Origin of the sequence: Butyrivibrio sp. NC3005 (assembly GCF_000424545.1) — a bacterium.
Classification (GTDB): domain Bacteria; phylum Bacillota; class Clostridia; order Lachnospirales; family Lachnospiraceae; genus Butyrivibrio.
Genome location: NZ_AUKC01000034.1, coordinates 1 through 41,052, shown reverse-complemented (window position 1 = coordinate 41,052; position 41,052 = coordinate 1). Strand labels below are relative to the sequence as shown.

The window sequence follows — 41,052 nt, the reverse complement described above, 5'->3', positions numbered from 1 at the left end:
TATAAACGTTGGTCTGGGGTTTAAAGGCATAAATAATGCCTTTAAATCTGCCTACGGCAGACGACATAATTTAAAAGTGTTTAAATTATGCCGCATTTACTTAGGTTCTGTATTTTAGAACCTTATGTACCATTACGTTTATAATCAAGCGAAAGCGTGTCTGCGACGAAATATACAAACAGCAAAACGGATTACATAAAACAATAAAGTATAAGTTTTTTTATGAGGAAGTATTATGAGCAACAGACTTACAATAGGTGACGTGGCAGATGCACTTGGAGTTTCAAAAACCACGGTTTCACGAGCAATTTCTGGAAAAGGACGAATAAGTCCTTCAACAAGGAAAAAAGTACAACAGTATATTGAACAATACCACTATCAGCCTAATGGTATTGCTAAATCTCTTGCGCAGAAAAAAACATATAATATAGCAGTTACATGGTCAGGAGATTATGAACTAATAGAATTACCTTTTTTTCAAAACTGCCTTACAGGTATAACACAGGTAATGTCAAATGAAGGCTATGACGTTTTGATAACTCTTATTGTAGGTAACAATATTGATAATTTAAAAAGAGTAATAGATAACAAGAAGGTGGATGGAGTTGTACTCACACGTTCACTTATAGATGATGGTCCTGCAAATTATCTTAAAAGGACAGGAATTCCTTTTGTAGTAATAGGATCATCAGATGATAATGAATTAACTCAAATTGATAATGATCATTTCGAAGCCTGTAGAGAACTTACGAGTAAGCTTATTAATCAGGGAATGCATAGAATAGCTCTTCTTGGCGGTTCTAGCAATCATATGATTACAAAGACAAGATATGGCGGCTTTGTCAAAGCCTTTCATGAAAACAGGGTTACACTTGATACTTCTATAATCTTTTTAGATGTTAACACAGATAAAAGAATATCAGAAATACTATCCTATATAGTGACAAGCTCGGTAGATGGTCTTATTTGTATGGATGATACCTACGCGGGAAGAGTTATTGAGATATGCAAAAATGATCATATTAGAATTCCAGAGGATTTAAGGCTGGCATCGTTTTACAATTCTTCAATTCTTGCAGGAGCAAAGCCTGAAGTAACATCCCTTGATTTTAATGACAGAAATCTTGGAAGTGTAGCTGCAAAAGTATTGCTTCAGAAGATTAATGGAATAGCAGTATCTAATAAAATGCTTAAAACATATGATATTAAGCTTAAAGAAAGTACCAGATTTTAATTGAAAATAGGAGTAAGAGATGAAATTAACCAAAGAAAGTCAGGTAACATTTGATAACAAAAGCATTATTGTAGATGGCAGACGTTGTTTTCCTGTAATGGGAGAAATGCATTTTTCCAGGTATCCACATAAATACTGGAAAGAAGAACTTTTCAAAATAAAAAGTGGTGGAGTTGATATAGTTTCTTTGTATACCATTTGGATTCATCACGAAGAAACAGAAGGTGAATTTGATTTTACAGGTGATAAGAATTTAAGAGCTTTCCTTGAAGATGTGCAAAGAACAGGATTATATTGCTTTCTAAGAATAGGACCATGGGCACATGGTGAAGCAAGAAATGGCGGTTTTCCTGATTGGCTTTTGGATAAAGAAAAGACAAATGGTTTTAGAACCAGAACAAATGATGAGGAGTATTTGCACTATGTGAAAACATTCTATGAAAAAATCTTTGAGCAGGTTAAAGGCCTTTTCATTAAAGACGGTGGTCCTATTATCGGAATTCAGATAGAAAATGAATATGGACATGTTGGTGGACAAACAGGAGAAGAAGGCGAAGAGCATATGAAGACTCTTTACAATATGGCAAGAGAAATCGGCTTTGATGCACCATTATGGACAGCTACAGGATGGGGAGGAGCAGTAACAGGTGGTCTTTTGCCAGTTATGGGAGGATATTGTGAAGCACCTTGGGATCAGAGACTTACAGAGATTGAGCCAAGCGGCAATTACGTATTTACTCCTGAGAGGAACGATCACAATATCGCATCTGATCATGGTCTTGGTTATGGCATTACTTTTGATATGAACAAGTTCCCGTATCTTACCGCAGAACTTGGCGGCGGACTCCAGGTAACTGAGCATAGACGTCCTGTTGCAAGTTCAGAAGACATAGGAGCAATGTCACTTGCAAAGCTTGGATCTGGGTGCAATCTCCTTGGATACTATATGTATCATGGAGGAACTAACCCATATGGAAAGTACACTACGCTGATGGAGTCAAAAGAGACAGGTTATCCAAATGACCTTCCTGTCCTGTCATATGATTTTAATGCACCCATAAAAGAATATGGTCAACTTACAGACACTTATAGAGAAATAAGGCTTTTATCTTCATTCGTGCATGATTTTGGAAGCGATTTATGTGATATGAATCTTGTAATGCAGAAAGAAAATTCAGAAAATCCAGAGGATTTAGAGACTTTAAGAACTTCTGTTCGTTATCATAAAGAAGAGATAAACAACGAGGAAATTCCATCTGGTTATCTTTTTGTAAACAATTATCAAAGAAGATATGAAATGGCATCACACAAAGGCGTTGAATTAAAAGCATATGATGAGAATGAAAAAGTGCTTGTAAATTTTCCTGGAAAAATAAATATAGAAAATGGCGATTATTTCTTTCTTCCATTTAATATGAAAATAGGTGAAAAGGCACTTCTAAAGACTGCTTTTGCAACACCATTTTGTATTTTAAATAATTCTCCAAAGCAAGGCAAAAAGACTTATGTATTTTATAAAGCCTGTGCTGCAAAAGAGCCTTCATTTGACATAAAAGGAGACCTTGATGGTAATATAATAGCTGTGATTAGTAGAAATGAAGCACTTTATTCACAGAAAATTACTATATCCGGCAAAGATTACCTTGTTTTTTCAGAAAATGATATTGTATTATCAGAAAATGGTTATGATATGCTCGTAAATGTAAATGATGATGAAGGTTTTGAAGAGCCTGAAGTGGGAACGTTTTACATTTATCCGGATTTAAATTGTATTCCAGAGAGCTTTCACAAGGTTGCAAAAGAAATAGAATTAGGCGAAAACTTACGTAAGGTAGGCTTTATTAATATGGCTGATTTTACAGAATATGCTTTTGACTATTCTCTTTATAGCAGCATAAGTTATAATATAATGCCAAAGGCAAAGATAATGTCTGCAGCAGATAATTCAAAGGAAGCAGTTTTGGTTAAGGATAAGGAAAGAAACTGCTATAATCTTCATATAGAAGGAATAGAAGAAAACATGGAAGATGTTTTTCTTCGAATAGGATATTCAGGAAACCATGGCGGAATGTTTGGAGAAAATGATTTTAGAGCTGATAGTTTCTATACAGGACAGAAATGGGAAATAGGTCTTAAAAGATTCCTTGACAGGGATTGTAAGTTGCATAATACTACAAGACGTCCTGATACTTTCAGTGCAGAATTTGCAATAACACCACTTTACGAGAATGCGCCAAAGTATTTGCAAAGCTGGCCTGAAATGGAAAATGGAAAAGCGTGCAGAATTGATTCATTAGAAGTTATCTGCCAATATCGAATAAAACTCTTATAAAAATATTAAAGCCGCATTTAAGAAAACTTCCATATCATTTGATATGGAAGTTTTTCTTAACAATAGGATTTGTATTACAGTTTTGAGTAATGTAAGTAATGTAATACCTATTACGTAAATAATCGAAAAGAGTGTGAGAGTATTCATTCATATCTGTACAAAAATCGAATTATTTGAGATAATACTAGTGTTCTGTCTGAAATTAGGGGAACTGCGTTAAGAAAACTTTTAAGTCTTATTATTTAAAATAATTTAGAAAGCGTTGGTTTTATACAAAGAGGACATGAAAAGAAAAAATCTAAAAAGTCTGGATAAAATTCTATTTGAAAATTCGAGGAGAAAAATAGAAGAGGAGCACCAGACACACATTGTAAACAATCATCACGTTAATACTCAGAAAAAGATTAAACAAAGAATCATAAGCTGGATTTTTCTTCTGCCCAGTTTGATTGGAGTTTTACTATTTTTTGGAGCACCTTTTGCGGTGGTAATCTATTATTCTTTTATCAGTAATCCAATACAACATCTGTTCGTTGGAACAGCAAATTATTATTGGGTATTAAGAAATGCAGCATTTAGAATGGCGGCTTTCAATACTCTTAGGTTTTCTGCCATTGCAGTTCCACTTGCGGTAGTATTATCGCTTATGCTGGCGATGGTGCTAGAAAGCAGCATACCAGGGAAAAGTGCGTTTCGTAGTATGTTTCTATCTCCAATGATGGTACCTATTGCTTCAGTCGTACTGATATGGCAGGTTTTGTTTCATTATAACGGACTTACCAACAGAGTGTTGAATGTAGCTTTGGGATTTACAAAGATAGACTGGTTAAAGTCAAAGTATGCTCCAATTGTAATAGTTATTCTGTTTTTGTGGAAAAACCTTGGATATAACATGATTTTGTTCATGGCAGCGCTATCTAGTGTCCCAGTTGAACTATTGGAAGCAGCAAGGCTTGAAAAGGCAAACAGATGGCAGATTTTTTGGAGTATAAAGATTCATTATCTGGCATCTACTATCATGTTTGTATCTTTAATGTCTTTAATTAACTCTTTTAAGACTTTCAGAGAGATTTATTTAATGACAGGTGGATATCCGTATGAATCATTATATATGCTGCAGCATTATATGAATAATAAGTTTAACAAACTTGATTATCAGGATTTGTCGGCAGCAGCCATTCTTATGGCGGGAGTAGTAATAGTCGTAGTAGCAGTTTTGTTCTATATAGAAGGACGAGTCGGAAAGGATGTGGAGAACGGATGATCCGCCAGAAAGTAGCCGGAAAAGCTTATAAAGAATGCATCGTAAAGCGTGCTCCTGAAAATGCCTGGCGAGATATTCCCGGAGCACATGAAGAAGTAGTCAAAGAAGAAAAGAAAACTTATACAAAGGCTCAGATACGAAAAGAGATAAAAATGTATAGGAGCTATGTGAAATCACATAAACGAAAAGAAAGAATAGATATTGCAGGAAAAATAATCGGAATGCTTATCTGCGGAATGTTTGCGTTTTTGTTTTTAACACCGATTGTGCTTACATTTACTAACTCATTTATGTCTCCTTCGGAAATAAGTTCTAACTATGGAGCTATTTTTTCCACCACATCATCAGGCGGAAAAGTGTATATTTCCAAGATGGTCAATTTGAAGTTTATACCAGATATTGTCACATTTCATCAGTATTTTACAGCATTGCTTAAGAGTCCTGCTTATTTGTATAAATTTTGGAATTCTATGATTTATGTAATTCCTATTGTGATTTTTCAGCTGTTGATAGCTTCACTTGCATCATATGGTTTTGCCAGATATACAGGAGTGATAAAAAAAATAATATTCTTCCTATATATTATTATAATGATGATGCCTTACCAGGTAACACTTGTACCAAACTTTTTGGTATCACAATTTTTGCATATATATGATACGAGATTTGCAATATGGCTTCCTGGTTTTTTCTCGCCATTTGCAGTGTATCTTTTTACTAAATTTATAAGAAGAATTCCTGAATCACTTTTTGAAGCGGCTAGAATCGACGGAGCAGGCGAGTGGCAGATTTTTTCAAAAATCTGTATGCCGCTTTGTAAAGGCGGTCTTGTATCAGTTGCTATTTTGATATTTATTGATTATTGGAACATGGTTGAGCAGCCGCTTATCCTGCTTACAAACGAGGAACTGCATCCATTATCAGTATTCTTGTCCAAGATTAATAGCGGAGAAATTTCTTTGGCATTTGCCATTGCCGTAATATATATGGTTCCACCACTTTTGGTATTCATGTATGGGGAAGAATATCTTGTAGAAGGAATCACATATCAGGGTGGAACAAAGGGTTAATAATTATATCGAGAAAAGAGTAGAGAATATGAAAAAGATTAATGATGATTTAGAAAATGAGTTAGAAAGCAGCAAAAAAAACAGTGCAGGAGAAGATTTTATCGAAAAGGAAAACGAAAGTGTTGATAGCTTAGAACAAAAAGATGAACTCGAGATAGCACTTGAGCAGGAAGCTCAAAAAGCAGCTAAAAAGCGCGAACTTGAAAATGCAAGAATTCCTAAGGGAATGACAAGAGATGAGTATCGTGCGCAGAAGAGAAAAGATAGAATCAAAAACTTTGCGATAGCATTTCTTGCGATAATGCTTCTTCTTACATTTTTTTCCAATACTATAATGAATGTAACACTACCGGAAGTTGCCACAGCGTATGTTAAAAGTGATGATATCTCTCCTCAGATAAGAGGAACAGGAACTGCAACAAGTGGACAGCCTTATAATGTGGTAATCAATCAGGCAAGAACTATTAAATCTGTTAATGTGAAAGTTGGAGCAGAAGTTAAGAAAGGTGATACTATCTATACACTTGAAGATACCGAGTCTACAGACCTTGATTCCGCTAAAGGAGATGTTGATAAGGCAAAAGATGCTTATGAACTTGCATTCTTTAATTCAGATATTCCAGCTGAAGATCTCGCTAAAATTAGAAAAGGCGGCAATATTTCAATTGATTCATTGCTAAAAGAGTATCAGAAAGCTAATAAGACCTATCAGGCAGCATTGAAAGAAGATGAGGATGTAAAAGTTAATCAGGAACTTCTTGATTTTGAGAAAACACTTGCAACTTTATACATAACAACTGATGAAGATCATGATAGTGCCACAACAGGAAATACAACAATGTCAAATGCTGATATTGAGTACCAGAAAAATAATCGTATTCCTCAACTTATAAAGAAGCAGACTAAGATTGTAGATGATTTAAAGACTAAAAAAAGTAATCTTCTAGCTAAGATAGCTGAAATAACTGGGGGAAGTTCATCAATATCTTCAGATTCAAGTACATCAAGTTCGTCAGACTCGAATTCAGTGGTTACTACTAATAAAAATTTCTCCACAGATGATTTGGATGAAGAGACTAAAAAACTTCTTTTCGAATATGAGAATGAACTGGATAAGGTAATTGGTGAGTTATATCAGGCAGAAAGCAAGCTAAAAGTCTATGAAAACGAACTTGAGAAGATAACTGATTTCTCAGCACTTGAAGGAAGAAATTCTTCCTACTATGACGGAAGAATTGAATCAGAGAAACAGCACAAAAAGCAGACTGAAAAGGCTTTAGAGGATGCTAAAACAGATAAAGAAAAAGTTTATGCAAAAATAAAAGCAGAACTTGAACTTGTACAGCTTAGAAAATCTTATCAGAACGCTCAGAACAAGGTTTCGAAGATTGCCAAGAATGCTCAGGGCGGAAATGTTACAGCGCCTATTGCAGGAACAATTTCAAACCTTGCAGCTCAGGCTGGTGAGATTACATCCGCCAATCAGACTATTGCAACAATTCAGCCTAAAGGTAAAGCCCTTACTTGCAGTTTTTCAGTTACTTCTGAACAGGCCAAAAAAGTAAAGGTTGGTGAAGAGGCACAGCCACAGAATGCCTGGGCATATTCTGACTTTAGTGCAAAGCTTACATCTATAACAAACGATACAAATGATCCTACAGGACATAAGGTACTTAACTTTGAGATTAATAGTTCTGAAGTTACAAGTGGACAGTCTGTAAGCCTTGCTATCGGTGAAAATGCAGTTAGCTATGATCTTGTTGTACCTAACAGTGCAATAAGAGATGATAATAATGGAAAATTCATCCTTGTAGTAATCAGCAAGTCTTCACCACTTGGCAATCGTTATATTGCCAGCAGAGTAGATGTTCAGATTATTGCTCAGGATGATACTAAGAGCGCTATAAATGGTTCTGTTGAAAATTACAGTTATGTTATTACAACAGCGACAGCTCCTGTTAAAGCCGGTGATCAGGTAAGACTTGCAGATACAAACCTCTAATACTAAAGAATGGAATACGGACATAAAGTTATGATTAAAAAAAATAATATAGAAAAAGCATGGCTCCGATTCCAAAGAGCTATTAAGCCACTTCGAAAAAGATTAATTTTAGAAATAGTGCTTCTTGTAATTGTGTTCACTACAAGCGTTGTTTCTAAAAGTATGGTTACGTCCCTTGAAGACCAAAACGCAGGAAAAAGATGGGGAACTGACCAAAAATATGGACAACTTAGTGTCTATTTTACAGATAGCGCAGCTATCACTCCAGACAATATTCGTGAATTTGAGTACAAAATAGATCAGAAAATTGTTGAAAACGCGCTTGCAAATGATTCAGATGAAGATTCATCAACAGAAGGGGACTCTTCATCTGGAGATAATAGTGAATCTGAAGATGAAAATGCTACACCAAATACTCATGGCGAAGGAAAGGAACCTTCAAATGGACCAAGCGATTTTCCAGGCTCAAATTCTGGAATGAATGCAGGAGAAGGCGGAAATGAATCTGCAGCTTTTTCGGAAGAAGGCCTTAATAATACTTTGGGGGAGAATAGAAAAAAAGAAAACGATTTGGACGAAGAAAATGCTGGATTAGATAATAGTGATGTTTCTGACTCTGGTGCAAGTAATGAAGATAAAACAAATAAAAAGGAAAAGACTTCCAAAGAGCAAGATACTGATGAACGAAACTATATAGACTGTTATAGCGCACCTGGCGAAATTACAATAAATAAAGGCGATAAATCTTTGACAGTTCAGGCAGTTGGAGTAGGAGGAGATTTTTTCTTTTTTCATCCTATGAAACTTATATCAGGTGCATACTTTACCAAAGATGCACTTATGAAGGATCAGATTGTAGTAGATGAAGATCTTGCATGGTCCTTGTATGGTTCTAATGATGTCGTAGGACAGGTTATAAATATTGGTGAAGTGCCTCATATTATTTGCGGAGTAGTAGCCAAAAAACATAATAAGATATATGATGCAGCAGGACTTAAGAATTCCATGGTTTTCTTATCTTACCAAAGTCTTGCACTATATGGGACTATTAATACAAGTGCTGGTAGGGATAATTCTGATAATAACCAAAATGGAGGCAGTCCTTCATCAGGCAATACAAATGGAAGTTCTTCGAATTCAATAAACACAAGTGCAATAAACACAGTGTCGGGTTCTTCTACAGAAACAGCACATTCTAATAAGCCATCACCTCTTGATGCACAAAAAGAAATACTTCTAGCTGAGTCTGAAGTTGACAGCGCATCAACATTAACGAATGACTTGGATAATAGTAGCACACAAGATTCTCAAGGTGGTTCAACATCTACTGATAGCGCTGATAACCCATCGACATCTAATCCTTATAAAGGAGGAGATTCGTCGTCTTCGTCTAATGAGTCCGATAATAGTCTAGATAACAGTGGTGACAATTCAGATTCGTCAAATGCTAACAATACAAATAGCGATTCATCAGATGGAAGTATGAGCGATGGTGGTAATAGTAGTTTTTCAACAGGCTCAGATGATACTTCTACAGATAGTTCAAATAGTGATAGTACGAAACTTATTTCAATACAGCTTGGAGATGCAGACAGTACAGATATTCCAAGTACAGATGTTTCAAATGTTCCTGGTATCAGCACTTATGAAATAGTAATGCCAAATGCTGTTACTAACTTTGCATACAACCTTGTTAAAGAACAAATAGGACTAGATGATAATCAGATGACTATAATTGATAATGGAGAACGTTTTAATGCAAAGTCATTGTTAAAACTGATAAAAGCATTTCCTACAAGGTCTATGCAGCTTACAAATTATTGTTATCCATATTGGGAGAATATTGCAAGAGGCTATGAAGATATAATTATGATACTTTTTTTGTGTAAGGTAGTATCAATTGTTATTTTCTCACTTATCCTTGGATGGCTTGTAGTTGATACATACAGATATAAGAAGTGGACAGTTTCCATGGTGATTGCGGCAATTTCCGACTATTTATATGAAAAAAAAGCTGCAAAGATTTATTCACACAAAGATAAAAAGATTTCAGAAGGGAAGTGATGTAATGTCAGTATTAAGGAAAATAGTTAGTTTTAGTCTGGTAACCTTTATGACAGTATCACTTATTTCTGGATGTGGCAAAAGTAGTGAAGTAGCCGACCATCATGTTCTGGATGATGTTTATAGGGAAGAAGATTTAAAACTTAAAAAGGAACTTGATGCAAGTAAGTATAATAAACTATGTTATGGCAGTGGTTATGTGTATTTTCTTGGTGATGGTTACAATGATCAGGGACAGTCTGTAAAGCAGTATATAGGAGGATTTAAGACTGATAAGACAGGCGAGTTTTCTTTTGAAGTTGATTTTTCGAAGGATACTAAGAAAGATGAAAATGTATATATGGCTTCATCATCTATTGATACAGAAGGTAATATTTACCTTTTGTATAATGTTTCTAAGTATACCGATGAAGAAAATTATGAAAATTATTATCTTACAAAAATTGATAATACTGGAAAAAAGATATGGAGTGTTCCGGTTAGTTCTGATGATAGTAATGGAACCTATTATGGAAACTGCCTTTATGTTGATGGAAAAGGAGTTCTTGTGCAGGGGGATTCATTATTCCTATATTCAGAAAAAAACGGGAAAAAGATTAAGACAATAAAAGAATCAGTTGACAGACTATATAAATTTGGAGGAAAGATAGTTTCTTCCAAATATACAGACAAAGGATATGAACTTCGTGAGGTTAATTTTGATAAAGGCACTCTGGGTGATGAAATAAAGATAGCCGGAGCTGTTTATAACTTTAACGATATATTTGACTCTCCTTGCAGAGATATGATATTAACAGCAAATGAGGGAATCTATGGATGTAATCTTGGTGATCCGGAAGTTAAGATGATTTTATCTTATATTGATTCAGACATAGATCAGTCAAGCGTAGTGGGTGCCTGTGAAATTTCATCAACAGAAATGATACTTCTTAATACTGACATGGATACAGGAATGTCCAAGATATCTCTTATGGTCAAGGTTCCAAAAGAAGATTTGGTGAATCAAAATGTCATTACACTTGCGTGCTCATATCTAGATTACAATTTGCAAAAACAGATAATACGATTTAATAAAAAGAATAAAAAATTTCGAATAAAAGTAATTGATTATTCGAAATATAATACCATGGATGATTATTCCGCAGGTGATACAAGACTTAATACCGATATTATTTCGGGAAATGTACCAGATATTCTGACAATGCAGGCTGATGGAAATATGGATAGCTACATAGCAAAAGGTGTAATAGAGCCGCTTGATGATTTAATAAAAAAGGACAACAATTTTGATATTAAAGATTATTACAAAAATATCTTTGATACTTTTAAAACAAACGGAAAACTATATTCAATAGTACCAAGCTATAGGGTGCTATCTGTGGCTGCCAAAACTTCCGAAGTAGGAAATGCGGAAGGTTGGAGTATGGATGACCTTATGAAATACTGTAAATCCAAAAACGTTAAGTTGTCAAAAGCTTTTGGTTCGACAATAACTAGAGAAGAAATGATTACAACGCTTATTTACATGGATAGTGAAGCTTTTATCGACTGGCCGAATAGAAAATGCTATTTTGACACAGGAGAGTTTGGCAAATTGCTTGAATTTGTTAACAACTATCCGGAATCAATTCCAGATTCTGCTTATAATAGTGATTATTCGGCAGATTGGAGAAAGGGAAAGGCACTCGTAAATCTTTTATACCTTGATTCAATTAGTAGTTATTTGGATATGGCACATGGAACGTTTGGAGAAGATATCACTCTGAAAGGTTTTCCTGGAGGGAAGGGAAACGGAAGTGTAGTATATCCTTCAATCCAGTTATCTATAAGCTCTGCTTCAAAACACAAAAATGGAGCGTGGAAATTTATCTCATCCTTCTTTTCAAAAGAATATCAGGATAATCTTGATTATGGTCTTCCAACACGAAGAGATTCTTTGGAAAAGATGATAAAGAAAGCATCAACTAGAACATATTATACTGATGAAAATGGCAAAAAAGTCGAAGAGACACAGATGATGTCTATCGGAGGACAGGATGTTAAGATAGATCCGTTGACAGAAAAAGAAGCTAATAAAATTCGGAAATTTATATCTTCATTATCTGCCAAAATCAATTATAATGAAGATATATCCAATATTATAAAAGAAGAGGCAGCAGCTTATTTCAACGGACAAAAATCAGTTGAAAGTGTGTGCACTATAATACAAAGCAGGGTTAGTATTTACGTTAACGAAAACAGTTAATTAAGAGGGTTGTAATTAAAGAGTATGCAGATTAGAGAATATCTACAGAATAAAGTACTGATTGCAGATGGAGCATTTGGTACATATTATGCACAAAAATATGACACCAATGAACTGCCTGAAAAAGCCAATATTTATTATCCAGAAAGAGTGATGCAGATTCATACGGAGTATCTTAATAGTGGGGCTAAGATGCTTCGTACCAATACTTTTGCGTGTAATAAAGCTAATTTTTCTAATAAAGAAGAGCTTATTCTTGTTATTAGAAGAGGATGTGAAATTGCTATAGAAGCGGCTAAAAGTATTAGTGACGGGGATGCATATGTATTCGGTGATATCGGTCCAATCCCGAGAGTAGTCAGTGATAAAGAAATTGATTTATATACGGATTATACTTTTATAGCCGATGTAATGATAAAATGCGGAATAACCCATTTTATGTTTGAAACTTTTGCTGATGTAGATGAGATTATTCCGGTTGCAGATTATATCAAACAAACAGATGAAAATGCATTTATTTGTATTCAGATGTGTAGTAATCAGCATGGATATACAACAGCTGGTATTCATGTTAGGAAGGCAGTTGAAAAACTATCTTTCTGTAAGAGTGTTGATGCAGCTGGACTTAACTGCGGAATTGGACCTTCTTCTATGAAGAAGATTCTAAACGAGCTGAGTTTTAGTAAAGATAAATTTATATCAGCTCTTCCAAATGCTTCTTTCCCTGTTGGTAGCAGAGGAATGGTATTTAATGGAAATCCTGGCTATTTTGCAGAACAGGTGAAAGAAATAATAGAAATGGGAGCTGATATAGTAGGCGGATGCTGTGGAACAGATCCAAGATATATCAGAGAAATATCTGAAAGAAAAATATCTAAAGCTTCCAGAATGTTTAAACAAACTCTTAATGAGTCTAGTTCCAAAGAAAGAATTAAAGACTCTTCCTTCTGGAAAGTAGCAAAAAAGAATACTCATATAGGTAACGAAAAAAGGAGAGGTAAGCTTATTACAGTAGAGCTTGCGCCTCCTTTTGGTGCAGATGATCAAAAAATAATGGACAGCGCTAATGCTCTTATAAAATTTGGTATTGATGGAGTTACATTACCAGATTCTCCATCAGGTCGTACGAGAGCAGACTCTATTCTCATGGCAAACAAAGTTTATTATGAGACAAAAATTCCTGCAATTCCGCATATTTGTTGCAGGGATCGAAACGTTATAAGTCTTCGATCAACGATACTTGGAGCGTATATTAATGGAATAAGAAATGCACTTATAATAACAGGAGATCCTGTTCCTACACTTATGCGTCAGGATATTAAGAGCGTTTTCAATTTTGACTCTGTTGGGCTTATGAAAGTACTCCAGCAGATGAATGAAGATGAATTCTATAAAGATCCTATAGTGTACGGAGCGGCTTTGTCCTATAACAGACCAAATCTTGAGATTGAACTTTCTAGAATGGAAAAGAAAATTGATGCAGGCGCATCGTTTTTTATGACGCAGCCTGTTTTTTCAAAAGAAGATATAGACAGACTGTATGCTTGCAAACAACAAATGGAGAAAATTTCAAAAGATGCAAAGCTTTTTTGTGGATTAATGCCACTTGTAAGTTATAAGAATGCGCGTTTTATTCAAAATGAAATGTCAGGTATAAATGTTCCGGATAGTCTTGTTAATAGTTTCTCAGATGATATGACGAGAAGAGAGGGAGAATTGGTCGGAATATCGTCTGTAAAGAAAGTAATGGATGAAACAAAAGACTTTGTTGATGGTTATTATTTTTCAATACCGTTTAATAGAGTTTATCTATTAGAAGATATTATTGGCTGATTATGGAGAGTAATGGAGAATAAGTTTCGAATTATACAGCTGAAGATGGTTGCTCTTTTCGTTGGTACAGTACTTGGTACATCTGCATTTTTGTCATTTATACTCATAAGCAGGTCAAGTTTAACACTACGAAAAAATGCATCTAATCTTATAGCTGCAAATACTAGGCAGATTGAATTAAATATTGATAATTATTTGGAAAGTATCGAAAGAGCAGCATCTTTATTGTATTCTGATGAGAACTATTATTCCTATGACCCTGTAGTTGATGAACTTGATGAGTATGAAAATATTCAGAAAAAAAAGCTGATTGAAGATAAAATACGAAATTTGGGATTATTAAATAACTATTCTGATTTTGGAATCATTTATTCTAACAATCAGTTTGTAGGCTGGATATCTCAGGTAACTCAGCAAATGTTTCTTGATGAAGATTTATACATAAATTTTGAGAAGATTCTTAAAAGCAGTAGCTATAAATCAAAGAACAACTCTAATGGAAGTGCGTGGGTTTTTGGAGTATCAGGGAATGAAGACAGAGCTTATTATGTAAAAAGATTTAATGAGCATGCACTAATAGTAGTATCATTTTATACAAGAGAACTGCAAAATGTGTTCAAGTTTCCGGAACAGCTCGAGGGGATGACAGTTAGGCTTACAGATGAGAAAAAGAAAATAGTTTTTTCAAGTGATTCTACAGAAATTGGCGAAATTATTCCATCCAATATCAGCGAAATATTAGATGATCGAAGCAATATAAGTATTATGAATAAAAAGCTTCTGGTAACTAGTAACACCTGTCAGAATAACTGGAAAGTAATTTGTTCGATACCATCGTATGTTGTAATAAAAGATAATGTAAAACTTCAAAGCAGTGTTATTATGATGATAATAATACTGGTGGCAATGTTTATAGTGATAGGTCTTCTTGCATATAGAAGGGTTAATAAGTCAGCAGAAAGTTTTGTGGATTCTCTTGCAAGACAGGCAGTTTCTGATCAAATGACGGGACTACTCAATAAAACATCCTTTCAGGAGGCAGTTGAAAATTGCCTTCAGGATGAAGATAAAAGAAAAAAAGCAGTATTCCTTATGATTGATCTTGATAATTTTAAGCAGGTAAATGATAAACTAGGGCATTTGGTTGGAGATCAGGCAATTAGAAAGTTTGCTTCAATTTTGAAAAATGTTTATGATGGAAAAGATTTTTACATAGGCAGACTTGGAGGAGATGAATTTGGTGTTTTCTGTGTTCTGGATATAGTTGAAGAGAGTGAGGCAAAAGATGAAATAATGCCTTATCTCGAGGAATTCAGGACTATTTTTAACAGTTCGTTTTCCATGGAACAGGATATTTGTGGTTTGTCGTATAGCTGCGGAGCAGTTAAGGCTCAAAAACAAGATAGTAGGTATAGCTTTATTTATCAAAAAGCCGATAAATTATTATATGAGTCTAAAAATACAGGAAAAGGAAAAGATACATTGCTATTTCCGGAAGTTTAGGCTGAAGTGGGGTTTTTATGAAGAAAAAGAAAAGTCATGACAAATTCGCTATAGTGATAGCCATGATGATTGTTTTCTTTGTTGCAATGTCTACGCTAAATGTGTGGCAAGCCGATATAGAGATTGAGAACATAACATCCAAACAGGAAAAAGTCAGTTTTGGATGGTGGGGCAATGACGAAAGACATCATTATACTTTGCAGGCGTTGGATCTATTTGAAAAGGATAATCCAGATATTAAGGTTAGCTATAGCTTCGGAGTGTGGGACGGATATGAAAGACGTAATAGAATCTATATGCTGTCGGGTACCGAACCGGATGTAATGCAGATTAATTATAATTGGCTTAACGAATACTCTTTTGATGGAAAAGGCTATTATGATATTAATAAACTGCGAAATAGTATTGATTTATCAGGGTATAGAGAACTGGATCTTTCGTATGGCATGATGAACGGAAAGCTAAATGCTATTCCGATTGCGTATAATAGCATTATGTGTGGCTATAATGTGGATATATTCAAGAGATATCAGATGGATATACCTAAAACCTGGGATGATTTGTTTGCTGCAGCAAAAGTAATGAAACGTGATGGCATTTATCCTATGGGAATTGGTAAAAAGCATCTTTTTATGGTGCTTATGGCGCACTATGAACAGGAAAGTGGTAAAAAAATATTTAACGAAAAGGGAGAGTATATTGGTGATGAGAAAGCAATGAAGTCCATGCTTGAATTTGGAAAAAAGCTTCTTGATGAGAAAGTAATTCCCTATTATGATGGTTTTGGAGTGGATAGCTTTTCATCTGGAAAATGCGCAGGTGTTATGTACTGGGCAAGCGATGCAGGAAGATATAACGATAAACTTGAAGAAAAAGGAATGAAATCAGTTGTAGAGTATCCTCCCGTCATGAATAATTCTCAGTTATATGGCTGGTATGTGAAACCAGCTACGATGTATGCAATACGTAAAAATATTGAGGATGAAAATGCAGCTGCAAATCTTTTGAATTTTTTGATAAACAATTCAGAAATGATAAAACTTCAGGGTACTGAAAAAGGTATTCCTATAAATAAACATGCAAGAGAAGTTTTAGCAAAAGAGAATATGCTCGAAGGTGCAGTGGCTCAGGCAGGATTTATGATTTTTAAAATTGTTGACAAGACTTCCAATATGATACCGTCTATGGAAAAAGCAGAGATACTGGATGCTTTTAAGGATGTATCTGATAGATACTTTTTTGAAAAAGAAAATTTAGATAATTCAGCAAAAATGATGAACGACCGCTTTATAAAAATTTTAGAAAATTAGTTTCAGACCTTATTGGAATTGTTATTTTTGTTTTATGCATTTTTAAACCTTTAAGATCTGATTTGGAGGAATAAACTTGTATAATATATCATTTAATTTATGTGCCATTTGCATAGATTGTCTTGTACTTGTACTGTTTTTAACACGAAAAAACTATCCATCCAAGGCAAATGAGGCTTTTTTGGTATTTATAGTTGATTGTATTATTGCAGTTATTTTTGACAATATTTCTGCATATTCAATACCAAACGCAGCATCTGTTCCGCTATGGCTCAATTATGTGATAAATACAATCTTCTACCTGTCTATGAATACCATTTTGCTGTGGTACAACCTGTATATTATGTGTATTATTTATAAAGTCAGGAAGATTTCCTCAATAAATTTTAAAATACTGCTTGTAAGTGCGGTAATAGATATTGTACTTATTGTGACTAATCCTCTTACACACCTGGTATTTTATTTTGATGAAAACTATAACTATTGCAGTGGAAAGCTAAGAATACTTGTTTACGTTATTTCTATTATAATTTTGTTTTCCTGCCTATTTGAGAGTATTAGCCACAAGAAGTCACTGACCAAAACACAAATGCAGTGTGTTTTTTTCATTACTATAGGAAATATATCTTCAGTTGTTTTTCAGTTATTCAATCCGTATATACTTATAACTTCTTTTACGGTTTCTTTAGCTATTCTTGTTATATATCTTTCTATACAGGATGCAGATAACTTCATGGATCCTTTAACTAGATGTTTCACTCATCAGGCCTTTGAAGAAGTGCTAAACAATTATGTTAAAGAAAAACACCCATTTACAATCATAACACTTCGACTGGATGGATTTAGAAAAGTTAATGAAATGGCGGGAGTTGCGGCTGGAAATAAAATTTTAGAGATAGTCGCACAAAGACTCCATTTGATAGTATCTAAAGAGCATTTGTATTACAACTCAGGAACCCAGTTTAATATTTTTATCCCTGAAGAAGATCAGGATAAATTTGAAAATATCCTTTCTAAAGTTAAAACAGAACTTGGAAAAGATTATGAAATTGGAGAAATGCAGATTGTACTTCATCCTCAGTCTATTGTAGTTAGATTTCCTGACCATGGAAAAACAGCTTATGAACTCGAGGATGCAATAGGTTATTGTCTTCACCAAATTGAAAAAAAGTCCATAATGGATACAGTATACGCTGACAGTCTTATTTTGAAACAAGTAAGAAGAGTAACAGAATTGGATAGAATAATGCGTAATGCGTTGATTAACGGACAGTTTAAAATATACTATCAGCCAATACTCCAAGTTGAAACCAATGAGTATCATTCAGCGGAAGCTCTTTTAAGACTATATGATGATGAATACGGATTTATAAGTCCGGATGAATTTATACCCAGAGCAGAAGAAACAGGTATAATAACAGAAATCGGAGCCATGGTTTTTGATAGAGTCTGTCATGATATAACACATTATAATTTCAGAAGTCTTGGAATAGATTACATTGAAATCAATCTTTCAGCAGTTCAGTGTATTCAGAAGAATTTGAAAGAGCAGCTTTTTTCAACAATGAAACAATATAGAGTTACTCCGGAGATGATAAATCTGGAAATAACCGAAACTGCCACAGTGGCATCTAGTAATCAGTTGAGAGATTTTATGAATTCAATGATACATGATGGAATTCTATTTTCACTTGATGATTATGGTTCTGGACTTGCAAATATTAATTACTTATTGAATTATTCATTCAAAATTGTTAAACTTGATAAGTCATTGATATGGAAGGCTTTTGCTTCAAGAAGAGCACTTATAGCACTTAGGCACACAATTGAGATGCTGCGAGATCTTCACTTTGAAATTGTTGCAGAAGGCGTTGAAACTGATGAACAAGCAAGGGAATTAAGTGCAATGGGATGTGATTTTTTTCAGGGATATCTGTATTCAAAGGCAATTTCTTGTAATGAGTTCCTAGAATTTATGAACAAGCAAAAGCGTGAATAAAAAAGGAGGAGACTGTTATGGAACAAAAAGAGAGAAAAGGATGTGGATGGTTTAGTGCGCTTATTATCGGATTGTGCGTTGTGGGAAGCTGCGGGCTTTTAGCATTTGGTCTTTCTCATTTCAGATCAGGCGGAGAGCATACAATGTCTGCAACTGGAAGCGCAAGTGTTTCTTTTGAGTCTGATACTATCATATGGAGAGGCTCATTTATAGCAACAGACTTTACTTCTAAGGAAGCCTACAAAAAAATAAAATCTGATGCAGATCTTGTAAAAAAATATCTGAAGGAAAATGGTCTTACTGACGAAGAAGTAGTATTTAATTCTGTTGATATAAGTCAGACATTTGATGATGTGTATGATGGAAATGGAAACTTTGTAAAGAGTACACCTACAGGATATAAGCTTTCCCAGAGTGTTACTATTACATCCAAAGATCTTGATAAAGTTGAGAAAATTTCAAGAGATATTTCTTCACTTCTTGATCAGGGAGTTGAGTTCACATCTGATTCACCAGAATATTACTATTCTGATCTTGAGTCTATTAAACTCGATCTTATTGATAAAGCTTCTAAGAATGCCAAGGATAGAATTGATATTATTGCTAAAAACACAAACGCTAACATTGGTAAATTAAAGAAGTCAAGTCTTGGCGTATTCCAAATTACAGCACAGAATTCTGGAACAAGTGATTATTCCTACGATGGTGCATTTGATCAGACATCAAGATTTAAAACAGCTACAATTACAGTAAAGCTTGAATATGATTTGAAGTGATTTTTGAAACTGTTTGGTGTGTAAAAAAAACATCAAGCAGTTTTATAAAATTCTTTCGGTTGAAAACCCATTATTGTCGAGTGACAAAAATAAGAGTTTAAATTCAATATAAAACTAGTATTTCTAATCAGGGGTAATGAAAAGAAAATGACTACTAAGAGTATAAATGACATTGAATTAAAAAAAGTTCATGGAAGAACATTGGCGGTCTCAAATGGACTGCCTTTATTCTGGAATGGATCCGGAGTAGAGTTTAACTTTAAAGGAAGCAGTCTCAAAATGACTATTGAGGCTGATTTTGAAAGATTCGAACCATGGATTGACGTAGTAGTGGATGGTGTAAGATATCAGAAAAGGCCACTTGAAAAGGGTGAACATGAAATAACCATCTGGCATAGTACAGAGATTGAAAATGGAATGGATGCTCCTTGTAGGAATATACGCATTATAAGAGATACTCCAGCAATGCCTGGAGATGCATCAACACTTCTTTTGATAAAAGATGTATCTTTTGATGGAAGTTTTGAAGAAGTGGCTGATAAAAAGCTTAAGTTAGAGTTTATCGGAGATAGCATTACTTCTGGTGAAGGCTGCATGGGGGTTTGTAAAGAGCAGGATTGGAATAGCTCTTGTTTTGATTTTATAACTGATTATGCAAATATGGTTTCTACAAAGCTTAATGCTGACTGTAATATTATAAGCCAAAGCGGTTGGGGACTTTGCTGGTCATGGTATGGCAATCCAAATGAGATTATTCCCACATATTATGATAAAATCTGCGGACTTGTACCTAATGGCAAACTTGATGAATATCATCCTTTCGATGAATGGGATTTTAATTTGTATGTTCCTGATGTCATTATCATAAACCTGGGAACAAATGATGCTGGAGCTTTTCAGAAAGAAAATAGGGCTGCTGCAAAATCCATGAATTTTAATAATGTTCATGAACTTGATGAAAATGGACTTATCCCAGAAGAAGATGTTAATGCTATAAGTAAAGGTGTTGTAGACTTCTTATCACATATTAGAAGCAAAAATGAAAATGCTGTACTTATATGGGTTTATGGAATGCTGGCTCAAAATCAGGATACATTAGAGAAGCATATGCAGACCATTCTCGAATCATCAGTTGAAAAGTATAAATCAATGAAAAATGATGAGAAAGTATTTTATATGACACTTCCAAAGACAGAGGCTGATGAATTTGGCTCTAGATGTCATCCTGGATTTAAGTCACATGTTAAATCTGCAGATATAATCATAAATAAGATAAATGAAATACTTACTAGATAATAGATTTTTAAATTTAGAATTGTTGGAGAAATATGGTACGAAAGATGAAAATATGGGGAGTACTAGTAGCTGCTGTGCTTCTTACAGGCTGTAATCAGGATGGAGTTTTAAGTAGTGGAAGCGGTGTTTCTGGTGAAGTGTTACATGATGCGTCAAATAGTAATTCAGATTCGACTAATGAAAGCAATCTTAAAAGTTCTACAAAAAATGAGACTACAGAATTAGATAATAATAAAAGTACATTTGATATGAACAGCCTGTATGATGTGGACTATGACAAATTATATAGTGAAATTAAAGAAGTTGCAAATGCGAAAGATTTTACAGGAGACTGGAAAAGAACTAATACACATTCATCGATTATAGGTGATATTACAATAACAGATCAAACTTCTAAGGGATTTCACTTTAGTGGGGATTTTTCTTATTATTCCCATACAGGAGATGCAACAGGTGATGCAATGTTTGTTGCTGATAATATAGCCATCTATAGAGAAGAAGGCGTTATGGATAATAGTCAGTATGGCTATATAGCTTTTTTCATAGATAATGGTGAATTGTTTGTTGCATCCAATGGTAATGCGGGATGCATGGGAATGAATGTTAGCCCTTTGGGAGAATATACAAAAGGTGATCCAGTCTATACTAATGAAGGAATGCTTGATAAAAGCTTTACCAAAGAGCAATTGGAAAAGATAAAACAATGCTTGTCAGCTGATGAATACGATAGTACATTTGAGTATGCTACAGAAAATGGCGGTTTTGCAGAAGATAAAGAAGTGACACTAATAAGTGGAATTAAAGCAAACTATAAGCAGTGCATTGTTCCGACTTTGGGTATATCTTATGAAATTATATTTACAGAAGATGGACATTTTTACTATCTAAATGGAAATGGCACATTTTTTACAAATGATGACAGTTATACAGAAAAGACATTGCCACAGACAAAAGGAAATTAGTAAATAATGACTATTATCATTGAAACTTAATAAAAGGTCTATCCGAGCATAACACATAAAAAATCAGAACCTTAAATTGGTTCTGATTTTTTTGCCCAAAATTATTTTTGAAGTGAATTAATTTCTCTTAATACCTTCTTTTCATTATAAGAAAAGAATATAACAGCTCCTATGAAGCAGGTAACAAGTGCGACAAGTGCAGTTATTCTATAGCTTCTTGCAGTATCAGATACAGTGATTGATGTAAAGATGAGCATTGCAAGAGCCTGTCCCATTTTGAAAGCAAAAGTTCGTGCTGCAAAGAACATACCACTTCTGTCTTCACCAGTTTGAAGTTTGGTAAGTTCTGCTATATCAGCTACACAGGCTTGTGGAAGAATTCCAAGAATAGCCATAGGAATAGCAGCTGTAATGGCTACTGCAAATCCCCATACTATTCCCTGACCACAAAATGTTGTAATACCAAATACGATGCAATATGAAAAGAAACCAATAATAATAAGGTTCTTTTTGCCAAGTTTTTTTGCAAGAATATTTACAACAGGATACAGGCAAACACTAATACCAGTCATAGTAGCAGTAAGGGTGAATGTCATTGTATCAGGAATGTTCATAAGCTTAGTCTCATAAAATGCCAAACCTGTCTGGAAAAGTGTAAGAGCGAAGAAGTAAATGACATCACTGTAAACAAAACGTCTAAACTGTCTATTGGAAAAAGTCATTATCAAAGATTTGAAAGGCTTTGTTTTACAAGGCTTTGAATCAATATAGTCTTTTTCTTTTATATAGAACGCAGGAATCAGCATGGAAATACATGCAATTAAAGACATGATTGCTACAGCCATTCTAATAGCCATTTCTTTGCCAAATGAATCCTGCAACATACCGGCTACGTTTGGCAAAAGAAAGGAAATACTTTGTCCTAGAATAAAAGTAAAAGAAATGTATGTAGAAACGTTGATTCTATGCTGCTGCGTATCTCCAAGCTCAGCAATGAGTGCATTGTAAGGTGTGCAGAACATTGTCATGAACAGGTAAAAGACCATCAGAAGAATAAAAAGTGCAGTATCATTTATCGCAATAGCATTAGTTTGCGGAATAGTGAAAAGACCTATTGTGCAAAGAGAAAAAGGAATTGCCATAGATTTTAAAAATGGAATACGTCTTCCATTCTTGTTATTACATCCATCAGACCAACCAGCAATAAGCGGATCTGTTATCGCATCAAAAATACGTCCTGCTGCCAAAACCAGACCAAAAAGAGTAAGTTTAAAAAGAATAGGATTTTGTGTTATACCTGATGAAAAGATACCCTTGAGAGGATTCTGTTCATTAGGACTTCCAGTATAATAATAAACCATCCAGTTAGATACAATACCAGATAAAAGACTCCATCCGAACTGCCCCAATGCATAAATCCATAATAGTTTGTTAGTAATAGGCTTGAGTTGTTTTTTCATATGTCTACCCTCCAAAAGTGAACACCTTTAATTATAGGAAACCAAATATAGAGAAATAGTTTCCTATATATTGATGATACACTGAATTTAAGGGATAAACAAGAAACGGAACTCACAAAGATAAAAGGCTCATTTTGTGCAAAATATCGAATATAACTATTGTAATAACAGTTTTTTGATTGCTTCCTGATATTGAGGATGTTCTCTATTGGTCATAGTAATCCGGAAGGTGCGAAGTTCTGTCTTGAGTGTGGAACAAAGCTTGAAGAGGAGAATCTGTGTCCAGAGTGCGGTAATAAGCTTCTTCCAGGAGCAAAGTTTTGTCCGTACTGTGGACATAAGCTTGCAAAGGTTTGTCCGAGTTGTGGAAAAGAAGTTGTAGAAGGAGCAAAGTTCTGCCTTGAATGTGGTCAGAAGCTATAAAGGAGACTTTAGTTTATGAATAAAATTAGTTCAGTGATTTTTACATGTTTGATAGCTTTACTTGCATGGCTGAGTTGTGGACTTATATTCGCAGATTTTAAGAATGCAGGATTGTGTTATTGGGGCGGTTATGGATTTGGCATCTTTATTATTTTATCTATTATCGTTTCATATCTTTGTTTGAAGCAAAGAAACAGAGCATCAACCGAAGTGAAAGCACTTCCTGTTGTAGCATCATTTGGCTATCTTGTTATAGGTCTTATTGTTAATGCTGTTTTTATGGTGAAAGATTTCGAGAATCTTTTTAGTCATGATTTCAACTCCAGAATACTGGCTTGCACCATGCCTTGTTGCAGTATCTGCGTGGATTGCAAATGATAGAGATCTTGCAGAAAGAGCTATCAAGGAAGCTTGTGCAAGAGATGAAGAGAAGACTGCTATTACTATGGCACTTATTTGTCGTAGAAATAACAGAACTCAGACTTGTTATGAATGGCTTTCAATTTATTTTGCAAAGCAGGATGCAGCTGATTTCTCTGAAGGTAGTTTTGCTTATATAGATGCATATGCTAATGGTATAAGAGCACAGAAACTTGAATCTGCTATGGCTAATAAGAGAATTCTTTATATATTAGGTGCTGCTGTACTTGCGGTTCTTGCAGTCTGTCTTTTTGTTGGCCACGGCCTTGTTGGATTTGTTCCGCTTGTAGGTATTGGATATTTTGTTTATTGCATTCTGACAGAGAAAAACAGAATCCAAAAGAATGTTACTTCAGTAAACCTTAAGTATGATTAGATGATTACAGATGGAAAAGATGTAATTAGAAATTCTCTTAATGATTGGCAAAAGGCAAAGAGTGTTGTAGTAGAGTTTGAGCAAAAGCCTGTCAAAGAAATTATTGCTTAAGTTCTTATTTGGGTTCTTGCGTATCAGATTAATACCTATGGAGCGTAGAGGGAGAAAATAATGGCAGAAGAGAAAATGTTTAATGAAACTCTATTTGATGACAATGTAGATGTTAAATCCAGTGAAGATATGGATTTTGATGATTTGGAAGCTATGTTTGGAGAGAATGAATCTGACATAGCCAGAATGGAGAAAGTTGTTTTGTCACAGAATCTTGAGGGATTTGCAAATTGCTTTCCAGAGTGGGATCTTCATCCACCAGTAAGATGAGAAAGGGAAGGTACACATAGATGTATTGCAGTCAGTGCAGCTCAGTAAATGCGAGTTTCTGAATATAAGTGACAAGAAGTCATACTTTTTTGTTATTTGAACTAATTAGAGGAGTTCTGATGGCTTGTAATATTTCATGAGCAGAACTGTTTATAAACGTTGGTTCTTATGCGCTGTTTTTTAGCGCATTACGAACCATTACGTTTATAATCAAGCGAAAGCGTGTCTGCGACGAAATATACAAACATCAGAACAGATTATATAAAACAAATAAGTATGACTTCTTACTGAGATTAAAATCACAGTAGGAAGTATTTTTTATAATTTTATTTTAACTTTTCAAGTACCTGCTTACTGCTTAATGTTCCGCTTATTTCTTCGAATTTCAGTTTTTCATATTCTTTGACTTGATTCTTTATTTCATCATCAGTCATTTCTTTATCAGTATAGTTGTAGAAGTATTCTTTATAAAGTTCTATCTCAGAACTGTTATTAAGTTCTTCTTCAGATGGTTCACCATCGCCATCTGCATCTTTGAACATGATACTTTCAACGCTGAAATCGCAAGACAATTCTCCCTGATTAGGGCATGTCATATAGCTATCATACTGAATTGCTCCGGCATAATCTGTATTGTGATTGAATAATACACCTTTTTGGGGAGCATACATATAACCATAGTTGCCTCCAGCTCCATATCCCCATTGGTACATAAGGCATTGAATACGGTTATTTTTGTATGAATAGATACTCATACCATAGCCAACTACATCTACTACAAGTTCAGGAATATCATCGTTATCAATATATATTAGATTATATTGCAATTTTGTATTTTCATTAGAGGACATATCAGATAGCTTAATAACCTGAGAATATGCCTCTTTGTAATCGTAAAAAGAAGTCTTGTCACCAAGTAAAACAGCTTTTACCGCAGATATAGTCTTTTCGGCTTTTATGCTGTCTACTATTTTTTCTGAGGCTTCAGGAAGAAATTCGTAAGTAAAATCTGGAGATATAGACTGCTCTAGAACAAGACTATCTCCAAACGAAGACTTTCCAATGACAATAAAATCTTTAATTCCATCAGCATTATAGTCGCAGAACGACATTCCGGTTATTGTGGTCAAGTACTCAGAATCGTTTCCTTTGGAAACAAGAGTGTTTATATCCTGAACTTTATTTCCATCTTGAACTATAACAATTGAAGCATTTTTTTGCGAAGTTGTATCAGCCTGATAGGTGAAAATCTGGCAAGGTTTCTCATTCTGACCTAAATTTGTTTCAAATGACTGATTTTTATCACAAAAGTCTTCCCACTGTATCATATTGGAATTGACGTAGTATTTATCACCATCTTTGGTAAGGGTGATAATTCTGTCGGCATTTTCTCCGAAATGCTTGTCTGAGTCGATTCTAAAACGGAGCTTGTAGGTGTTTCCGGATTTTTCGCCAGACATACAGGTGTATTTGTTCTCGGGTTCACTGAAATTTGAATAATAATAGGTGTCACTGTTCTTGACATATGTCCAGGATTTACCTAAAAAGTTTTTATTAATTTGCAGATCAGCATTAGTGTGCTCTTTTATATATTGTTGAAGGCTGCTTTTCTTTATAGCAATTAGCGATCCATAGATTTTGTGAACCTTGGCAGCAGCCATATAATCTTCTTTTTCTTTATCAGAAATGGTAGTATTCGCTATGCCGGCTCCATTTTGCAGAATACGGCTAAAGTCGATATTCTCAGCTTTGTCAAATGATTTTGCAAGAAAACCATTGTATTCAGGAGTGTTGAACATAGAAGTGAATTTTTCAAGTTCTGTAGTTTCAATTTTAGAAAAAGGAGAATTATCCTCATCTTCATTACTACCATTTGCTGGACTTTGACTATTTTGTGAAGAAGATAAAGCTGAATTACCTGTGTTTGGACTGTTATTTGTTTGTTTCGATGAATTTGTCGAATCATCTTTGGATGAAGAGCTATTCGAAGTAAAGTTGACTATTTGACCAGAACTTGAGTTTTCTGAATCAAGTTGCTCAGGAGTACTGCATCCTGTTATCAGCAAGGCAATAGATAAAAAAGATAAAATTTTTTTGTAATGCATATATAATCCCCCTCAAATTTTAGTTATTGGAAAAATAGAAAGATGAAACTATTTAAATTTTAAATACTAAAAAATATTATCACATCTAAAGTTATATGACTAGATTGTCTCTTGGATCGTATTATAACGAAATTTACAGCAAAGTGGTGTAAAAATAATACTATGATTGACATACTACGTCAGACGTGGTATATTTTTCTTATCCAAGATACTACGACTAACATAGTATGACAGATATAGTATGACATGGGTGTAAGAAAGGTGATAACTATAATGGTAGAAATAAGCAGCGATGTCATTCGAGGTTATAACGATACAATGATTCTTTTTATACTGATGAGTGAACCATCGTATGGTTATGAAATATCAAAGAAAATCAGAGTTCTTTCGAATGACAAATATATCATCAAAGAAACTACACTTTATTCGGCGTTTAACAGAATGCTGAAGAACGGCTATGTGGAGGCATATTATCAAAGTGCTGAAAATGGCAAGAAACGAACGTATTACAGGATTACAGAATTAGGAAAAAGCTACTACAAAGATAAATGTGAAGAGTGGAAACTAACTAAAGAAGTTGTTGAAAATTTTATCGGAGGGGATAATTAATATGGAGACAATCAGAAACTACCTTGAAACAATGTTTGCAAATCTTCCAGCTACTAGAGAAGTGTTAAGAGCAAAAGAAGAGCTTTGGTCAATGATGGAAGATAAGTATCAAGAACTTATACAGGATGGAAAGTGTACTAATGAAGCAATAGGAACTGTTATTGCTGAATTTGGAAATCTTGATGAACTTGCAGATACACTTGGACTTAGCTCTTGTTATACTACAGTCTCAAAAGTTGAGGGCGAAGTGGTTTCTGAAAAAGAGTTTAAGAAAACTAAGTCTAAAGAAAGTGCAAAGTCATTTGCAGCGTATACAGTAAATGACAATATCGATTTGAATAGTAATGAAAGAATTATCTATAGAGAAGATGCAGAGAGATTTGTAATGGACTATTCTAAACATAGAACAATGCTTGGTTTTGGAGTTATGTTTTGCATTGTATCTGTTGCGGGACCGATTCTTTTTGATGCATTGAACAATCTTATAGGTATGGATATGTTCGAGGGTGTTGGTGTAGGAGTAATGTTTTTATGCGTTGCCATAGGTGTAGGACTTATTATTATGTCTAATTCCTTCATGTCGGATTGGAAATTTCTTAAAGAAGAAAACTGCAAACTAGATTATGAGACTAAAGAGAATATCATGATAGAGAAAGATTATTATAGACCACTTTCAAAGATATCACTGGCAATTGGAGTGGCATGTTGCATAATTAGTATTGTTCCTATGGCGATTATGGATTCTATGTTTGGTTCTTTTTTTCCATATATGTCTGAAGGAGTAGGACCTGCTTCGATGTTTCTTCTTGTTGGTGTGGGTGTATTATTTATTATTACATCTAATGCAAAAGTAGGCGCTTACAATAAGCTTGGTGCTGTAAATTCTGGGAGCAATAAAGAAAACTGACTAAATCAAAGAATATGCTAAAGAAAGGACAATGAGTTTGATGCCAGACTTAGATGATAATAGCTATAGAAATTCCAGACGTGGAAAAGATACCACAATGCTTATGTGGATCTTTTTTCTATGCATAGCAATTTGGTTCATGTTTTCTGCTGTAAATGAATATAAAACAAATAGTTTTAGAGCAATATGTTATTTTATTGCAGGGGGCTTTTCTGGAATTATTGGTATAGTTTATCTGCTTAATGTAATAAAGTTCTATCGTAATTATTATAAGAAGCACGGTATAACAGATTTTTGGGATAGTGTATATGCATATGGACTAACATTTGTGGTAATAGGTAGTTTGACTGCTGCTTTATTTTTATTTTTCATTTTTATAGCAAAGGCAAATGATCCTGCAATTTCATTATTTATAAAAATTGTGATAGGTGCAGGAATAGCAATACTTTTAGGCATCATGACCATGTTTTTGGCTAAAAAAAAGACTGATTATTAATTAACTTTTTTTTACTTATCAGCCGATAACCTAACTAGAGAATTTTATGTATCGTTCAAAAAGCAACATGTTTTTGGCAGTATAAAAACATGAGGTACTGTCTTTGTGTCTTATAGCTATTTGCTGGAAGCTACAGGCTAGAAGACAGCAACTTTCGCTTTTGTTGTAAAAATCTAAAAATAATAGGTGGTTGATATGGCGAAAGATGAAAAGAAAAGAAAAAAAGAAAAACGAGAAAACTATGTAGGAATGACCAAGTTAATTCTTTTTAAAGTCATTCCTCTTTTGGTTTTAATTGTGGGTATCAGCTTTTTTGTGATTTTCACTTACATAAAGAGAAGCTATACTAAGCAGATAGTAAACAGAATGAATAGCGAATGCCTTAGTGTCAGCAATAAAATAGAAGTTTGGAGTAACGAAACACTTGCTATTTTAAATTGTGTTGCAGATCAGGTTGGAGGCGGATATCTAGGAGACGATGAAAGCCTTGTTGAATATATGGGTAAAACTCATACTAATCTTATTTCTGGAAGTGATGGCTTTTATGTCATCTTTAAAGACGATGAAGGGACAACGATATCCTATGAAGGCAAAGAATCCTATCCGAACTATTTGACTGAAGATTGGTTTTTGTTTGGACTTACATGTGATAAACCGGCATTTGACAAGTGTTCATACTATGAAGAAGATGGTGTAAAGGAATATACTGCTACATGTGCCAAAAATATTAAAGATAGTGATGGTAAGGTCATTGGAATTACAGCGGCAGATCTTAAGTTTTCCACTATTCGAGATACGATAGCCAAGGAAAGTGAAGCGCTTAATGCATCATTTGTTCTTATAGATGAAAAGAGCGGTATGATTATTGCTGCTAGTAATGAGGAATATGCAGGTCTTACCAAAGATGAAGCAAAAGATGATTTTTTATTGGATTTGTTCAATAATTTTGATGAAAACGTCAAGAATAAGACTATAGATACTGTAAAGGGAAAATATGTTATAACCATTCACAATATAAACAATACCGAATGGTGTTTGATGATTTATGAAGACTATGATTTAGCTTACATTGATTTGTCGAGAGTTTTGATGTTGTTAGGAATTGCAGCCACAATCATATTCTTCTCAATTACACTTCTTGTAATCAGAATAATAAGTACTAACATGAAGAAGCTTGAGAAGGCTTCTGAAAATATTACTGAGATTTCCAAAGGTAATCTTGATGTTGTTTTTGAACAGAGTAATAAAGGACCGGAAAACGAGATAACTGATATAAATAACAACTTAAATAATTATATTGGAAAGATGAATACGATAATATCCGATGTTAACAATACATCTGATATTCTTAATACTCGTTCGCGGGAATTTGATGAACTTGCAAGTGGAATGAAGGATTCTACAACTACAGAAAAGAATTATCTTGATAGCCTGACTCAGGAGATGCATAGTATAAATGATTCTATCAAGAACCTTTCATCTGATTCAGAGAATCTTTCAAAGATTGCGGATGAAACAGCAGAATCTAGCAGTAATGCCAAGAATCATATGGAAATTGTACGCACAAGTTCTGAGGAGACCGCTGAAAATCTCAACAAAGTAACTGAACGAATGCATATCGCTCAGGAATCAATGGATCAACTGGTTAATCATGTAACAAATGTTGAGAATTCGGCAGAAAAGATATCTTCTATAACGTCTGTTATTAAAGATATAGCATCTCAGACTAATCTCTTGTCACTTAATGCATCAATTGAAGCGGCCAGAGCAGGTGAAGCCGGAAAAGGTTTTGCTGTTGTAGCAGAAGAAATAAAACAGCTTGCAGATACAAGTAATGAAAATGCTGGAATGATAGAAAATTTAATCAATAATATTTCGGATCTTATGGCAAAAACAGGTCAAGCAACGCGTAAAAGTGCAGATGACATAACAAATGGCGTAGAAATCTTAGAGACTATAGCAGAGGCATACAGTAAGACTGTGGATCAGGTCAAGGCTACAAGCGATCAGATTAATCTTATGCTTCAAAATGCTAAGAATGTTGATGAGATTGCAGGTAGAATGGCAGAGGTAACGAATAAGCAGGCAGAAGGAACTGAGACGATGCTTTCAAATACTATTGAAATCGAGCAGATGGTTGAACAGGCTCAGAATCAAAGCGCTGATTTGAAGTCTGGAGCAGAAGAGCTTAAGAAAATTTCAGGAGAACTCCAGGAGCAGATGACATTCTTTAAAGTTAGAAGATAATTGAATTTTTTAAAAATTCATAAAAACAAATGATTTAGAATCCCCTTTTACCAGGAAAACTGAGCAAAAGGGGATTTTTTATGCGTGATTCTTGCTAAATATAGACCTCTAAAATATAATGGTAAGGGTAGTTTTGAAAGGTTATTCAATTTTTTTAATAAATTTGGAATCACGTTCAAAAACAAGCGTGATTGTTTATATTATGGAGGTAATTGTACATGCAGGCATTAACGCAGGAATTATTGGATAAATTTAGAGATGATGAAAGTAAGAATTTTCACAGTCGTACTTTGCAGGCTGCCCTTGCAAAGACTCCGATAAAGGATCTTGCTTTTGTTCCGTCTAAAGCTGCAAAGCTTAACGGTGATTTTAGTATAGAGTTAAAGACAAGAGGAATTACATGGCAGCAGAATAGTGGAAGATGCTGGATGTTTGCTGCATTAAACATCATGAGAGAGAAGGTTGCCCAAAAGTGCAATCTTGATAAGTTCGAGTTATCTGCAAATTATCTTGCCTTTTATGATAAGCTTGAAAAAGCTAACAACATGTTGGAAATGGTTATAGAAAATGCAGATAAGCCAATGAATGATCGCATGATGGAATATATTTTATCAGGATTCCATGATGGTGGTTATTGGGATATGGCAGTTGATCTGGTAAAGAAATATGGAGTTGTGCCAAAGAGCGTAATGCCTGAGACATATCAGTCACTTCATACAGAAAAGTTTATGAAGCTGTTAATCAGCCTTTTGAGAAAAGATGCGTCTATTCTTCGTGAAATGATTGGAAAGGGAATTGACGTTACTACAATAAAGGAAAAGATGCTTCAGGAAGTATATCGCATGGAATGTATCGCTTTTGGTGAACCTCCAATGACTTTCGATTTCGATTACAGAGATAAAGATGGAGAATTTTTTTCTGATAAAAACCTTACAGGAAAACAATTCTATGAAAAGTATGTTGGATGCGTTCTGGATGATTATATTACAGTAACAAATCATCCAACATCAGGACTTCCTATGGATTATTACTACGCATTCCATTATATCGGTTCAATGGCTGACAGTAATGTCAGATGCCTTAACCTTACCCAGGCAGAACTTGAAGAGCTTACTATTAAGCAGTTAAAAGATAATGATCCGGTTTGGTTTGGATGCGATTCTGGTGCTTATGGCGATAGAGATGAAGGAGTATGGGATCAGGATAGTCTTGACTTTGAAGGTCTGTTTGGCGGTATAGATTTCTCAATGGATAAGAAAAAAAGACTTGAGTACCATGACAGCTTTGCTACACATGCAATGATTTTTGTAGGTGTAAATGTTGATGAAGATGGCAAACCAAACAGATGGAAGATTGAGAATAGCTGGGGCGAATCTGCTGGAAGAAAAGGATACTTTGTATGCAGCGAAAAGTATTTTAATGAATATGTATATGAAGTAATCGTAAATAAAAAATATCTTACAGATGATCAGAAAGCATTGCTTTCCAATGAACCTGAAATAATCAATGCATGGGAGAGTGACTGGTTATGAGTAATTCTGAAATTTACGAGAAGGTTAAAGAGCGCATGATTCGTTACGCCAAGGTTGATACTCAGTCACAGCCCTATAAAGGAACTTGGCCTACTACAGATAAACAGCGAAATCTTGCATATATGCTTAGAGATGAGCTCATTAGAATAAATGTGTCTGACGTATACATGGATGAAGAGGCGTGCGTTGTCTATGGCAAAATTCCGTCTAATATAACAGATGGTACAGGAACAGCAGTAGGATTTGTAGCTCATATGGATACAGCTCCAGATGCAAGTGCAGAGAATGTAAAGCCTTTTGTTGTGGAAAAATATGATGGAGGCGACATAGTTCTTAATCCCGAAAAAGATATCGTGATGCGTGCATCAGATTATGCAAATCTCTCTCAGTATGTAGGACAGGATCTTATTTTAACAGATGGAACAACTCTTCTTGGCGGAGATGATAAGGCTTCAATTGCCGCCATAATGACTATGGCAGAGTATTACACAACGCATAAAGATGTATCGCATGGCGAAATATGCCTTGCATTTACACCGGATGAAGAAGTTGGAGGACTTGCAAGAGACCTTGATCTTAATAGATTTGGTGCTAAAGTTGCTTACACTTTGGATGGAGATCATCTTGGATGGTATGAAGATGAGACATTTTATGCTTCAGAAGCAACTTTCAAATTTACAGGTAGAAGCGTCCATACAGGCACTGCCAAAGGCATTATGATTAATGCAGTTGATATGGCATCTTTTGTAATGGCAAGCCTTCCAAAGAATGAAAAACCGCAGTTTACTAGTGGAACTGAAGGCTTCTATCACGTTATATCCTGTGAGGGTGACTGCGAACATGCTACAGTTCGAATGATAATTAGAGATTTTGACTTGGATAAATTCCGAAAAAAAGAGGATTTCTTAAGAGAGTGTGCAACAAAGCTTCAAGAAGAATATGGAGCAGATAGAGTAGAACTTTCAATAAATCATCAGTATAGCAATATGAAAGAAGTTATTGAAAAAGTTCCATATTTGACAGATATTTTGAAAAGCGCAATAAAAAAAGCGGGTATAGAACCGGTTTGTGAGCCATTTAGAGGTGGAACTGACGGTGCAGCACTTTCATTCAGAGGACTTCCTTGCCCGAATCTTTCAGCTGGTTATGAAAATGCACATGGAAGATTTGAGTATGTTCCTATTCAGTCAATGGAGAAGAATGTGGAGATACTCTTGAATATCTGTGAGGCGTTTTCGGAGTTGTAGGAGAGAAAGTATGACTTTGTATGATAAACTAATACAATTAAAAGATGAAAAATATCAGATTTTTCAATCAAAACTTGTTCCAAATATAGCTTCAGAAATAATAATAGGTGTCAGAACTCCGCAGCTAAGAAGTCTTGCAAAGGAGGTCTTTAAAAGTGATTATAAAGACGCCTTTTTAAGTTCTGTTCCTCACACATATTATGAGGAAAACCTGATACATTTTTTCGTAATCGCCATGATTAAAGATTTCGATGAATGCGTGGAAGCTGTAGAAAGTTTTTTGCCTTATGTAGACTGCTGGCCTGTATCGGATCAGTCAAGTCCTAAGATATTTAAGAAGAATCATGCAAAGCTGCTTCCCTACATAACCAAATGGATTGAATCAGATCATGTGTATACTTCAAGATTTGGTATGCGCATGCTTATGAATGAATTTCTAGATGAAGATTTCAAGAAAGAATACCTGGAATTAGTAGCCTCTAAAAAAGGAGATGACTATTATCTTAAGATGATGGTAGCCTGGTATTTTGCTACAGCACTTGCCAAACAGTACGGCGCAAGTATCGAGTATCTGGAAGATAGAAGGCTTGATGACTGGGTTCATAAAAAGACTATTCATAAGGCATGTGAAAGCTATAGAGTTAGTGATGAGCACAAAATGTATCTGAAAAGTTTATTATAAAGTTATAAAAAACGGGGAAGATTATGCAAATATATGCACGAGTAAAAAAATCTTTCAGTAGACGTAGTAAGCTTGAAAAAGTCCCTTACGAAACGTCTGAATCTATTTATACACTTAAGACTCTTATAGAGTTTTTTGTAGAAAAAGAGGTTGAAAGATATAATAAAAAAACTGGCAATGCTGAGAATATCGAACTACTTACCAATATGCAGATTGAAGAAAAGGCAAGAACAGGTAAGGTTGATTTTGGAGGAATTCTAAATCCTCAAAAAGTCGATAGTAATAAGGCAAAGGAAAATGCAATACAGTGTTTCAAGGATGGAATGGTCAAAGTATTCAGAGGCGATACAGAATTAACAGAATTAGATGATAAGATTGAACTGTCAGAAGGAGATGAATTTACCTTTATAAGGCTTATCTTTTTATCCGGTTCTATGTTATATTAAAAAAGTTTTTAATCGGGGGAGAAAAATGAGCGATATTAATGTGAATTTTAATGAAGAAGAGTTCATGAAGAATGAAAAAAGATTCTTTTTCTTAAATGGACTCGAAAAAGCGTTATGGAACTATTGCAAGAATAAATATGGTGATAACGTCTACAATGTTCTTAACGAAGAAATCGAGTATGCTTGTGGCAAAAGCATTGAAGAGATTTCTTGTAAAGAAGAGCTTTTTTGCAAGAAGTTTGTGGAAGCAATAAGTAAGTTATGTGGTAAGGATAGTAGCAAGGATGTTGAAATTCTTTGTGATATTATAACAAGAGGTCAGTTTAATTCTTCTATGCTTAGAAGAAGTCTTAGATCTGGTAATTTTGGTTATTATACAGCCAGAGTTCTTGACACAATTGTAGACTATATCAAATTTCCATACTATGGATTACAGGTAGAGGAACTTCTTAAAGTTAACTCATACTTTTATATAAGCAGTTTCTCTGATTTTATTGCGCTTGAGATTAGCAAGAATAATACTAACTGTATAGATGTTCTTAGGGAAATGATCCTAGGCGATAACAACGTAATGATGAAGCGTGATGCTATCATTGGTATTATTAAGTCCAATAATGCAGAGCTCAAAGACCTTCTAAAAAAGATGCTTCTTGCAGCAGGTTCACAGGAAGGTTTAAGACAAGCGGTTTTGGAGAGCATTGATAGCGGTGACAGAGAAACATTTGTTGATTTCTTCAAGTTTTCTGTTGATAATGATTTGTTTAGATTCTCATCTGCAATCAGAGCTTTTTTCACATGGACAGGTATTGCACCTTCAGATATGTCCAAGCTAAATGTTAGTAAGATAAAAAAACTTGTAGACATTGCCTGCAACTGTTTGCTTGATCCGGTAAAAAGAGCTGAGTGTATGGATAGCGACAATCCTATGGAAATCTTCTTTGCACTATGGTCTATAGGATGTGATGATGTCGAGAAGTCAATAGATCTTGCTGTTAGAATGACTCATGACGAGAAGAAGCATAAGAGACTTATAGGAAACTATTTTACATTAAATGTTGGAAGCGCGACATATAAACACAAGATTGCTGTAACAAATCTTGATGAAACTGATGACGAAGTTTTAGCTTATGTAGTTGCATGCCTTCACCACAATTCGGATGCATCCTACGCATTTATATATAATAGAACTGAAAATAAGTTTGCAAAGCCTAGAATTGACAGAATGTATCCCAATAGCTTTGAGGAAAGATATGCTCTTTTTACCAAAATTAAGTCAATAGCTGTCCGTATCGGCAAAAAGACTATGACATTTGAGCATTCTATTTTCGACTGGAATAGCATTAGTTTGTCCAACAAGGACGGGAAACTTTTTAAAGTGCTTATATCCATTGCAGCCTATGATTTGAATGAAAAAATGATAGATGAATTGTGGGAGATTCGCGATTTCATAGGAGTTGATGAAAGATGTGCAATTTATGCCAATCTCCTTAATCCTGAGAGGAATGCAAAGCATAGAGATTATCTGTACGAAGCCTTAAGTGATAGAAGTTCTACTAACAAGGAAGCTGTTCTCAAACTTTTAAGCTGGTGTGATACAACTGATAGTGACATTGATCATATCTGCGAACTTCTAAAGTCTAAGAGTTCCAGGCTTAAAGTAAGTCTAATGAAGTATCTGACGAAACTTGACCAGGGACTTAGAAAGAAAGCTGCAAGAACACTTATAAAGGGTGAAGAGTATCAGATTCAGGCAGCACTTGAACTTGCAATTGCTGATGATAATATTTGTAATGAGATTAAAGAGGATATCGAGAAGCTTTCTGATATGAAGTTGTCTACTCAGACAAAGGTTTTATTTGATCAGCTTAATGTAGGAACAAGTGGCAATAGCGTATTGGAAGGTTCAAATAATGGTGAATCTTTGACAAATGTCATATCGCCTGAAAACGGATACGGACTTTACGACATTAAGAAAGTTGAAGATAATCTTGAAGAAATCTGTAAGTCAAGGGAAAAAATAGAGATTTTCCCTAAAAAAAGTTTCAAAAGGATCTTTTTATCCAAAGCAGAGATTTTGACTGTAATGGATAAAATCGACGAGATTATTGAAAGTCACAAAGATTTTGAGTACGAATATGAGGACTGGTCAGGAACAAGAAGGACTATTTTGTTCGGCGATGCAGCAGGATACTATGCAGAACTCCAGATTCCAGCAGAGTATGGCCCGAAATCTAAGTATAATAGGGAAGGAAAGTGCTATTTTAACTATATTCCTTTTCATGAAGAGTTTTATGAAGTGTTAAAACCATATATTATTAACCCTCTCAAGATGGCTATGTTGTGTTACCTTATAGAGGCTGCAAGGTCAAGCGAATATGAATATGGAGCAGTTACAGATGAAGCAAAAGCTTTTCTGGATGAATACTGCCCATATTACGATTCAGAATACAGGGTTAGATATAAGGCAAGACTAGGTCAGATAATACAGATAATAGAACAGGGAAGACTGTTAGCTGATGAAAATCAGTTATGGGAAAAGAATCTTAAGCTGTATTTTTCTTTGATAGATATTATCGGTGTAGGAAGACTAGGAGAGAACATTTCCAAAGAGACCAAGCAGTATTTTGGAGAGCGCTATAAGTCGTGGTTAAGTCTTTACCCTTTCTCTTATCTTAGAAAAGAGATTAATAGAAAAGATGTAAATTCTCAGCAGTTTAAACTTTGGTTTAACAATGAATATAGCGTTGAAGGTATTTCAAAAGCCGGATCATACATGAGTCTGTCAGATTATTTTTATGCTATATCTTTGAATATCATTGATGAGGATACAGCTTATAAATATGTTTTTGATGATGGACTAAAATGCATAAGTCATCTTACTTACAGAAAGAATAAGTCAATTGGCAAGGTTGCAGAGTACTATCCTGGAGTCTATGAATTCATAGATAAGCTTATCAAAAATACCATAACGTTAGAATCAAGAAGAGGACAGGCAGAAACATCTATTACCAGATGTATTCACGAAATTCGATATTTTGAGGGAATAGGGTATTTTGTAATGCTTCTTTGCGGTCTTGGAAAAGAAAACTTTACAAGAGGATATTTCTATTCAAGTGAAACTGCCAAGAATAGTGTTTTAAGTTCTCTTTTGAAACGCTGTTATCCTGCAAATGGTGACAATGCAGAGAAGTTAAGAGAGCTTATCAAAGATACTGATATTACTGCAAAAAGACTTATTGAGGCGGCAATGTATGCTCCTCAGTGGGCTGATATAATCGAGGATTATACGAAGATAGATGGACTTAAGAAAGGAATATGGTTCTTCCATGCTCATATTAGCGAACGCTTTGATGAGGAAAAAGAGGGAATCGTAGCCTTGTATTCTCCAATAAGCCCGAAGAAGTTTAATGATGGAGTATTCGATATTGACTGGTTCGAAGAAGTCTTGAATCAGCTTGGCGAAAAGAGATTTAACGAGCTGTATAAGAGTGCGAAATATATAACATCAGGTTCAAATGCGCACAGACGTTCTCAGATGTATACAGATGCGGTAAGAGGAAAGCTTAATGCGGATGAACTTGAAAAAGAGATTATGGATAAGCGTAACCAGGAAAAGCTTCGCACCTATGCACTTATTCCTTTTGAACCAACAGATGATGATACTTTGTTGAAACGTTATGAATTTATCATGGAGTTCAAAAAGGGAAGTAAGAACTATGGAGCGCAGCGAAGAGAAAGCGAGAAACTGGCGGTTAATATAGCTCTTGAAAACCTTGCACTTACTGCAAAGATTTTCGATATTAATCGTATGATGTGGCGCCTTGAAGCTAAAAAGAGTGATGAAATATTATCTCTTTTAGAGAAAAAGGAAGTTGAAGGTGTATTTTTCAACTTATCAATAGATGATGAAGGTAATTGTAGTCTTTGTATTGAAAAGAATGGAAAATCTCAAAAGTCAGTTCCAAAAGCTCTTGCCAAGAATGAATATGTTCTGATGCTGAAAGAAAAAGCCAAGGAAATGAAGGATCAGAAACAAAGAGCCAAAGAAACCTTTGAGCAGTGCATGGTTAATAGAACAAAGTTGGGAATTGCTGATATTAAGTGCGTAACTCGTTCTAAAGTACTATATTCTCTTGCTAAAAACCTTGTGTGGATAGCAGATACAAAGGGCAGCAGAAGGATTGGATTTATCTTTTCAAAAGATGATGCTATTTTCATAAAAGACATCGAAGGAAATGAATATGCAATTGATATGAATGATAATGAAGCTGTCTTTTATGTTGCACATGCTATCGATTTGAAAAACGAAGAATGCTGGTCTTTGTATATGCACTACGTATATGAGAATGAGATTGTTCAGCCATTTAAGCAGGTATTTAGAGAAGTTTATCCAATTACTCAAGAAGAGCTTAACGAGAAGAATATCTCTAGAAGATATGCAGGCTTCCAAATTCAGGCTAATAAAGCTGTCGCTGTTCTTAGAAGCAGAGGATGGATTGCAAGCTATGAACAGGGACTCGAGAAGGTTAATTATATTCAGGACGTGTATGTGACTCTTTATGCAGATATGGATTTCTTTACTCCTGCAGATGTGGAATCACCCACCTTGGAATATGTTTCCTTCTATTCTAGAAAAACAGATAAAGCAATAGATTTGAAGGATATTGATGAAGTTCTTTTCTCTGAAACAATGAGAGATTTGGATCTTATGGTATCAACTTCCTACGTAGGCGGAGTTGACCCTGAAAGTAGCCATTCTACTGTTGAAATGCGTATTGCCATTGCAAAAGAACTTACAGGTATGCAGTCACTGTCTAATGTATAATTTCTCGACAGACATTCAAAGATTGAAGGAAAGCTTGGAGAATACTCAGTTCATATGGGATCAGGTGTGGTACATGTTAAGGCTAAGGGAATGCTTCCAATCGTACCTGTTCATTCACAGCATAGAGGAAGAATATTCCTTCCATTTGCAGATGATGACCCTAAGACAGCAGAGATTATGACAAAGATTTTGCTTCTTGCAAATGACCAGAAGATAAAAGATCCAGAGATTTTGAAGTATCTGGGCTGATGCAAATATAATACTAAAATAAAAGCCTGTGAAAACGTTCATGTAACGTGTTCACAGGCTTAATTTATATGCATTTATAGAAGAATAAGAATCGTTGTTATAATACTACAATGATTCTTAAAAATTCTCCTTGAATTATTTAGGTGATATCATCTAAAACATTTTTTGCAGTTTTAACAATCTCAGGATTGAATCCTTCATCTATAAGAGCCTGAACAGAAGAACCAGACTTTAAACGCTTTAAAGCTGTAGATAATTCATTAACACCTTTAGTAATGCCCTCGGCTTCACCTTCAGCTCTGCCTTCAGCTCTGCCCTCAGCTCTGCCCTCAATTTTTGCGATATTTTTAGCTTCCTCTAATTCGGGTTTCATTAAATCTTTAAGAGCCTCACACATACCATGTACCTCCTTCATTTTCTCAAATAAAGCTTTATTCTCTGCTAAAGCCAGCTGTAATACAGAATCAGCATTTTCCTTATCATCTTTTTCGGATAGTAATTCGGCAGAAAATACAAGACGTTCACCAACATTTTCTTCCATCTTACTAGTTAAAGCCTTTAGCCATTGATGCTCACTGGTATTAAGCTTGGATGATACAATAAGCTGAGTTGAAAAAAGAGCCTTTTTTCCAGTAACATAATAAATGCCCGGATATTTCTCTGTTACATTGCAATTGTTATTTTTGAACCATTTTACAAGCTCTCTAGGCATTCCTTCACGAACAAGAGTAATGGTAATATCATCATCTTTGATGCT

The 41,052-nt window shown here is 34.7% G+C and carries 29 protein-coding genes and 2 pseudogenes; 28 read left to right on the top strand and 3 right to left on the bottom strand.

The window, feature by feature from the left end:
- The first annotated feature begins 235 nt into the window (after positions 1–235).
- The 14 genes from G634_RS0110075 (at position 236) to G634_RS0110010 (ending at position 21,890) form a co-directional block, all read left to right on the top strand.
- A complete protein-coding gene (locus G634_RS0110075; RefSeq protein ID WP_026505192.1) occupies positions 236–1,234 on the top strand; it encodes a LacI family DNA-binding transcriptional regulator in 999 nt (332 codons plus the stop codon).
- A gap of 19 nt (positions 1,235–1,253) precedes the next feature.
- Positions 1,254–3,566, top strand: a complete 2,313-nt coding sequence (locus tag G634_RS0110070; protein ID WP_026505191.1) for a beta-galactosidase — start codon at positions 1,254–1,256, stop codon at positions 3,564–3,566.
- Between the two features lie 283 nt (positions 3,567–3,849).
- Positions 3,850–4,830, top strand: coding sequence for a carbohydrate ABC transporter permease (locus G634_RS0110065; RefSeq protein ID WP_081676579.1), 981 nt, complete (start codon positions 3,850–3,852; stop codon positions 4,828–4,830).
- Entirely contained in the window at positions 4,827–5,900 is a 1,074-nt protein-coding gene (locus G634_RS0110060; RefSeq protein ID WP_242826802.1) for a carbohydrate ABC transporter permease, read from the top strand. Before G634_RS0110065 ends, G634_RS0110060 begins: the two co-directional genes overlap by 4 nt.
- A 28-nt stretch (positions 5,901–5,928) precedes the next feature.
- Positions 5,929–7,902 (top strand): HlyD family efflux transporter periplasmic adaptor subunit, encoded by a 1,974-nt coding sequence (locus G634_RS0110055; protein ID WP_155830556.1) that lies wholly within the window; start codon positions 5,929–5,931, stop codon positions 7,900–7,902.
- A 30-nt stretch (positions 7,903–7,932) separates the two neighbouring features.
- On the top strand, positions 7,933–9,966 hold the full coding sequence (locus tag G634_RS0110050) for an ABC transporter permease (protein WP_196805338.1): 2,034 nt from the start codon (positions 7,933–7,935) through the stop codon (positions 9,964–9,966).
- Positions 9,967–9,970: 4 nt separating this feature from the next.
- The gene (locus G634_RS0110045) at positions 9,971–12,211 is read left to right on the top strand and encodes an ABC transporter substrate-binding protein (RefSeq protein WP_196805336.1); all 2,241 of its coding nucleotides are present in this window, start codon (positions 9,971–9,973) and stop codon (positions 12,209–12,211) included.
- A gap of 24 nt (positions 12,212–12,235) precedes the next feature.
- Positions 12,236–14,044 carry a bifunctional homocysteine S-methyltransferase/methylenetetrahydrofolate reductase gene (locus G634_RS0110040; protein ID WP_026505185.1) on the top strand — a complete coding sequence of 603 codons (1,809 nt, stop codon included), beginning with the start codon at positions 12,236–12,238 and terminating at the stop codon, positions 14,042–14,044.
- A gap of 12 nt (positions 14,045–14,056) precedes the next feature.
- Positions 14,057–15,547: a sensor domain-containing diguanylate cyclase gene (locus G634_RS0110035; protein WP_026505184.1), complete on the top strand. Its 1,491-nt coding sequence runs from the start codon at positions 14,057–14,059 to the stop codon at positions 15,545–15,547.
- 17 nt (positions 15,548–15,564) lie between these two features.
- Positions 15,565–16,857, top strand: coding sequence for an ABC transporter substrate-binding protein (locus G634_RS18750; protein ID WP_051233818.1), 1,293 nt, complete (start codon positions 15,565–15,567; stop codon positions 16,855–16,857).
- Between the two features lie 76 nt (positions 16,858–16,933).
- Positions 16,934–18,856 carry a GGDEF domain-containing protein gene (locus G634_RS0110025; protein ID WP_026505183.1) on the top strand — a complete coding sequence of 641 codons (1,923 nt, stop codon included), beginning with the start codon at positions 16,934–16,936 and terminating at the stop codon, positions 18,854–18,856.
- Between the two features lie 17 nt (positions 18,857–18,873).
- Positions 18,874–19,632, top strand: a complete 759-nt coding sequence (locus tag G634_RS0110020) for an SIMPL domain-containing protein (RefSeq protein ID WP_035799616.1) — start codon at positions 18,874–18,876, stop codon at positions 19,630–19,632.
- 147 nt (positions 19,633–19,779) lie between these two features.
- Positions 19,780–20,928: a GDSL-type esterase/lipase family protein gene (locus G634_RS0110015; protein WP_051233817.1), complete on the top strand. Its 1,149-nt coding sequence runs from the start codon at positions 19,780–19,782 to the stop codon at positions 20,926–20,928.
- Positions 20,929–20,960: 32 nt separating this feature from the next.
- Complete coding sequence (locus G634_RS0110010; RefSeq protein WP_026505180.1) at positions 20,961–21,890, top strand: hypothetical protein; 930 nt, start codon at positions 20,961–20,963, stop codon at positions 21,888–21,890.
- A 101-nt stretch (positions 21,891–21,991) separates the two neighbouring features.
- Here the strand turns inward: G634_RS0110010 and G634_RS0110005 are convergent, their stop codons facing one another.
- The gene (locus G634_RS0110005) at positions 21,992–23,350 is read right to left on the bottom strand and encodes an MFS transporter (protein ID WP_026505179.1); all 1,359 of its coding nucleotides are present in this window, start codon (positions 23,348–23,350) and stop codon (positions 21,992–21,994) included.
- Between the two features lie 198 nt (positions 23,351–23,548).
- Here G634_RS0110005 and G634_RS0110000 point away from each other — a divergent pair, with 198 nt between their 5' ends.
- From G634_RS0110000 to G634_RS0109980, 4 genes are all read left to right on the top strand, one after another.
- Complete coding sequence (locus G634_RS0110000; protein WP_026505178.1) at positions 23,549–23,773, top strand: zinc ribbon domain-containing protein; 225 nt, start codon at positions 23,549–23,551, stop codon at positions 23,771–23,773.
- Between the two features lie 15 nt (positions 23,774–23,788).
- Complete coding sequence (locus G634_RS0109995; RefSeq protein ID WP_026505177.1) at positions 23,789–24,151, top strand: hypothetical protein; 363 nt, start codon at positions 23,789–23,791, stop codon at positions 24,149–24,151.
- Positions 24,084–24,569, top strand: coding sequence for a hypothetical protein (locus G634_RS0109990; protein ID WP_026505176.1), 486 nt, complete (start codon positions 24,084–24,086; stop codon positions 24,567–24,569). Before G634_RS0109995 ends, G634_RS0109990 begins: the two co-directional genes overlap by 68 nt.
- Before the next feature lie 171 nt (positions 24,570–24,740).
- The gene (locus G634_RS0109980; RefSeq protein WP_026505175.1) at positions 24,741–24,950 is read left to right on the top strand and encodes a hypothetical protein; all 210 of its coding nucleotides are present in this window, start codon (positions 24,741–24,743) and stop codon (positions 24,948–24,950) included.
- Positions 24,951–25,276: 326 nt separating this feature from the next.
- Here the strand turns inward: G634_RS0109980 and G634_RS0109975 are convergent, their stop codons facing one another.
- Positions 25,277–27,055, bottom strand: a complete 1,779-nt coding sequence (locus G634_RS0109975; RefSeq protein ID WP_026505174.1) for a hypothetical protein — start codon at positions 27,053–27,055, stop codon at positions 25,277–25,279.
- A gap of 273 nt (positions 27,056–27,328) precedes the next feature.
- Here G634_RS0109975 and G634_RS0109970 point away from each other — a divergent pair, with 273 nt between their 5' ends.
- The 10 genes and pseudogenes from G634_RS0109970 to G634_RS0109925 all read left to right on the top strand — a co-directional run.
- A complete protein-coding gene (locus G634_RS0109970) occupies positions 27,329–27,664 on the top strand; it encodes a PadR family transcriptional regulator (RefSeq protein WP_026505173.1) in 336 nt (111 codons plus the stop codon).
- Position 27,665: 1 nt separating this feature from the next.
- Positions 27,666–28,571, top strand: a complete 906-nt coding sequence (locus G634_RS21585; protein ID WP_026505172.1) for a permease prefix domain 1-containing protein — start codon at positions 27,666–27,668, stop codon at positions 28,569–28,571.
- Positions 28,572–28,611: 40 nt separating this feature from the next.
- Complete coding sequence (locus tag G634_RS0109960; protein WP_026505171.1) at positions 28,612–29,067, top strand: hypothetical protein; 456 nt, start codon at positions 28,612–28,614, stop codon at positions 29,065–29,067.
- 195 nt (positions 29,068–29,262) lie between these two features.
- The gene (locus G634_RS0109955) at positions 29,263–31,314 is read left to right on the top strand and encodes a methyl-accepting chemotaxis protein (protein ID WP_026505170.1); all 2,052 of its coding nucleotides are present in this window, start codon (positions 29,263–29,265) and stop codon (positions 31,312–31,314) included.
- Between the two features lie 218 nt (positions 31,315–31,532).
- Entirely contained in the window at positions 31,533–32,846 is a 1,314-nt protein-coding gene (locus G634_RS0109950) for an aminopeptidase C (RefSeq protein ID WP_026505169.1), read from the top strand.
- Positions 32,843–34,093 carry a peptidase T gene (gene pepT / locus G634_RS0109945; RefSeq protein ID WP_051233816.1) on the top strand — a complete coding sequence of 417 codons (1,251 nt, stop codon included), beginning with the start codon at positions 32,843–32,845 and terminating at the stop codon, positions 34,091–34,093. Before G634_RS0109950 ends, pepT begins: the two co-directional genes overlap by 4 nt.
- 10 nt (positions 34,094–34,103) lie before the next feature.
- Positions 34,104–34,775, top strand: a complete 672-nt coding sequence (locus tag G634_RS0109940) for a DNA alkylation repair protein (RefSeq protein ID WP_026505167.1) — start codon at positions 34,104–34,106, stop codon at positions 34,773–34,775.
- Positions 34,776–34,798: 23 nt separating this feature from the next.
- Positions 34,799–35,221: a hypothetical protein gene (locus tag G634_RS0109935; RefSeq protein ID WP_026505166.1), complete on the top strand. Its 423-nt coding sequence runs from the start codon at positions 34,799–34,801 to the stop codon at positions 35,219–35,221.
- A 25-nt stretch (positions 35,222–35,246) separates the two neighbouring features.
- Complete coding sequence (locus tag G634_RS0109930; protein WP_026505165.1) at positions 35,247–40,046, top strand: DUF4132 domain-containing protein; 4,800 nt, start codon at positions 35,247–35,249, stop codon at positions 40,044–40,046.
- Positions 40,047–40,064: 18 nt separating this feature from the next.
- Positions 40,065–40,295: pseudogene (locus G634_RS0109925) on the top strand (DUF7737 domain-containing protein); the annotation flags it as partial.
- Positions 40,296–40,434: 139 nt separating this feature from the next.
- Here G634_RS0109925 and G634_RS21405 read toward each other — a convergent pair.
- Positions 40,435–41,052 (bottom strand): annotated as a pseudogene (locus G634_RS21405) (hypothetical protein); the annotation flags it as partial.

Coding starts and splice junctions, on each gene's coding strand:
- G634_RS0110000 (WP_026505178.1), top strand. CDS start 23,549: ATGTTCTCTATTGGTCATAGTAATCCGGAAGGTGCGAAGTTCTGTCTT.
- G634_RS0110065 (WP_081676579.1), top strand. CDS start 3,850: ATGAAAAGAAAAAATCTAAAAAGTCTGGATAAAATTCTATTTGAAAAT.
- G634_RS0110010 (WP_026505180.1), top strand. CDS start 20,961: ATGGTACGAAAGATGAAAATATGGGGAGTACTAGTAGCTGCTGTGCTT.
- G634_RS0109955 (WP_026505170.1), top strand. CDS start 29,263: ATGGCGAAAGATGAAAAGAAAAGAAAAAAAGAAAAACGAGAAAACTAT.
- G634_RS0109960 (WP_026505171.1), top strand. CDS start 28,612: ATGCCAGACTTAGATGATAATAGCTATAGAAATTCCAGACGTGGAAAA.
- pepT (WP_051233816.1), top strand. CDS start 32,843: ATGAGTAATTCTGAAATTTACGAGAAGGTTAAAGAGCGCATGATTCGT.
- G634_RS0110020 (WP_035799616.1), top strand. CDS start 18,874: ATGGAACAAAAAGAGAGAAAAGGATGTGGATGGTTTAGTGCGCTTATT.
- G634_RS0109970 (WP_026505173.1), top strand. CDS start 27,329: ATGGTAGAAATAAGCAGCGATGTCATTCGAGGTTATAACGATACAATG.
- G634_RS0109995 (WP_026505177.1), top strand. CDS start 23,789: ATGAATAAAATTAGTTCAGTGATTTTTACATGTTTGATAGCTTTACTT.
- G634_RS18750 (WP_051233818.1), top strand. CDS start 15,565: ATGAAGAAAAAGAAAAGTCATGACAAATTCGCTATAGTGATAGCCATG.
- G634_RS0110045 (WP_196805336.1), top strand. CDS start 9,971: ATGTCAGTATTAAGGAAAATAGTTAGTTTTAGTCTGGTAACCTTTATG.
- G634_RS0110015 (WP_051233817.1), top strand. CDS start 19,780: ATGACTACTAAGAGTATAAATGACATTGAATTAAAAAAAGTTCATGGA.
- G634_RS0109990 (WP_026505176.1), top strand. CDS start 24,084: ATGATTTCAACTCCAGAATACTGGCTTGCACCATGCCTTGTTGCAGTA.
- G634_RS0110070 (WP_026505191.1), top strand. CDS start 1,254: ATGAAATTAACCAAAGAAAGTCAGGTAACATTTGATAACAAAAGCATT.
- G634_RS0110005 (WP_026505179.1), bottom strand. CDS start 23,350: ATGAAAAAACAACTCAAGCCTATTACTAACAAACTATTATGGATTTAT.
- G634_RS0110050 (WP_196805338.1), top strand. CDS start 7,933: ATGATTAAAAAAAATAATATAGAAAAAGCATGGCTCCGATTCCAAAGA.
- G634_RS0109950 (WP_026505169.1), top strand. CDS start 31,533: ATGCAGGCATTAACGCAGGAATTATTGGATAAATTTAGAGATGATGAA.
- G634_RS0110075 (WP_026505192.1), top strand. CDS start 236: ATGAGCAACAGACTTACAATAGGTGACGTGGCAGATGCACTTGGAGTT.
- G634_RS0109940 (WP_026505167.1), top strand. CDS start 34,104: ATGACTTTGTATGATAAACTAATACAATTAAAAGATGAAAAATATCAG.
- G634_RS0109930 (WP_026505165.1), top strand. CDS start 35,247: ATGAGCGATATTAATGTGAATTTTAATGAAGAAGAGTTCATGAAGAAT.
- G634_RS0109935 (WP_026505166.1), top strand. CDS start 34,799: ATGCAAATATATGCACGAGTAAAAAAATCTTTCAGTAGACGTAGTAAG.
- G634_RS0109980 (WP_026505175.1), top strand. CDS start 24,741: ATGGCAGAAGAGAAAATGTTTAATGAAACTCTATTTGATGACAATGTA.
- G634_RS0110060 (WP_242826802.1), top strand. CDS start 4,827: ATGATCCGCCAGAAAGTAGCCGGAAAAGCTTATAAAGAATGCATCGTA.
- G634_RS0110040 (WP_026505185.1), top strand. CDS start 12,236: ATGCAGATTAGAGAATATCTACAGAATAAAGTACTGATTGCAGATGGA.
- G634_RS21585 (WP_026505172.1), top strand. CDS start 27,666: ATGGAGACAATCAGAAACTACCTTGAAACAATGTTTGCAAATCTTCCA.
- G634_RS0109975 (WP_026505174.1), bottom strand. CDS start 27,055: ATGCATTACAAAAAAATTTTATCTTTTTTATCTATTGCCTTGCTGATA.
- G634_RS0110035 (WP_026505184.1), top strand. CDS start 14,057: ATGGAGAATAAGTTTCGAATTATACAGCTGAAGATGGTTGCTCTTTTC.
- G634_RS0110055 (WP_155830556.1), top strand. CDS start 5,929: ATGAAAAAGATTAATGATGATTTAGAAAATGAGTTAGAAAGCAGCAAA.